The organism is Pseudanabaena sp. FACHB-1998 (assembly GCF_014696355.1).
GTDB lineage: Bacteria > Cyanobacteriota > Cyanobacteriia > Pseudanabaenales > Pseudanabaenaceae > Pseudanabaena.
Genome location: NZ_JACJQA010000009.1, coordinates 1 through 57,671, shown reverse-complemented (window position 1 = coordinate 57,671; position 57,671 = coordinate 1). Strand labels below are relative to the sequence as shown.

The 57,671-nt window shown below is 42.4% G+C and carries 57 protein-coding genes and 2 tRNA genes (1 of these 59 running past the window's edge); 21 read left to right on the top strand and 38 right to left on the bottom strand.

Going from position 1 to position 57,671, the window contains the following annotated elements; genetic code table 11:
- The 5 genes from ruvX to argF form a co-directional block, all read left to right on the top strand.
- Positions 1 to 318: the 3' portion of a Holliday junction resolvase RuvX gene (gene ruvX, locus H6F42_RS04755; RefSeq protein ID WP_190398214.1), read on the top strand. It extends 111 nt beyond the left edge of the window; the window shows 318 of its 429 coding nt (coding positions 112-429); its start codon lies beyond the left edge, outside the window; the stop codon is at positions 316 to 318.
- Positions 319 to 541: 223 nt separating this feature from the next.
- Positions 542 to 1,096 (top strand): DUF3727 domain-containing protein, encoded by a 555-nt coding sequence (locus H6F42_RS04750; protein ID WP_190398213.1) that lies wholly within the window; start codon positions 542 to 544, stop codon positions 1,094 to 1,096.
- Positions 1,059 to 2,147 (top strand): endolytic transglycosylase MltG, encoded by a 1,089-nt coding sequence (mltG, locus tag H6F42_RS04745; protein ID WP_242018329.1) that lies wholly within the window; start codon positions 1,059 to 1,061, stop codon positions 2,145 to 2,147. The genes H6F42_RS04750 and mltG overlap by 38 nt, the downstream gene beginning before the upstream one ends.
- 65 nt (positions 2,148 to 2,212) lie before the next feature.
- Complete coding sequence (locus tag H6F42_RS04740) at positions 2,213 to 2,785, top strand: YqeG family HAD IIIA-type phosphatase (protein WP_347272287.1); 573 nt, start codon at positions 2,213 to 2,215, stop codon at positions 2,783 to 2,785.
- A gap of 190 nt (positions 2,786 to 2,975) precedes the next feature.
- Positions 2,976 to 3,887: an ornithine carbamoyltransferase gene (argF, locus tag H6F42_RS04735; RefSeq protein ID WP_190398212.1), complete on the top strand. Its 912-nt coding sequence runs from the start codon at positions 2,976 to 2,978 to the stop codon at positions 3,885 to 3,887.
- Here argF and H6F42_RS04730 read toward each other — a convergent pair.
- Both H6F42_RS04730 and H6F42_RS04725 read right to left on the bottom strand, forming a co-directional pair.
- The gene (locus tag H6F42_RS04730) at positions 3,870 to 5,489 is read right to left on the bottom strand and encodes an FAD-binding oxidoreductase (RefSeq protein ID WP_190398211.1); all 1,620 of its coding nucleotides are present in this window, start codon (positions 5,487 to 5,489) and stop codon (positions 3,870 to 3,872) included. The two genes, argF and H6F42_RS04730, sit on opposite strands and share 18 nt — an antisense overlap.
- 113 nt (positions 5,490 to 5,602) lie before the next feature.
- Positions 5,603 to 6,112: a hypothetical protein gene (locus H6F42_RS04725; protein ID WP_190398210.1), complete on the bottom strand. Its 510-nt coding sequence runs from the start codon at positions 6,110 to 6,112 to the stop codon at positions 5,603 to 5,605.
- A gap of 106 nt (positions 6,113 to 6,218) precedes the next feature.
- Here H6F42_RS04725 and H6F42_RS04720 point away from each other — a divergent pair, with 106 nt between their 5' ends.
- Together H6F42_RS04720 and H6F42_RS04715 are read left to right on the top strand one after the other, a co-directional pair.
- Complete coding sequence (locus H6F42_RS04720; protein WP_190398209.1) at positions 6,219 to 6,632, top strand: HEPN domain-containing protein; 414 nt, start codon at positions 6,219 to 6,221, stop codon at positions 6,630 to 6,632.
- A complete protein-coding gene (locus H6F42_RS04715; RefSeq protein ID WP_190398208.1) occupies positions 6,611 to 7,000 on the top strand; it encodes a hypothetical protein in 390 nt (129 codons plus the stop codon). Before H6F42_RS04720 ends, H6F42_RS04715 begins: the two co-directional genes overlap by 22 nt.
- Before the next feature lie 45 nt (positions 7,001 to 7,045).
- On the opposite strand, the gene H6F42_RS04710 is transcribed toward H6F42_RS04715, so the two are convergent.
- From H6F42_RS04710 to H6F42_RS04670, 9 genes are all read right to left on the bottom strand, one after another.
- Positions 7,046 to 8,350, bottom strand: coding sequence for a hypothetical protein (locus H6F42_RS04710; protein WP_190398207.1), 1,305 nt, complete (start codon positions 8,348 to 8,350; stop codon positions 7,046 to 7,048).
- Between the two features lie 5 nt (positions 8,351 to 8,355).
- On the bottom strand, positions 8,356 to 8,982 hold the full coding sequence (locus H6F42_RS04705; RefSeq protein ID WP_190398206.1) for an alpha-ketoglutarate-dependent dioxygenase AlkB: 627 nt from the start codon (positions 8,980 to 8,982) through the stop codon (positions 8,356 to 8,358).
- A gap of 11 nt (positions 8,983 to 8,993) precedes the next feature.
- Entirely contained in the window at positions 8,994 to 10,376 is a 1,383-nt protein-coding gene (locus tag H6F42_RS04700) for a heterodisulfide reductase-related iron-sulfur binding cluster (protein WP_190398205.1), read from the bottom strand.
- A 10-nt stretch (positions 10,377 to 10,386) separates the two neighbouring features.
- On the bottom strand, positions 10,387 to 10,986 hold the full coding sequence (locus H6F42_RS04695) for a Uma2 family endonuclease (RefSeq protein ID WP_190398204.1): 600 nt from the start codon (positions 10,984 to 10,986) through the stop codon (positions 10,387 to 10,389).
- 88 nt (positions 10,987 to 11,074) lie between these two features.
- Positions 11,075 to 12,436 (bottom strand): FAD-binding oxidoreductase, encoded by a 1,362-nt coding sequence (locus tag H6F42_RS04690; RefSeq protein WP_347272285.1) that lies wholly within the window; start codon positions 12,434 to 12,436, stop codon positions 11,075 to 11,077.
- A gap of 68 nt (positions 12,437 to 12,504) precedes the next feature.
- On the bottom strand, positions 12,505 to 14,124 hold the full coding sequence (locus tag H6F42_RS04685) for a pentapeptide repeat-containing protein (RefSeq protein ID WP_190398203.1): 1,620 nt from the start codon (positions 14,122 to 14,124) through the stop codon (positions 12,505 to 12,507).
- Between the two features lie 173 nt (positions 14,125 to 14,297).
- Complete coding sequence (locus H6F42_RS04680) at positions 14,298 to 15,065, bottom strand: Ycf66 family protein (RefSeq protein ID WP_190398202.1); 768 nt, start codon at positions 15,063 to 15,065, stop codon at positions 14,298 to 14,300.
- Positions 15,066 to 15,348: 283 nt separating this feature from the next.
- Positions 15,349 to 15,468, bottom strand: coding sequence for a photosystem II reaction center X protein (locus H6F42_RS04675; protein ID WP_190398201.1), 120 nt, complete (start codon positions 15,466 to 15,468; stop codon positions 15,349 to 15,351).
- Between the two features lie 106 nt (positions 15,469 to 15,574).
- Positions 15,575 to 16,048 (bottom strand): phosphate-starvation-inducible PsiE family protein, encoded by a 474-nt coding sequence (locus H6F42_RS04670; RefSeq protein WP_190398200.1) that lies wholly within the window; start codon positions 16,046 to 16,048, stop codon positions 15,575 to 15,577.
- Positions 16,049 to 16,340: 292 nt separating this feature from the next.
- Between H6F42_RS04670 and H6F42_RS04665 the strand changes: the two genes are divergently transcribed.
- Entirely contained in the window at positions 16,341 to 17,300 is a 960-nt protein-coding gene (locus tag H6F42_RS04665; protein ID WP_277873807.1) for a LysR family transcriptional regulator, read from the top strand.
- 56 nt (positions 17,301 to 17,356) lie between these two features.
- Here the strand turns inward: H6F42_RS04665 and H6F42_RS04660 are convergent.
- The 8 genes from H6F42_RS04660 to H6F42_RS04625 form a co-directional block, all read right to left on the bottom strand.
- A tRNA-Cys gene (locus H6F42_RS04660) sits at positions 17,357 to 17,427 on the bottom strand.
- 120 nt (positions 17,428 to 17,547) lie between these two features.
- Positions 17,548 to 17,817, bottom strand: a complete 270-nt coding sequence (locus H6F42_RS04655) for an NIL domain-containing protein (protein ID WP_190398199.1) — start codon at positions 17,815 to 17,817, stop codon at positions 17,548 to 17,550.
- Positions 17,818 to 17,830: 13 nt separating this feature from the next.
- A complete protein-coding gene (gene cysW, locus H6F42_RS04650; protein ID WP_190398198.1) occupies positions 17,831 to 18,703 on the bottom strand; it encodes a sulfate ABC transporter permease subunit CysW in 873 nt (290 codons plus the stop codon).
- Entirely contained in the window at positions 18,696 to 19,589 is an 894-nt protein-coding gene (gene cysT, locus H6F42_RS04645) for a sulfate ABC transporter permease subunit CysT (RefSeq protein ID WP_190398197.1), read from the bottom strand. The genes cysW and cysT overlap by 8 nt, the downstream gene beginning before the upstream one ends.
- A 296-nt stretch (positions 19,590 to 19,885) precedes the next feature.
- Positions 19,886 to 21,067 carry a sulfate ABC transporter substrate-binding protein gene (locus H6F42_RS04640; RefSeq protein ID WP_190398196.1) on the bottom strand — a complete coding sequence of 394 codons (1,182 nt, stop codon included), beginning with the start codon at positions 21,065 to 21,067 and terminating at the stop codon, positions 19,886 to 19,888.
- A 198-nt stretch (positions 21,068 to 21,265) separates the two neighbouring features.
- The gene (locus H6F42_RS04635) at positions 21,266 to 22,609 is read right to left on the bottom strand and encodes a hemolysin family protein (RefSeq protein ID WP_190398195.1); all 1,344 of its coding nucleotides are present in this window, start codon (positions 22,607 to 22,609) and stop codon (positions 21,266 to 21,268) included.
- A gap of 297 nt (positions 22,610 to 22,906) precedes the next feature.
- Entirely contained in the window at positions 22,907 to 24,436 is a 1,530-nt protein-coding gene (gene malQ / locus H6F42_RS04630; RefSeq protein ID WP_190398194.1) for a 4-alpha-glucanotransferase, read from the bottom strand.
- Between the two features lie 96 nt (positions 24,437 to 24,532).
- Positions 24,533 to 25,795: a late competence development ComFB family protein gene (locus H6F42_RS04625; protein WP_190398193.1), complete on the bottom strand. Its 1,263-nt coding sequence runs from the start codon at positions 25,793 to 25,795 to the stop codon at positions 24,533 to 24,535.
- 455 nt (positions 25,796 to 26,250) lie between these two features.
- Between H6F42_RS04625 and H6F42_RS04620 the strand changes: the two genes are divergently transcribed.
- A complete protein-coding gene (locus H6F42_RS04620; RefSeq protein WP_190398192.1) occupies positions 26,251 to 27,252 on the top strand; it encodes a pentapeptide repeat-containing protein in 1,002 nt (333 codons plus the stop codon).
- 30 nt (positions 27,253 to 27,282) lie between these two features.
- Here the strand turns inward: H6F42_RS04620 and H6F42_RS04615 are convergent, their stop codons facing one another.
- Entirely contained in the window at positions 27,283 to 28,737 is a 1,455-nt protein-coding gene (locus H6F42_RS04615) for a sugar transferase (RefSeq protein WP_190398191.1), read from the bottom strand.
- Positions 28,738 to 28,900: 163 nt separating this feature from the next.
- Positions 28,901 to 29,680, bottom strand: coding sequence for a WecB/TagA/CpsF family glycosyltransferase (locus H6F42_RS04610; RefSeq protein ID WP_190398190.1), 780 nt, complete (start codon positions 29,678 to 29,680; stop codon positions 28,901 to 28,903).
- Positions 29,681 to 29,921: 241 nt separating this feature from the next.
- Between H6F42_RS04610 and H6F42_RS04605 the strand changes: the two genes are divergently transcribed.
- A complete protein-coding gene (locus tag H6F42_RS04605; RefSeq protein ID WP_190398189.1) occupies positions 29,922 to 30,344 on the top strand; it encodes a hypothetical protein in 423 nt (140 codons plus the stop codon).
- A 236-nt stretch (positions 30,345 to 30,580) separates the two neighbouring features.
- A complete protein-coding gene (locus H6F42_RS04600) occupies positions 30,581 to 30,793 on the top strand; it encodes a hypothetical protein (RefSeq protein ID WP_190398188.1) in 213 nt (70 codons plus the stop codon).
- Positions 30,794 to 31,394: 601 nt separating this feature from the next.
- Here the strand turns inward: H6F42_RS04600 and H6F42_RS04595 are convergent.
- The 5 genes from H6F42_RS04595 to H6F42_RS04575 form a co-directional block, all read right to left on the bottom strand.
- Positions 31,395 to 31,703, bottom strand: a complete 309-nt coding sequence (locus H6F42_RS04595; protein WP_126390166.1) for a DUF3155 domain-containing protein — start codon at positions 31,701 to 31,703, stop codon at positions 31,395 to 31,397.
- 355 nt (positions 31,704 to 32,058) lie between these two features.
- Complete coding sequence (gene nrdR / locus H6F42_RS04590; RefSeq protein ID WP_190398187.1) at positions 32,059 to 32,511, bottom strand: transcriptional regulator NrdR; 453 nt, start codon at positions 32,509 to 32,511, stop codon at positions 32,059 to 32,061.
- 178 nt (positions 32,512 to 32,689) lie between these two features.
- On the bottom strand, positions 32,690 to 33,841 hold the full coding sequence (locus H6F42_RS04585; RefSeq protein WP_190398186.1) for an IscS subfamily cysteine desulfurase: 1,152 nt from the start codon (positions 33,839 to 33,841) through the stop codon (positions 32,690 to 32,692).
- A 122-nt stretch (positions 33,842 to 33,963) separates the two neighbouring features.
- Positions 33,964 to 35,220: a pitrilysin family protein gene (locus H6F42_RS04580; RefSeq protein ID WP_190398185.1), complete on the bottom strand. Its 1,257-nt coding sequence runs from the start codon at positions 35,218 to 35,220 to the stop codon at positions 33,964 to 33,966.
- A 158-nt stretch (positions 35,221 to 35,378) separates the two neighbouring features.
- On the bottom strand, positions 35,379 to 36,680 hold the full coding sequence (locus H6F42_RS04575) for an insulinase family protein (protein WP_190398184.1): 1,302 nt from the start codon (positions 36,678 to 36,680) through the stop codon (positions 35,379 to 35,381).
- A gap of 284 nt (positions 36,681 to 36,964) precedes the next feature.
- Here H6F42_RS04575 and H6F42_RS04570 point away from each other — a divergent pair, with 284 nt between their 5' ends.
- Both H6F42_RS04570 and H6F42_RS04565 read left to right on the top strand, forming a co-directional pair.
- Positions 36,965 to 37,438, top strand: a complete 474-nt coding sequence (locus H6F42_RS04570) for an NUDIX domain-containing protein (protein WP_190398183.1) — start codon at positions 36,965 to 36,967, stop codon at positions 37,436 to 37,438.
- A gap of 382 nt (positions 37,439 to 37,820) precedes the next feature.
- A complete protein-coding gene (locus tag H6F42_RS04565) occupies positions 37,821 to 39,179 on the top strand; it encodes a hypothetical protein (protein ID WP_190398182.1) in 1,359 nt (452 codons plus the stop codon).
- A 73-nt stretch (positions 39,180 to 39,252) separates the two neighbouring features.
- Here H6F42_RS04565 and H6F42_RS04560 read toward each other — a convergent pair whose 3' ends face one another.
- The 4 genes from H6F42_RS04560 to H6F42_RS04545 all read right to left on the bottom strand — a co-directional run bounded on the left by H6F42_RS04560 (position 39,253) and on the right by H6F42_RS04545 (position 42,813).
- Complete coding sequence (locus H6F42_RS04560) at positions 39,253 to 39,693, bottom strand: ferredoxin (RefSeq protein WP_199288905.1); 441 nt, start codon at positions 39,691 to 39,693, stop codon at positions 39,253 to 39,255.
- A 60-nt stretch (positions 39,694 to 39,753) separates the two neighbouring features.
- Positions 39,754 to 40,329, bottom strand: a complete 576-nt coding sequence (locus H6F42_RS04555) for a thylakoid membrane photosystem I accumulation factor (RefSeq protein WP_242018327.1) — start codon at positions 40,327 to 40,329, stop codon at positions 39,754 to 39,756.
- A gap of 102 nt (positions 40,330 to 40,431) precedes the next feature.
- Positions 40,432 to 41,196, bottom strand: coding sequence for a GTP cyclohydrolase I (locus H6F42_RS04550; protein WP_190398181.1), 765 nt, complete (start codon positions 41,194 to 41,196; stop codon positions 40,432 to 40,434).
- A gap of 894 nt (positions 41,197 to 42,090) precedes the next feature.
- Positions 42,091 to 42,813, bottom strand: coding sequence for an SDR family oxidoreductase (locus H6F42_RS04545; RefSeq protein ID WP_190398180.1), 723 nt, complete (start codon positions 42,811 to 42,813; stop codon positions 42,091 to 42,093).
- Positions 42,814 to 43,069: 256 nt separating this feature from the next.
- Between H6F42_RS04545 and H6F42_RS04540 the strand changes: the two genes are divergently transcribed.
- A complete protein-coding gene (locus H6F42_RS04540) occupies positions 43,070 to 43,645 on the top strand; it encodes a hypothetical protein (RefSeq protein WP_190398179.1) in 576 nt (191 codons plus the stop codon).
- Positions 43,646 to 43,736: 91 nt separating this feature from the next.
- Here the strand turns inward: H6F42_RS04540 and H6F42_RS04535 are convergent, their stop codons facing one another.
- Positions 43,737 to 44,306 (bottom strand): hypothetical protein, encoded by a 570-nt coding sequence (locus H6F42_RS04535; RefSeq protein WP_190398178.1) that lies wholly within the window; start codon positions 44,304 to 44,306, stop codon positions 43,737 to 43,739.
- A gap of 109 nt (positions 44,307 to 44,415) precedes the next feature.
- Here H6F42_RS04535 and H6F42_RS04530 point away from each other — a divergent pair, with 109 nt between their 5' ends.
- Together H6F42_RS04530 and H6F42_RS04525 are read left to right on the top strand one after the other, a co-directional pair.
- A complete protein-coding gene (locus H6F42_RS04530; protein ID WP_190398177.1) occupies positions 44,416 to 44,868 on the top strand; it encodes a peroxiredoxin in 453 nt (150 codons plus the stop codon).
- Positions 44,869 to 44,935: 67 nt separating this feature from the next.
- A complete protein-coding gene (locus H6F42_RS04525; protein ID WP_190398176.1) occupies positions 44,936 to 45,313 on the top strand; it encodes an SH3 domain-containing protein in 378 nt (125 codons plus the stop codon).
- A 41-nt stretch (positions 45,314 to 45,354) separates the two neighbouring features.
- Here the strand turns inward: H6F42_RS04525 and ispD are convergent, their stop codons facing one another.
- Both ispD and H6F42_RS04515 read right to left on the bottom strand, forming a co-directional pair.
- Positions 45,355 to 46,041 carry a 2-C-methyl-D-erythritol 4-phosphate cytidylyltransferase gene (ispD, locus tag H6F42_RS04520; protein ID WP_190398175.1) on the bottom strand — a complete coding sequence of 229 codons (687 nt, stop codon included), beginning with the start codon at positions 46,039 to 46,041 and terminating at the stop codon, positions 45,355 to 45,357.
- A 4-nt stretch (positions 46,042 to 46,045) separates the two neighbouring features.
- Complete coding sequence (locus tag H6F42_RS04515; RefSeq protein ID WP_190398174.1) at positions 46,046 to 46,264, bottom strand: DUF2839 domain-containing protein; 219 nt, start codon at positions 46,262 to 46,264, stop codon at positions 46,046 to 46,048.
- Positions 46,265 to 46,515: 251 nt separating this feature from the next.
- On the opposite strand from H6F42_RS04515, the gene gshB reads away from it, so the two are divergent.
- The 5 genes from gshB (at position 46,516) to H6F42_RS04490 (ending at position 50,773) form a co-directional block, all read left to right on the top strand.
- On the top strand, positions 46,516 to 47,475 hold the full coding sequence (gene gshB, locus H6F42_RS04510) for a glutathione synthase (RefSeq protein ID WP_190398173.1): 960 nt from the start codon (positions 46,516 to 46,518) through the stop codon (positions 47,473 to 47,475).
- Positions 47,476 to 47,608: 133 nt separating this feature from the next.
- Positions 47,609 to 48,556, top strand: coding sequence for a DUF1517 domain-containing protein (locus H6F42_RS04505; RefSeq protein ID WP_242018326.1), 948 nt, complete (start codon positions 47,609 to 47,611; stop codon positions 48,554 to 48,556).
- 287 nt (positions 48,557 to 48,843) lie between these two features.
- Positions 48,844 to 49,956, top strand: coding sequence for a hypothetical protein (locus H6F42_RS04500; RefSeq protein ID WP_190398171.1), 1,113 nt, complete (start codon positions 48,844 to 48,846; stop codon positions 49,954 to 49,956).
- Positions 49,957 to 49,987: 31 nt separating this feature from the next.
- Positions 49,988 to 50,560: a TIGR04376 family protein gene (locus H6F42_RS04495; RefSeq protein ID WP_190398170.1), complete on the top strand. Its 573-nt coding sequence runs from the start codon at positions 49,988 to 49,990 to the stop codon at positions 50,558 to 50,560.
- A gap of 139 nt (positions 50,561 to 50,699) precedes the next feature.
- Positions 50,700 to 50,773 (top strand) — tRNA-Pro (locus H6F42_RS04490).
- Between the two features lie 183 nt (positions 50,774 to 50,956).
- Here H6F42_RS04490 and ftsH3 read toward each other — a convergent pair.
- The 5 genes from ftsH3 to argH all read right to left on the bottom strand — a co-directional run bounded on the left by ftsH3 (position 50,957) and on the right by argH (position 57,392).
- Complete coding sequence (gene ftsH3, locus H6F42_RS04485) at positions 50,957 to 52,828, bottom strand: ATP-dependent zinc metalloprotease FtsH3 (RefSeq protein WP_190398169.1); 1,872 nt, start codon at positions 52,826 to 52,828, stop codon at positions 50,957 to 50,959.
- A 491-nt stretch (positions 52,829 to 53,319) separates the two neighbouring features.
- Positions 53,320 to 53,760: a divergent PAP2 family protein gene (locus H6F42_RS04480; RefSeq protein ID WP_190398241.1), complete on the bottom strand. Its 441-nt coding sequence runs from the start codon at positions 53,758 to 53,760 to the stop codon at positions 53,320 to 53,322.
- A gap of 49 nt (positions 53,761 to 53,809) precedes the next feature.
- Positions 53,810 to 54,733 (bottom strand): geranylgeranyl diphosphate synthase CrtE, encoded by a 924-nt coding sequence (gene crtE, locus H6F42_RS04475; RefSeq protein ID WP_190398168.1) that lies wholly within the window; start codon positions 54,731 to 54,733, stop codon positions 53,810 to 53,812.
- Between the two features lie 208 nt (positions 54,734 to 54,941).
- A complete protein-coding gene (folD, locus tag H6F42_RS04470) occupies positions 54,942 to 55,811 on the bottom strand; it encodes a bifunctional methylenetetrahydrofolate dehydrogenase/methenyltetrahydrofolate cyclohydrolase FolD (protein ID WP_190398167.1) in 870 nt (289 codons plus the stop codon).
- 189 nt (positions 55,812 to 56,000) lie between these two features.
- Positions 56,001 to 57,392 carry an argininosuccinate lyase gene (gene argH, locus H6F42_RS04465; protein ID WP_190398166.1) on the bottom strand — a complete coding sequence of 464 codons (1,392 nt, stop codon included), beginning with the start codon at positions 57,390 to 57,392 and terminating at the stop codon, positions 56,001 to 56,003.
- Positions 57,393 to 57,671: the final 279 nt, after the last annotated feature.

Sequence of the window (57,671 nt, the reverse complement as noted above, 5' to 3'; positions counted from 1 at the left end):
TGGCAAGAGGATATGGACGAACTGCGATCGCTAATTCAAGAGCGTGAGGTTGATGTTTTGGTCATTGGCTTGCCCTACAACATGGACGGCTCCCTCGGCTATCAAGCTAAACAAGTCCAAAAATTTGCCAATGGGGCTTCTAAGCAACTAAGCATTGCGGTGGAATTTGTCGATGAACGACTCACTTCTTACGAAGCCGAAGAAATGATGCGATCGCAGGGCATTTCCACCAGAGAAAACAAAGCCATGATTGATCGTAAAGCCGCCGCTTTGATTTTGCAGCAATGGCTAGCTATCAAGCGCCAGCAAAGCATATAAAACCCAAAAGATTAAGGTAGGCGCGAAGCGCCGCCCTTAATCTTTTAAAACAGAAAGGCGGCGATTCTCTGGGTGAGTAATGGGACAAAAAATTATGGACGGTGCGATGCACCGTCCATAATTTTTTGTCCCATTTGCTGTCATAATGCTTAAGAGCGCCAAAAGCCTTATATAAGAGCGTTTCTCTGAGCTAGTAGTGCTATAGGATACAAAAAAGCAATCTATGGAAGGATCGACGATCGTACTCACGGATGAAGCAGGTAAAAGCTTGCCTTGCACTATTGAAACTGCGTTTAAAGTAGATACTACCGAATATTTACTGCTACAACCAGTGGACTTTTCTGTGCAAATATTCGCATGGCAAGAAACCGATGACGAAGAAGAAACTGAATTAGTCGATGTCACCGACGAAGAAATTGATCTAATTTTTCCAGTAGCTCAGGCGGTTTTAGCAGAACAAAATCTTTCTCTAAAGCGCTCAGCCTACACTCTGACCGTTGATGGTGAACTACCAGAACCCACTGAAGAAGATATTATTGAAATTGATACTGAAGAAGACGGTAACTGTAGTGAATTTCAAGAGCTAGCTCACTTTTATTACGAAGAACAAGCATTCTCTGTATTTACAGCCCTCGATCCTCTAATGTTTATCGCTAAAGTGGGGGACAAGGGACAGCCCGAAATCCTGACACCTGAGGAAATGGCAGCCCTTGAGCCTTATGTGGAGCAATATCTAGACCATGTCCTCAGCACAGAAGATGCCGAAGAAGAGTTCTAATTGGCTTTTTTATGGGCTAGCCTTGCCAATTACGATTCTGTTAACTGGCATTGCTAGCAGCTCTTGGTGGATATGGGCAAGTTCAGCGCCAAGTACTTTTGGAGCAAAAGTACGACTCACTATCTCCGATGGAATGCCTACTCAAGCGATCGCTCAAGAGTTGGAATCCGCAGGCGTAATTCGCTCTAGTCTGGCGCTACGTCTGTGGATACAATGGCAATCTCTGCGCGGTAGTGAATCAGTAGCTCTGAGGTCTGGAACCTATGACTTTGCTACAAATCAATCATTGCAAGAGGTTGTCTCTCAGATTCAAACGGCTAAATCTTCAGAAGTGCGATTTACCATTCCCGAGGGATGGTCGATCGCCCAGATGTCTGAGCTATTTGAGAAGCAGGGATTTTTTACTGCTAAGGATTTTATTGCTGCGGCTCAACGGACTAATCCAAGGCGAAGGGCTTGGCTTCCCGATGACATTCCCAGTTTAGAAGGTTTTCTTTTCCCTGATACCTATCAAATTTTGCCATCGGAAGCAACTCCCGATCTCATTATTGATCTGATGCTAGATCGGTTTGAGCAGGTAGCTTTGCCTATCTATAAAGAAAATCAAGCAGGTAAACCAAGGGTCAAAATTAGTCTTAAGGATTGGGTTACCCTTGCCAGCATTGTCGAAAAGGAAGCGGTAATTGAAGCCGAGCGACGAGTGATTTCGGGGGTATTTTGGAATCGTATTAGAAAAAATATGCGTTTGGAGTCCGATCCAACCGTTGAGTATGGCTTAAATATTAAGCAAACTCCCGAAAATCCGCTTACTCTAGAACAGGTTCGTACTGCTTCACCTTACAATACCTATCTCAATGAGGGGTTACCTCCGGGACCGATCGCTTCGGTAGGGTTAGCGAGTCTCAAAGCAACGCTAGAGCCTTCACCTACGGATTATTTGTTCTTTGTGGCGAAATACGATGGAAGTCATGTGTTTAGCCGTAATTTAGAAGATCACGAAAAGGCTTTACAAGCGATCGACAAAAAAATACAGTCCAAATCTCAAAGATAAAAGGCGACGCAAAGCGCCGCCTTTTATCTTTGAGATTTGGCATAGAGTTGTTTCTGGGTTAAGATATTCTTAATAATTTAGTTAACATCACCAAAATTTTTGTGAAACCTTGGCGACTTATTGCTCCTGATTTAGTTTTGTCATCACCGATTACCGCGATCGCACCGCAATTGATGGAAAAGTACGGTTTGCGCGGACTAATTTTGGACGTTGATAATACTTTAATCGGGGATGATGAATCCGATGTCTCAGAGGATATTCGTAAATGGGTGGAATTAATGAGCCAGCGATATCCCATTTGGCTAGCCAGTAATAATTTTAGCGATCGCCGTATTCAAAAGGTGGCTGAAAGTCTTAACCTTCCTTATCGCAGTCGTGCAGGTAAGCCTTCGCGTCGAGTAGTGCGTCAAGTTTTAGAAGCAATGAAATTACCACCAGAGCAAGTAGCCATGGTGGGCGATCGGCTCTTTACCGATACGATCGTGGGCAATCGGTTGGGGCTATTCACAATTTTGGTGCAGCCGCCGAGCGAAGAAATTGTATTTAAACCGACCCTTGCCACCATCTTTAAGGCGCGATCAAGCTTTCTCCGCAATTGGGAAATTTGGATTGCTCGCAAATCGGGCGTAAAGATCTAATTGTTTTAGTAGAAATATTGCTTTGCAATATTTCTACTAAAACAATTACCACTCAAATAAACCGCAAGATTTTTTTTTAGCGTACGAGGTTTTGATAATACCGAACAATTATTTGTCTAATTGCTCTGTAACTTGTAATCTCAGATCAATTCACTATCAGCTTTTGCACAAGCTTCATCCACAGAAAACAATGGGAAATCTTCAGGGACGCGACCTTCTTAGTTTGGCAGACTTACAACCAAGCGAACTTCAGGAATTACTGACTTTAGCTCTACAATTAAAGGCTGGAGAAGTGAAATTTGACTTTCAGCGCAAAACCCTTGGCTTGCTCTTTCGCAAAGCATCTACCCGCACAAGAGTCAGCTTTACCGTAGCGATGCATCAACTGGGGGGGCATGTGATCGACCTCGATCCGAATGTAACGCAGGTAAGTCGCGGCGAACCAATTAAAGATACGGCGAGAGTTCTAGATCGCTATTTAGATGTTCTTGCCATTCGCACCTTTGAGCAAGCAGAATTAGAAACCTTTGCCCAATTCTGCAAAATGCCCATTATCAATGCTCTCAGCGATCTAGAGCATCCTTGCCAAGTCCTTGCCGATTTGCTAACTGTTTTAGAAAAATTTGGGACTCTTAAGGGGTTGACTCTGACCTATTTGGGAGATGGTAACAATATGGCGCATTCTCTAATGATTGGCTGCGCTCTGGTGGGAATGAATGTTCGTATTGCTTCCCCCAAGAATTTTGCTCCCGATCCTAAAATCGTCGCTCAAGCGAAGGCTCTAGCCACAAATTCCGAAGTAATTGTCACCGAAGATCCAAAGCTTGCTTCGCGGGCGGCTCATGTACTTTATACCGATGTCTGGGCAAGTATGGGACAGGAATCTGAAGCAGAGGATCGGATTCCCGTTTTCCAACCTTATCAACTCAACTCAGAACTGATGGCTTTGGCTGATCCCGAAGCGATCGCCTTGCATTGTTTACCTGCCCATCGTGGTGAAGAAATTACTGATGAAGTAATGGAAGGAAGTCAGTCTCGCATTTGGGATGAAGCCGAAAATCGTCTCCATGCCCAAAAAGCTCTATTAGCAAGCGTCCTCTAAATTATGAAAGCGCTGCTTCGCAGCACTTTCATAATCTCCGCCTGAACCGTAATACCAAGCTTCAATTTTTCTGTTTAATTGATACTGTTGTTCGGGCAGCAAATTAGCGATCGCTGGTTCAAGGCGATCGCCAATTTGATTTAAAAAGCTGTACGCTCCCAAATTGAAGTAATGCTTTAGCCAATCTAGCAAAGCGCCAAAGCCTACTTGCTGCATGATTTTCAGAACTAACACGGGATCGGCAATAGACATCGCCAACATAGTTTTTGCAAGGGGTATAAACTGCACCACATCTTGTAAAAAAGGATAGAGAACTTGATCGCCAAGTTTTTCCATTGCTGTAAACGTGACACCTAGCAAATAATTAATGCGATCGCTTTCAATTTGTTGATTGACGGCTACGCTCATGGATTTTTGAAATAGCCATGTTACCGATAGATTCGGTTGATAGGGCTGTAGCGATCGCAAATTCTCTTTAGCTAACAAATCACCACCCAAGGCTGCTTCAATTCCCATCGTTAAACGTGGCAAATGACGCACCATTGCCCCAAAACCACCAAAACTAAGCGGAGATTGCATTCCTGAACTATCACCTACCTGCAAAATTCGATCCCAAGGAGTTTGTAAAGGATTCTGTTTGTAAGATGGAAAGAAGCCAAAGAGAACTCGCTCAAATTGAATTTGCTTTAGTTCCACTTCTTGATATTTCGGCAACCAAAACAAATAATCTTCCATCAATTGAGCGAAACTAGGACGCAAAGGATCGGCATCAACATAGGTAAACATATAGGTAGTTCTGCCATCCTTAGCAGGGAATGCTTCCCAAAAGTACTGACATTGATTTTGAATCGGTGCAAAGCTATAAATCAAGTCTCCATAAGGCTTTTCTGGTAATCCCTTCGCACAACTGCCCACCACCATACAGACTCCATCGGGTTTAATGTTTCCCTGAACTAGCGATCGCCCTTGCTTGGCGATCGGTGAGAAATGTCCCATAACATCTAATAATAGTCTCCCCGTGAGAATCTTAAGCTCATCGTTAGAGATGGACTTAACCTCAACCGCAACACCGTCGCTATATACAATTGCTTGTTTAAATGCAGCTTTCTCTAACAAAGTACCACCATCATCTAAAAACTTCTGTTTGAGAACTTCTAATAAATAAACTGGATCAACTCCAATATTCAGAATATCCCGCACCCATAGATCTTTCCCTCCCTGAAAGCCGACTCTAGCAGGATTATAGACCGTAGCGATCGCCGCTTCTAGTTCTATTTCCGTAAGCAAATTTAATTCTAAAAAAGTATTTAATTCTTTTCGCGAAATATTCCATTCCTGTGTACGACCTCGTAAGAGCCCTTGCTCTATAACCGCAACCTGCCATCCTTTGATTTGCAAAGCACAGGCGATAAAAATCCCTAAAGTCCCTCCACAAACAATTACATCAAAGTCCCTATCACCAAGGTTACTTTGCGAACTACTAACAACTTTGGCGATCGCTTGAGGCTGCTGACGATAGCTCGACCAAAAAGCATCCATCCGTTCTAATTGGGCGGGAATCTCAGCAGGCATTTGCGATTTAACGGTTTCAAATAGAGACATAGAGCAATCCTAAGTAGTTGGTGAGAGTGCGCCCCAAAGAGGCGCACTCTCACCAACTATTTAATCCCATAAATGAAATAAGATGGCTATAGTTTTAAAAATAGTAACTGCCCCTAGAGCCTATAACGAGGATCGCAGTAGTCGCGTAGCCATTTATTGGCAGCATCAGCGATCGCTGCATCACTGACATCTACAGGCGGCGCTTGCCCAATTCGCATAAAAGCCATATCTAAGCGCCAACCTTTAGAAGTTGGAACCACAAATAACCAATAAGCCCGTTGCGAAGTCTCTACTTTGCCCGTCTGTCTTTCTAATACTGATAAAAAAATCTGCTCTGGTAGTCGATCGCGTGCTTGGTCAGGGGATAGTGGCAGAGGCTCAAGTTCTGGCTGACTGATGGTCATTACTTCGCGTTTAATGCGTAGGCGACTATAAACACGATTGAGATAATCTGGTAAATCTTTAGCTAAAGCCTTGCTCAAACTCGGAAAATCCGCAGGACAAACCCGCTTATTTATATAGCCTTCGGCATTTGTGGCGTTAGGTATAGATAAAGCGCTTAGGGCGATCGCTATGGCTATCTTTGTCGATATTAATCGCTGATTTGTCAGAATTTTGAGCATATACTTTAGGGCAAAAATTAATCGGCGGAATAGGCTATCGCTGTCTATAGATCTTTTCTGCTGATATATTTAAGTATAACTACAGCAATAAGGTTACGCTATTTCCTTGAATAAGCAAGATTTTCAAAACCTAGCACGCATTCGCCTTAAAGAAGCCGAAGTACTCCTCCAAAATGATCAATATTCTGGAGCCTATTATCTCAGTGGCTATATAGTAGAGTGCGCTTTGAAAGCCTGTATTGCTAAACATACTAAAGAATTTGATTTTCCTGATAAGCAAATGGCTATAGATAGCCACACTCACGATTTAGTCAAACTTGTTAAAAATGCTAAACTTGACAAAGAATTAGCATCTCGTCGTAGCGATCCAAATTTTGGTTCTAATTGGTTGTTAGTTATAGAACACTGGAAGCCTGAAAGCCGCTATAAAACATATACTGAACAAGAAGCTCGCGATATGTACTCAGCAATTGCCGATCCTGATGATGGAGTTTTTCAATGGCTACAGCAACATTACTAAACTATGAAATTGAAGAAGGGCAAAGATTAATTGATGCTCTCAACTTAGCAGGGCTATCAACTGATTCGGCACTTTGGATTTATTCTTCGGATTCAGAGTCGTGGCATTTGATGTTGACTTCAGAGATATGCGATCGCGAAGGTACTCTAAAAGCCTATAAAGAGATTTTGACAGTATTTCGTGATGTTCAACCAGAATTAAAAATTGATTGGACTTCACTTATTGCGGTAAGCCCCAAACATGAGTTAATTGAGGATTTGCGTCACTCCCAATTACAATGGCATCGTAATTTATCAGGTAGAAGGCTAACGGATAATATGGTTAATGGAGTACGGGTTGATGATGGTTATATTTATCAGATTCAGTAAACAAGATCCTTTCATATGTTAGTTCCTAATATCAATTAATTTTATCTAGCGACGAAACAAAGAAATTAATAATAAACAAATTGCAATTATTCCTAATCCTCCAGCACCAATAATTGCTATCCACAATCTTTTTTCTAGCTTGCGATGAGCTAGTTTAGTTTGTGATAATACTGCGTCTCGATTCTGAAGAATTAGCTCACGCAAAGATATATCTACTGCGGCTACAGATTTATCTAATCTTTCTAGTGACAAATCTCTATTTTCTTTGTCTTCAAAATTGATAGAAGATCTCACTTGTTCATCCAATCGCCTTTGTAAATCTTGCGTCTGTTGCTGTAAATGATTTAGCAAATTTCTTAATTCTTCATTTTCCTGCTGTGTATTACGTTGCGTAATTTCTAGATTCTCAATATAAGCTCGCAAAATTTCTAAAGAAATAGTATCAGGAATAACATCTGGAGCTTCTGGCAAGTGGTAGGCACTAATAAAATTAAATTTAACTGTTGATCGTGGGATTAATCCATCACTTCCTGTTAAAAGATTTTGCTTAATAATCAACGGAATTAATGTTTTTATGCGTATTTCTTCCTTATCATTTGATTTAAAAAAATTTAAACGAGGGATTTCTTTTAAAATATATTCGATTTTTGATTTTGCTTCTATTACTACTTGATATCCAGATAAGTCTGCAATAATTAACGTACTTTCTGGCGAGATATTTTGTGCTAAATATTTTATATTTTGAATTGCTGTATTTCTATCATCAAGTTCATTTAAACAATTTTGAAATATCAACAGGTTAGAATTGCGAATCTCCTGTCTAATATCTTTGAATCCATCATGCTTACATAAATCTAAGTCTCTACCAATTAGTTTAAATTTTTTTGATTCCCAAAAATGGGGGACAATAAACTGTTCTATTAAATCAAGGCTAAAGCTCCAAGTTGATGCAAAAATATCGTAGGCACGAATAACTACTACCTCAATATTATTCAGATTATGAGTTGTAATAAAGTTTAGTAAAGCGATTGCTTCAGGAGCGGCACCTGCCCCAAACAAACATACATTAAGTTCTTTGTTTTTAAAAGATAAAGCTTCAACCCCATGACGATTTAAAACTTCATAGGTCATTTCGACATAAGAGGGATAATATGCTATTAAATAAGCAGCTTGGATATTTTTATTTGAGTAATCAACTCTGACCTGTTTATTCTGAAAACTTTCTCTGAGATCTCGAATATGTGGTTTTAACCCACTCAAGAATTCTTTCCTTCCCAATTCAGATGTAATTCCATAGGATGAATACAGACCCTCTAAAATTAGATCATAAATCTTATTTAATTTATTCATAATAGTTATCCTATTCCCATTTCGTCTATAGATATAAGAATACTTCTAAAAGTTAAATTAATTCTAGATTCAGTCACTTTACGCATTTTTGGTATTTGATGTTGCCAATTTTGCTGAGTGTCCCCACCCATTATTAATAAATCACCACTGTTCAGTAATATTTCTAACTTATCTACATCTGGATGCGATCGCGATCGCATTTCAAATTTTCTGGATACACCTAAACTTAAAGATGCAATTATTGGATTTTCGCCTAATTCTGGCTCATCATCACTATGCCATGCAACACTATCATTACCATTTCGATAGTGATTAAGTAAAACACTATTAAATTTACCAGATATTCGATTTTCAATCCAATTTTTAAGTTGAGATAAAGTTTCTGTCCAAGGATGAGGTTGCATCAAGATACCCGAATATTTATAAGATACTCCCTCATCCCCATACCAAGCTGTTAAACGAGGAATTGGAATTTTACGACCATATAACTTAATTAAATCTTGTTGCCAAGCAATATTTTCAATTAATTCTTGGTAAACTCTTTGAGCTTCCCAGTCATGCAGGAAATTTCTATACAAGCAAATCTCAGCCTTAGAAATTTCAATAAATTCAGGCTTGCTATCTGGGTTCATTAATTTAAGAATTACTGTCTTGAATCAAGTTTTTTACCGCGAATGGAATAGTCTAAAAGCTCCATTGGATGCATGAGTAGAACATTCTTATTTTGCAATTTTAAATGCTTACGAATTTGGGTAATACATCCCACATTTGCCGAAGCAATCACCTCTGCACCAGTGTCCGTGAGGTTATTTACCTTCATCTCTCCCAACTCATTACCAACTTCTGGCTGCAAAATATTGTAGATACCTGCACTACCGCAACAGAGCGCAGCATCAACGGATTCCCTTAACTGCACGTTGGGAATCTGGCGCAAGAGGCGGCGGGGTTCGAGGCTGATTTTTTGTCCATGCAGCATGTGGCAAGCATCTTGATAGGCGATCGCCAATGGCTGATCCTGCAAAGGTGACAACTTCGCAGTCAAGCCCACATTGTCCAGAAATTCCTGTACATCCTTCACTTTGCTAGAGAATGCCTTTGCTTTTTCGGCATACTTAGGATCGTCTTTGAGAATGTGACCATATTCCTTGAGGGTATGCCCACAACCTGACGCATTGATTAACACAGCATCAAGATTGAGATTTGCAAAGGTATCAATAGTTTGCTTAGCAAGTTCCAGAGTTTGCGCTTCTTGTCCTTGGTGATGGGTCAAAGCTCCGCAACAGCCTTGGGATTTTGGAATAACGATTTCGCAACCATTAGCAGTTAATACGCGCACGGTGGCATTATTCACCTCTGGCAAAAATACGCGCTGCACACAGCCTAAAATCATACCGACGCGATAACGCTTCTCTCCCTTGGCTGGAATCACTTCAGGTAAGTTATCTTTAAATGCTGCGGGAGTGAGTTCGGGTAATACCGATTCCATTGCTGTAATTTGTTCAGGTAGAAACTTCTCTAGCCAACCTGTCGATCGCAATAGTTTTTGGAAACCTAATTTCTGATAAACCAATAGTGGCGCAAGCAGGACTCGGAGGCGATTGGGATAGGGGAATGTGGCAAAGATAAACTTCCGTAATAATTGCTCAGGTAGCGATCGCGGATGGTTGCGTTCTACTTGGGCGCGAGTTGCCTCGATGAGTTGGTCATACTGCACACCAGAGGGGCAAGTAGTGACACAGGCTAAGCAACCTAAGCAGGTATCAAAATGCTGAGCGATCGCAGGAGATAAGGGAATTTCACCTTCATTAATTCCATCCATTAAATAGATTCTACCGCGTGGCGAATCTGTCTCTTTGCCAATGATGCGATAACTCGGACAAGTGGATAGACAAAAGCCGCAATGCACACAGGCATCGATTAACTCTGGTTTTGGTGGATTTTTAGCATCAAAACTAGGAACTATTTCATAATTATTTTGATTATTAATAAAGATATTCTCAAAGCTAGACTTGTCAGAGACTTGCATATTTTAAAATTTATTCCAAACACAACAAATTAAATACATCATCCACCGTTACCTGCCAATTTAAAACATTTAAAACGGGTAGAACATCTTTACCAGACATTTTTTCAGGGAAGCGATCGCCTTGGAAAACCATAATAAAATCTTGGGCTGGTGAGATTAGCCAACCAAGTTCAGAACCATTGGTAATAGCTGAACTGATCTTGCTCATTACCCTCAAAGGTGACTGATCTGGCGAAAGAATCTCAATAATCCAATCAGGGGAAACCAAAATCTGATTGGCAACTCGTTTATTTGGCAGGAACGGTATATTTGTCCAACGCATCACCGCAATATCAGGAACGATTGATATACCTGCAAAATTACAGCGTAACTCAGGAAATGCAAAAGCAAGTTTTTGAGGCTTCCCAATCAAATTAATTGAGGTAACAATTTCTGCTTGAAAAGTACTATGTTGTCCCTGTGGCATAGGTTTCTGATAAATTTGACCGTCAATATATTCACTAGCAGGTTTAGTTTCTGGTAAAGCCAAAAATTCTTCGATTGATAAGCTATTGGTGCTTAATGATCCAGTTATCTCTATATTTTTAGGTTGCTCTGATGCGATCGCCATTGCCTAAACCTCCATAAAAATCAGAAAGCCCATATACGCACTATATCAAAAAAAACAAAAAGGAATGGCAGCGCTTTGCACCGCCACTCTAACAATTCAGGCGATCGCAACTGAGCAAGCCTCTAGGATCAAACTGTTGTTGAATTTTCATCATTAAATCGCGAGCATTGCCTGTATATCCCCAAACATTGCCCAAAATGCTATTAAATTTCAAATCTTGAGGAGCTTCGAGAATTGTCAAAAATCCACTATGGGATTCAGTAATACTTCTTACTTTTGCTAGCTGATTAGCAATCTCCAGATTTTGTCCATCTTCTACTTGCAATATGCCTAAACCACTGCCAGCATGAATTTGGAGGAAATAGGATTGAGTGCTAAAAATTTGTTCGCATTGCTGAATGAGCGCAGTACTTCCTGATGATAAAATCCCTAATTTGCAGACAATCGATTGAATTATAGATGATTGCTCCGAATTGCGAAGTTCGCTTTGCCATAACAAATTTTCTAGCGATCGCCAAAAATCTTGAACTTGATCAATCATCTGAACCTGTAGATTCAATTCTTTGGCAAGGGCTGCCACGCGATCGCATTGTTCGATGACGCTAACTTTAAGGCTCGAAAATTGAATTGCTAAACCAATATCTTCACCTAAACCTAATTTTAGAATTGCTGAAGCCGATAATAAATCGCAAGCCGTAGGAGTTAATACTGATTTACTAATTTGCTGCTGTAATTGGGCGATCGCCTCAGATGCCCCCGTAACTACGACAATTTGAGTAAATTCGGGCAAAGGATAAAGTCTAAAAGTAATCGTGGACGCAATCCCCAAAGTCCCATAGGAACCCGTTAATAATTTCATGAGGTCATAGCCAGCCACGTTTTTAACTACGCGCCCCCCTGCTTTGACTACTTCGCCATCGGAGCGTACAAACTCGATCCCCAAGCACATATCGCGCACGCTGTTATAGCGATGCCGCAATGAACCTGCACTACCTGTTGCCAAAATGCCGCCAATCGTTGCATCTGGACTATAGGGAGGATCGATTGCTAAAAACTGTCCTTTCTCAGCTAAGACTGCTTGCAAATCTTGATACTTCACCCCCGCTTGCACCGTTACTGTAAGGTCACCGACACAATGCTCAATGATCTGATTTAGTCGCGATGTACTCACCACCACATCGGCGCGACTAACTAAGCCACCCCAATCCAATTTTGTTGCGTTACCGCAGGGCAGCACCCGCAATCGATGCTCATAGGCTAGGGCGATCGCCTTGGCTAGTTCGTTAATACTTTGGGGATAAATTACACAGGCGGGCGAGAGACTATCAGGTGTAAGACTTTGCACGATGCGCTGATGCACATGGGATTTGAGGCTATCAAAAGCTATAACTCGGTCATCTCCCAAAAGCTCCGTAAATAGAACAACTAATTGATTATCCGTAAGTCTCACAATCTTAATATCCGTACATATAGATAGACACAAGAATAGGATGCGCGACGCGCATCCTATTCTTAGAATTAAAATAGGCGCTTGCTACCATCAGGGCGAATAGTTCCCCAATTAGTTTTTGCTTGAGATAGCTGTTCGTCGGAGATTTTGGCTCCTTTTAAATCTGCGCCACACAGATTTGTGCCACTGAGATTTGCTTGACTGAGATAGGCTCCTTTTAGGTTTGCCCCACTGAGATTTGCACCTGATAAATCGGCTTTACTCATATAGGCTGATTGCAAATTGGCTTCGCGCAAATCTGCCAAGATCATTGACGCACTACCTAAATCTGATTTAACCAGCACTGCACGCTGCATTTTTGCTTCACGCAAATTAGCACTATTTAACTTTGCTTGCGACAGGTTTGCTCCTTGAAAGCTTGCCCCTGTCAAGTCGGTATGACAAAAATCTGCCTCGACGAGTTTCGAGCGACTCATCACGATCCCAGATAAGGTCGCGCTACCAAAGGCAGCCTTAGAATAGTCCTGATTGGCAAAATTACGCTTACCTTGACTGTATTCAACAATAACCTTACGCCCCCCTTTAAGTTCGCCATTAATCCGACTACCAGAACGAGTATTGCCCGTAGTCAGCATACCGCTATCAAATTGAGATCCCTGAGAGCCATACTTCTGCGACTGAATACGAGAATTTGGTAGTTGCGTATTGGTTGCAGGACGAACGTTTACGGAAGAAGGAGTAGAAGACGCATAGTTAACGGGCGTAACTGCCTTGGGAGTCTCCTCTACTACACCACCAGACTCTAGCGCTCGTAGAGCTTCTTCGGCAGAGCGAAATCTTTGCGAGACGGACTGTTGAAGTAGTTTCTCAAAAACTACCCTCATGCGATCGCCAAGCTTAACTTGAGATTTCCAGTTGATTTCGCCTGTATAAGGATCGTGTGGTAGGTCTTTAGGCGATCGCCCCGTCATCAAATACAAACAACTCATGGCAGTTGCATAGAGATCGCTGGAGTATACAGGGCGCATCGCCATCTGCTCAGGTGGCGCAAATCCGGGTGTGCCGATCGCGAAATTGGTCAACAAACCACTGGGATCTTCCTCACTAGAGGGTTTATTAACTTGGCTAGAAACAGCACCAAAGTCAATTAGCACCAATTGTCCATCTTGCTTACGGCGCATGATATTGGCAGGCTTAATGTCTCGATGGATGACCCCATTCTCATGCATAAAGCCTAGAGCAGGAAAAATCTCTGTCAGTATCTTACGAATCTCAATTTCGCTAAATACTCCGCGCCGCTCAAATTCTTGCTTTAAAGTTTCCCCATCAACAAACTCTTGGACGAGATAGAAATTACTATCTTCCTCAAAATAATCTAGCAAACGCGGAATTTGCGGGTGGCTACCAATCTTACCAAGGGTAAAAGCTTCCCGTTCAAATAATTCACGCGCCATTTTCATGACACTAGGGGATTGAGTGTTGGGGCGCAATTGCTTGACCACGCAAGAGGGAAATCCGGGCAGCCCCTCATCAGCAGCCAGAAATGTGGCTCCAAATCCCCCTTTCCCCAGGGGACGACTTGCCCGATAACGATTTCGCAGCTTTAAATTAGAACCACAACTCGCGCAGTTAATGGCGAATGGCTCGTTATTCGGATTAGCACAGGTTGGATTAACGCAATAACTCACGGTTGATCGAAAGCCCAAGTAATGGTTGATCAAATTAAATGTAAGGAGCTGTGAAAAGCTAATTTAACACTACCTTACAAAGCTTATAAAGACTCGTAAACTTAAACCAAGTTAAATCAGTTAGATCTAGATCAGTTCAGAAATAAATATAAAGTTAACGGTATCAAATAAACTTAAAAATCGTCAGGATCTGGTGATTCATTATTTGAATATGCCGTGGGGCGGCTAGATGGTCTACGCCTACGTCCAGATGGAGCCGAATCTCTGGGGGATTCGCTATTATCAAAGTTTTCGGATTCACCACTGCGATTTCTAGGACGATCGCTGCTAGGACGATCGCTGCTAGGGCGATCGCTACTGGGAGCATCACCGCTAGGACGGGGACGACGCTTCGGGCTGACAGGACGAATATCGCTTTCGTCAATATCAATCACCGAATCATTGTTGCTGGTACTGCCTTTAGAACGGCGGGAGCGACGTTCATCAGTAGTATCTCCACGTAACTCACTGGCTTCAGCGCTGTTAGATATGGAACCACGCATCCGACGTGCTGAGTCGCGATCGCGACGGGGCGCAATTTCACGGGTAGGATCGATTTCCACACGATAGTCAGAACCAATGGGTTCTTCATCATCCACCAAGGGACTAGAGGGCGCTCTACGAGCTTGGTTAGCCAGAGCTTGGCGCAATACCAAGGACTCTACCGCAAACCAACCTGCAAAACCAACTACTAGGACTTGGGCTAACTGTGTTGTAATTTCCATACGGAAATTAAAAGCTAGCAAGATGATTCCATATACTAGGGCGATCGCCGAGAAAAAGATATCATGGTCGCGGGCTAGCTCAGGGCGAAAATTTCGCACAAAATATAACCCTACACCTCCTAGAGCGGCAACGATTGCCAAAAGAATCATTAGCGGGTTGCCACCGATGTTGATCATGGTTCTATATTTCTCCTAAATACCTGCATTCTTGCCGCCGATTATGCGGTTTATTGGTTAGACAATCTTTTATCCCTCAGTATAACAATACTCCGCTATACACTGATGCAAATTTCTGACCTTACAGCGCTTTGCGCTCAAATCCAAATCTAGGAAATTTTTGAAAACTTTGCGAAGCAAAGTTTTCAAAAATTTCCTAGTGGTTCGTTTGATGCCCCCAAGAATAGAGGGGCGGCGCAAAGCGCCGCCCCTCTATTCTTGGGGTTTAATTTAGAGTGAAATACTAACGACCGCGAACGATTTTGTCTTTTTGGCTAACAATATACAATGCGCCGAAGATGAGTCCAAGAACTACGCCGCCTGCGACAAGGCTGCCTAGAAAGTTACTTAATGATTGTGTCATATAGCTTTGTTTGTAAAGTTTGAATATATAGATGAACAGCTTGCCACAATTTTAGCATTAGAAGATCCCATTGATGGGGATGATAAAACGCGCAAAGCCCGTTTTATCATCCCTTGTATTTGATGTTTTGACTGCGGACAATCCAGTAACTAATGGAGAGCGACAGAACGGCGATCGCTAATCCTGTTAGATCGCCTTCGGACTTGCTATCAAAAATGACAATTTTACGAGCAACCGCAGTCAAAGCTGTAATAATCACCAACTCTAACTGAATTACATGCTGACGTAGGTAAGCCGTGACATTTTCCATAAGTTCGAGGGCAATCAATACATTCAAGAACATCCCAAATATTTTCAGTAATGGCGCAGTAAATACCCCCTTGGGATCGGTGAAAAACAAATCCACGGTCAGAAGCTTGAGTAGGTCTAGAAGCGCTATAAAAATCACAAATACTAGAGTAATTGCCAAAATTTTAGAGACAAAATTTTCAATCTTGCTGATAGCTTTCAAGAAGCTCTCGTCTTTGCACAAGATGGCAAAAGCTCTAAATAAATCCGCAACTTGCTGCTTTAATCTCATTGTTCGACCTACCTCACAAAAGCTTCTGAAAAAACATTAGGAATTTATAGTTACTCCCTTTCTACCGAAAGAATATAACAAAGGGTGCACTACAGGTTTTATATGCTGTTGCCATTCTTATCAGGACACAAATCCAAGAAGCGAATTGCCGCAATTCGCTTCTTGGATTTGTACTCCTGCAATTGGTATTACAGAAAAGGGAATTATAAAGATAAATATTTTTAGATTTATCTTATGTTTTTAATTATAGATCAAAAGTAGGTATTAATGATAAAATCATAGAATATAGTCTATGATTTTGTTTCCTATGAGTTCCCGTCTAACAGATTCTCAATTAGCTAGCCATATTACCCTGCACCAATTGCAGGTTTTTGAGGTGGCGGCTCGTCATGGTAGCTATACTCGTGCTGCCGAGGAGTTATTTTTAACTCAGCCAACTGTTTCGATGCAAATTAAGCATTTAACCAAGGCGATCGGGATGCCTTTATTTGAGCAAGTTGGCAAGCGACTATTTTTGACTCAAGCGGGTAAAGAACTTTTTACAACTTGTCAGGAGGTCTTTGGGCGCATATCGCAGTTTGAAATGAGTGTTGCGGATATGAAAGGCTTAAAACAGGGATATCTCAAAATTACGGTGGTAACAACTGCTAAATACGTGATCCCTAGATTGCTTGGTCCTTTTTGTCAGCGTTATCCGGGGGTTGAAATATCACTGAAGGTAACCAATCATAGTGGAATTTTAGAAAGACTTGCCGATAACAAAGATGATCTATATATATTGAGTCAAGTTCCTGATGAGCCAGATGTAAAGGCTCATCAATTTTTATCAAATCCCTTGGTTGTGCTTGCCAATCATGATCATCCATTGGCTCATGAAAAAAATATTCCAATTCAAAAGTTGGCGGATCAGCCTTTTATTACTAGAGAGGGGGGATCAGGTACGAGGGGATATGTGCAGAAGTTGTTTGATGAGCATAAAATTACGCCCAAGGTCAAAATGGAACTATCGAGCAATGAAGCGATTAAACAGGCGATCGCTGGAGGGCTAGGAATCTCGATTTTGTCGCGCCATACGATCGCCCTTGAGGGAGCGTCTGGTCAAATTGCCATCTTAGATGTTGAGCATTTCCCGATCCCTTGCAATTGGTATGTCATTCATCTTGCAGGTAAGCAACTATCGGTAGTTGCCCAAGCCTTTTTAGAATATTTGCAAACCGAGGGTAAGCAGATCGCTGAAAATACAGCTTGGTAAAAAGAAAGAACTATTGCTTAGCAATAGTTCTTTCTTTTGTTTGATATTTCGTTTGAAGGCGGCACCCAGATTTGAACTGGGGGTGAGAGTTTTGCAGACTCCTGCCTTACCACTTGGCTATGCCGCCGAACGGATAACTAGTATACCCAATTAGGTAACGAGTTGCAAATAATATCTTTAATTTATGGTGGTGCGGCGCAGCCGCACCACCATAAATTAAATGGCAAAGTCATTTTGTGGTTTGAAATTAAAGAGAAGTATGAGAGTCAGTTTCATCTTCCCAAATTTCTATATCTAGATCGTTGAGATAGGCGATCGCTGTTTGAATTTGAGCGTGAGTACCTGTCAGAGAAAGATGAAACCAACCACTGCCAGCATTTACCCCCAAAGTAGCGGAGATGATATTCACCGTTACCCCACATCGAGAGGTTAACTGGGAGATAACAGGCTCTCCGTGAAGATCTTCAGGGATACGCAAGCGGATATCTCTGATGACTGGGCGAGTATCAATGGTCATTGAGCTAACTCCTTTATTTGCGTGAATTATGGGTTCTACGTTCTAAAATTTCTTTGAGAACTAGGGTAACTACAGCTAATAAAGCCAGAAGGACAGCCGCCGAATAGGCAACTTCTGTTTCGTATTGTTTGTATGATTCCTCAACAAATAAGGGCAAACTTTGAGTTTTGCTGGCGATATTACCTGAAACTACGGATACAGCCCCAAATTCCCCCATAGCACGGGCATTGGTCAGTACTAATCCATAGAGCAAGCCCCAACGGATATTCGGAATCACAACTCGCCAAAAGATTTGCCAATCGTTTGCGCCAAGAGTTCGAGCAGCTTCCTCTTGATCAGTTCCCATTTCATCGAGTACAGGAATAACCTCGCGAGCGATAAAAGGCATACTCACAAATATCGTGGCAAGTAACATGCCCGGAAAGGCAAAGATAATCTTAATATTGTTAGCTTCTAGCCATGAACCAAACCAGCCAAGTCTGCCATAAAGCAACACAATCATTAAACCTGCAACAACGGGGGAAATCGAAAATGGCAGGTCGATAATGCTAAGCAGGAAAGCTTTTCCGGGAAATTTATTACGGGCGATCGCCCAAGCGGCACTGAGTCCAAAGATGGTATTTAGCGGTAGGGCTACTACGGCGAGGCTGACGGTGAGTTTGATCGCATTTTGGAAATCAGGACGCTTGACCGCTTCCAAAATCGGAGTAAAACCTTTGCTAAAAGCGGTAACAAAAACATTTGCCGCAGGTATTAACAGGACTAACCCTAAATAAACAAAGGCGATCGTAATTAGAATTGCAGGAGCAAAGCTTTTATTCTGTTTGATTTTGACGGGTTCAGGATTATTTTGCGAATTATTAAGGGAACTATTGAGATTAGCCATAGCGCTTACTCCATGCTTGCAATAGATTAATGGCAAGGAGGCTGACAAAGGAGATGAGTAACATCACAAATCCAATCACTGTTGCCCCCACATAGTCATACTGTTCTAAGCGTTGGAAGATTAAAACTGGAGTAATTAGATCCTTAAAAGGAGTGTTAGAAGCAATGATTACGGTGGAGCCATACTCCCCAACAGCCCGAGAAAAGCCAAGTGCTACGCCTGTCAAAATAGCAGGGGTAAGGGGAGGTAAAATCACCTGCATAAAGGTTTGAAATTTTGATGCGCCGAGTGACCAAGCGGCCTCTTCAATTTCTTTTTCTAACTCTGTAAGGACTGGCTGGACTGTCCTCACAATAAAGGGTAAAGAGATAAACATCATAGCTAGCCAAACCCCAATACGGCTAAAAGCCATTTTGATACCAGTAGGGGGAAACAATGCTCCAATTACGCCGTTAGCCGCAAACAAGGAGCCAAGCCAACCCTTTTCGCTATAAACCGTGGCGAGGGTAAGCCCTGCCACCGCAGTCGGCAAAGCAAAGGGCAAGTCCACAACAGCTTCGAGAAAGCGCTTGCCAAAGAAATCGTAGCGAACGATGACCCAAGCAATTAATGTGCCAAATACCCCATTGATTGCCGCTGCCGCAAAGGCAGTCACAAAGGTTACTTCGTAACTGGATAAGGCAAGGGGACTGGTAGCTGTTTTCCAAAAGCTTTCAAAAGGCTCACTCACTGATTTAACGATCAGGGCAATGATCGGCAAAATCAAGAGAAAAGCTAGATAAGTAAAGGTAATTACCCATGTCCAAGGAATTTTGCCAAGGAATTTCAGCAAGGGATTAGATTTTTGCTTTTGGTCAGGCGGAGAAGAAGGTGTCGTCGTTACCATGTTGTCTTTAATTTTCAAAAATCTTATATCAAACAAGGGATTTATACCAATTCACAAAAGTGTGATCACACTTTTGTGAATTATATCTGTGGTCACTTGCATTAGAACAAATCAAAACTCAAGAAGCGAGTTGCGGCGCTTCGCGCCGCAACTCGTCTTCTGGTTTTGTGTCCTAACAAGAATGGCAACAGCTATAAAAATCAAACCCAGTAAGGTTTTTTAAAACTAAAAATGGCGCAGCTATTTTTAATTTTGGTATGACGCTCCTTCTTTTTAGGAGAAGTCAATTTAATCTATTAACGCTTGATTTTTCCTTGAATTTGGTCAAAGATTGCACCATCAGCAAAGAATTTCTTATTAATCGCATCCCAACCTCCCAAATCTTTTACAGTCGAGAGTTCTTTGACCTTCGGATAAAGATCTATAAATTGCTTTTCTTTGGCTACAGTTTCATCTACTGGACGGAAACCGACCTTAGCAAATTCAGTTTGGGCTTCAGGAGAATAAAGGAACTTTACAAATGCTTCCGCAACTTCCTTTGTGCCGTGTTTTTCTACATTCTTGTCAACGACTGCGATCGGATTATCGATGGAAAAATTAACATCAGGAATGACGTAATTAACTTTCTGTCCCTTTTGAGATGCAAGGACGATCTCGTTTTCATAGTTAATCAATGCATCGCCTTGACCTTGCTTAAAGAATGCGTCAGTAGCTTCTCTAGCGTCTTTTGTTAAGATTGGCACGTTAGTATACACTTTCGTGAGAGCTTCTAAGGCTTTGTCATCGCTGCCACCTTTCTTTACTGCTGCATTCCAAAGAGCAAGGAAGTTCCAACGCGCCACTCCTGAAGTTTTGGGGTCGGCAGTGATTAAGCTAATGCCACTTTTCTCTAAATCTGACCAGTCCTTGATATTTTTAGGATTTCCATCACGGGTCACAAGGACTGGTATCGACTTAGAAACAATTCCTTCATTAGGGTATTCTTGCTCCCAGCCTTTATTAATCAGCCCAGCCTTTTCAATTTTGCTAGTATCCGCCGCAAGCGCAAGGTGGACAATATCAGCTTCGAGACCGTCAATAACTGCACGGGTTTGAGAACCAGATCCACCATAGCTTTGCTTAAAGGTAACTTTTTGATTTTGTTCCTTTTGCCACTTCTCTACAAATTTAGGAATAATTGCTTCGTGAGCTTGTTTGGTAACGGCAAAGGACACGAGGGTTAATTCAACTTCTTTTTTAGGCGCACCATCTTTCTGTGGGTCGCCAGATTTTTGTTGGGCTGTAGAATTACCTGTTTGAGCAGTGGGTGTCTCATTGCTAGCCGTGCAAGCTGCCATCGTGACCGTAATCAATGCTCCAGCCAAGAAAAAAGATATAAACTTACGGGCTAGTTTGTGGCTAGCGAGGTTTTTAAATAGACTAGCGATCGCCTTAATCACTGATGTTGAGGCTTGAAAGGGATGTTGCCTTGAACGCATGAACTTTAAATCTCCAAGAATAATCTACTGTATCTTGATGGGAATACCGTATTTGAATACGATACAACAATTTCCGTAGAGATACAAATAAATTCCTAAATTTATAGCTAATCCCTTTCCAGCAAATAATTAGCAGCTAGTTTAGTCACACAAAAAAAAGGCGGCGCATCGCGCCGCCTTTTTTTTTGTGTGACTAAACTAGCCTTTTCTAGGGTTGTTTTTTGATTCAACCTCAGGCGCTACTGGGGGTAATAAACTTACTAACACTTTGTCAACGCGATTTCCGTCCATATCCACAACCTCAAAGCGCATCGTTTCCCAAGTGAAATGCTCACCAACCATAGGGATATGTCTAAGGTAGGTCATCATTAAACCTCCTAGAGTATGGTAGTTGCGTTCCTCTTCGTAGGGGAGGTCTTCGACTTCGAGGATCTCTTTAAGGCGATCGCTAGACACCATACCGTCAATTAACCAAGAACCGTCTTCCCTTTGCTTAGCATCGGGATCGCCTTGGCGATCGTTAGATGGCAGATCGCCCACGATCGCTTCGAGTAGATCGGTTAGGGTGACTAAGCCTTCAACACCGCCATACTCGTCGGTCACCATCGCCACGCGATCGCCTGACTGCTTAAACTGCTCTAACACACTCAAGGCACTAGCGGTTTCGGCTACATAGAGCGGCGGACTGCTGACCTTCAGCAAATCAATTGGCTCACCCATAAGGCTGGCATTAAGAAACTCGCGGATCTCCACTACACCTAAACAATCATCAAGATTTTCTCTAGCGACGGGAAATCGAGAATGACCACTATTTAGGACTTCGCGCTGGGTTTCGTCAAAAGGTGCATCAATATCGAGCCAATCAATCTCCGTGCGAGGAGTCATCAAAGCCTTAATCGGGCGATCGCCTAAGCGAAAAACCCGCTCGACCATGTCTTGTTCAGCTTCTTCAAACATTCCCGACTCAGCACCCTGAGCAATCATTACCTTGATTTCTTCTTCTGTAACTTGGGCTTCTTCGTTGGCCTGAATACCCAAGACACTTAGCAAAGCTTCCGTAGAGACACTGAGTAAATAAACTACAGGCGTACCAATATTGGCAAGAAAACGCATCGGCGGCGCAACCGCACAGGCGATCCGCTCAGCATTGCTCATGGCGAGACGCTTTGGTACAAGCTCACCCACAACTAGCGATAGGTAAGTAATTAAGCCAACAACGATCACAAAACTCAGGGATTCACTATAGGGTTGCAGCAAAGGAACTGTGTCTAGAGAAGTCTTGAGTCCTTTTGCGACAGTTATGCCCCCTAATGCACCGCTTAAAATCCCGATTAAAGTGATCCCAATTTGAACCGTTGAAAGAAAATTATTAGGTGAGCTTATCAGTCTTAAAGCTGCTCTGGCTTTGGCATTTCCTTCTTTTGCCCATTGCTCTAGTCGCACTTTACGAGCAGAGACAATTGCGAGTTCGGACATCGAAAATATACCATTGGCAAGAATGAGCAAGATGATGAATAAAACTTCAAAAGCAAGGGAAGACATTTTTTTGGGGCAAAACGACCTATAGGAATCGTTTGTGAAATTTATTTAATGATAGATATATATTGTCATATCAAATTTTGTGTCAAGTTTCCCAAGACTGTAATTATAAAGGGGTAACAAGCAACACTAATACCAAAGCACAAAATGGCACACCCATTTTGTGCTTTGGTATTAAATCTTATGAGCCTCAATAAACGGCTTAAGCGTAATTAAATATAAAATCCCAAAGCCTATGGCGCACGCTGCGCGTGCGCCATAGGCTTTGGGATTATTACAAGATACCTCAAGCTCTCTAAATTAGCGGCTGTAAAGTTGAGTGACTTCGATCAAGCGATCGCTTAAATCTTGGTTGAGCAAATTTGGATCACTATAGCGCCAACTCCAATTACCCGTAGCAGTTCCGGGGACATTCATCCGCGCACTATTATCTAAGCCCAAAACATCTTGTAAAGGCAAGATCGCTATGACGGATACCGAGGCAAGTGCCATACGAATTAACACCCAGTTGATTGGCTCACCTGTAGCAAAGCCGACAATATAGCGATAAAACAAATTCTTTTCGTACTTGCTAGCCCTTTGCCACCAACCAACCGCCGTGTCATTGTCATGGGTTCCTGTGTAAACCACGCTATTGCGGACATAGTTGTGGGGTAGGTGGAAATTGTCGGAACCACCTCCAAAGGCAAACATCAGCACCCGCATTCCCGGAAATGCAAAGTCATCACGAAGTTTTTCAACTTCTGGGGTAATGATGCCGAGATCTTCTGCCAAAATTGGTAGCTCACCCATCACTTCATTGAGTTTATTAAATAGCTCCGTCCCGGGGGCAAGTTGCCATTCTCCATTAATGGCAGTTTCCTCACCTGCGGGAACTTGCCAAAAAGCTTCAAAACCTCGGAAATGGTCAATGCGAATAATATCCACATAGCGATTTAAAAAGCGGAAGCGATCAATCCACCAACAAAATTCAGTTTCTTGAAGATATTCCCAGTTATAGACAGGATTGCCCCATAGCTGACCTGTGGCACTGAAATAGTCTGGTGGTACGCCTGCCATCAGCGCAACTTCGTAGGTTTCAGGATCGAGGGAAAAGTTATCGGGATTCGCCCACACATCAGCGCTATGGTGTGAGACATAAATGGGAATGTCCCCAATGATTTTAATCTGGCGATCGTTGGCATATTTTTTGAGCGTTAGCCATTGATCAAAAAAGATAAATTGCAAGAATCGATGAAATCCGATCTGATCGGCGAGTTCCACTTGCTTTTGCTGTAATGCTTGAGGTTGACGTTGGGCGATCGCGGGTTCCCACTTATTCCATGTGATTTCAGGATTCTGCTCATGCAAAGCCATAAACAGCACGTAATCTTCTAACCACTCCGATTCCTCTTGACAAAATCTTTTAAATTTCTCTTGTAAGAGATACATATCATGATGATTTTGCGGGTCTTGATCTTCATAACCACGTTTGAATCGATCGTAGGCAAGCTCTAATAACTGGCGTTTATAGGGGATCACCACCTCAAAATCTACATTCTCTAACGCAAAATCAGGAATATCTTCCCAATCCGTTTCTTTCAGTAAGTACTGCTTTTCTAAAAGCTCTGGACTAATGAGATAGGGATTACCTGCGATCGCGCTATAGCTCATATAGGGTGAATTTCCATATCCCGTTGGGCCAAGGGGCAGCACTTGCCAGAGTTTTTGACCACTGCGCGATAAAAACTCAATGAACTGATAGGCGGTTTCTCCTAAGTCTCCGATCCCAAATTTACTTGGCAAAGAGGTCGGATGCAACAAAATTCCACTAGCACGTTGAAAAGCCATAGACAAAAGTTTCTAGATATGGCACTACTTTACAACCTGATGCTACCGCTATAAAACCAAATTAGGAAAGGCGGCGCAAAGCGCCGCCTTTCCTGATTAAATAATCCCATCGGCTGCCATTTCTTCACGGGTATAGGAAATTGAGAAATCCAGAAAAGAAGCATAGAGTTCAATCTCTGCAACCGCAGGAAAAAGCCTCAAAGTGCTAATACCTAAATTTCGAGGATTGTCGGCAAGCCATCCAAAGGCGGGTTTGGTATGGGTACGGACTACTAAAATTTCTCCCTCAGAACTATGAATTAGTGATAATTCTGCATCCCCCGGTTGTAAATACATTTCGCTATATATTTGCCCAAGCATCCGCCATTGTTGCCGCCAATAGTTCATTCCTTGTCTTTGACAAGCGATCGCATATTCCGCAAGCCCCGCAAAATTACGCCAAGTAATATCATCTCTTTGAAACATTTGCCTCAGTTCGGTAATGGCAAGTTCACATTCCTCTTCAAATTTTAATAAAGGAATGGGATCAGTAAGGCGGCGGGGCATTTTGCCTAAGGTCATTAGCGATTGAATCACCGTTGACTCAATTTGACTATTTAATTGTTCTTTAGCTTTTTGGCTTTGCCAGACTACGCCTTGCTCGGTTGTGGCATACATCGGAGGCAAGCGATTTAAGACATAGGCACAAACATCATCTACGCCTACCTTGCGGGGCAAGACATTTGCCATGTGAGCCAGTTGATTAGTAACTTCTTGCTGAACTAAGTCCTCTAGGACATTGATGAGAAAGTAGGAAGCTGAAAGAATATAGGATTTAAGCTCAGGATTGGGCAAAGGAGGAAGACTAGTATGCCAATCCTTGTTCTCATAGCTGGTAGTACCTTTGCGTTGTAAGTAGCCTTTGATTTCTTGCAATCGGTTGCGATCGTTAATGCTTAAACCTGCAAATTCAGGCTTATGAGTAATTAAAGTTAAGGTTTCCTGAAAAGCTTGGGGTACTTCCTGCCATAACAAGTTAGGCTTGCTAAAAAGTTGTTGCAATCTAGCAAGAACATGGGCGGGAGTTTCTACTTTGCTAGCCGCGATTTTAGTTGATTTCCGCAACGGATCGCGCTTGACACCAAGCATCGCTTGCTGAACAGCGCTGACAACTTGGTTTCGTAATTCGTTATGGGCGCGTTTACGTTGTTGGAGCCAACCTCTACTGGTACTGGCATAAAGCACAGGCAGTCGATTTAAAGCAAAGGCAGCTACTTCACTCAGATTAATTGATTGACGAGCAGACTGACTCAGGGAACTCAGTTGTTCCTGTACTTCCACCACAACGATTTCCTCAAGGGCATTTTTGAGGCTAGTCATAGTTTTTTGTTGCTAGAAATTTGATATTTAAAAGTCTTTATATTTAGTAGCCTCTGTAGATATTACTGTTAATCTCCAGAAAACAAGTAATTTAATAACTTATTGATAACCTCAGTATTTTTTCTTTATTTTAATGCTCATTCAAGAGATGCTGTTGCCATTCTTGTTAGCACACCAAACCAGAAGCGAATTGCGGCGCTTCGCGCCGCAATTCGCTTCTGGGCTTTTGGTTTCTCTCCTAAAAAATTCGCATAAACCAACATTCAATTTCAGACTTTTTCTTGTTTCCCATAGCGACAGTTAGTAGGAATATGAGCTATCTAAAGTTAGTGAAATTTTGAGAGTAATTCAACTTGTCTTTAGACAAGTTGAATTACTCTCAAAATTAACTCTTTTAGCATAAATCTGGCTCGTCATATATCCAACGAGATTATGGTGTAAAAAGGAAGAGACCTATGGGAAACTCAGAACATCTTGCGTTACTGAAACAAGGAGTTGCTAACTGGAATAGATGGCGACAAGAAAATCCTGAGATAATTCCCAACTTGAGTGGAGCCAACTTGAGGCGAGCTAATCTACGTGAAGCCGACTTAAGCGGTGTAAATTTGCGTTGGACTAACCTCACTAATGCGAATTTGCTAGGAGCAAACTTAAGTGGCTCCGATCTTGTTAAAGCGAATTTAAAAGAGGCAGATCTTTACAAAGCTAGCTTACGAGACGCAGAAGTTAGTGGAGCCTATCTGAGTAAAGCCCATTTACGCGAGGCATGTTTGCAAAGATGTGATTTGAGTCTTGCTAACCTCCATGGTGCGGATCTGACCGAAGCTTATTTTAATGGAGCGAATTTAAGTGGGGCGGACTTAAATGAAAGTGATTTGAGTAATGCTGATTTGAGCGAAACTAATCTCAGTAATTCCATTCTCAGTAATGCAAATTTGACCAATGCCGATTTGCGACGTAGTGATTTGACAAATGCAAATTTAGAATTTGCTAATCTTAGTAATGCTAATTTGTCAGATTGCAAACTTAATCATGCAAATTTAAATAATGCCAACTTACAGGAATGTGATTTGAATAATGCCACTATTAATCAAGCAAATCTAAGTTTTGCTAATTTAGTGGATGCAATTTTGTGTAATGCAAATCTTAGTAATGCAAGTCTCAAAAATGCAAATCTTAAAAATGCTGTACTGAGTAACGCTATTCTCAATAACGCCGATCTTAGTGATAGTAATTTAGAAGATACAATTTTGAGTGATGCTGTATTGAGTAATGCCAATTTGAGCGGAGCTATTTTAATAGGAGCGCAGTTAATTTCGGCGAAGTTAGATGCGGCTTTTCTAATTGGAACGAACTTAGTTAAAGCTAATCTGCGTCTTGCTAATCTTAACGGGGTGAGCTTATCAGAAGCTAATCTATTTGGCACAATTATGCCCGATGGTTCTGTCCAAAATTAAATAAAGGAAAAGGTTTCGCCTTGCCTTTATTTAATATGCCCCTTTGCCAAAGAGAACTAATCTTACAGTTTCAATGAGAATTTCTAAATCAAAGTTTAGTGTCCACCGATCTATATAAAACAGATCTAACTTAGCAACATCATCAATGGTGTCTAAGTCCGATCGCCCTGAAATTTGCCAAAGCCCTGTGATACCCGGCATCACCAAATGTCTTGTATGATGCCAATCCGTAAATCGAGCGACATCGCGTACAGGTAAAGGGCGGGGACCAACTAAACTCATTTGTCCTAGCAAAACGTTAAATAATTGCGGCAATTCATCCAAGCTGGTATAGCGCAAAAAACGTCCGATGGGAATAATGCGTGGATCGTGTTCAATTTTGAACATGACTCCATCGGAACTTTTATTGAGATGTTCTAGTTCTGATTGGCGGCGATCGGCATCCATAAACATACTGCGAAACTTCCACATGCGAAAGGACTGACCTTGTAAGCCGATCCGATCTTGGGTATAAAATACGCTTCCTTTTGAGCTAGCTTTGATCGCGATCGCGATCGCCATAAATATTGGTGAGATTAGAATTAAGCCCAGAAAAGCCGCACTAAAATCGAAAATACGTTTAAAGATATATTCCCAATTAGCCAAGAGAGGAGATTCAATTCTAATCATCGGCATAGAGGCAAAAATCTCAGGTGTTCCCCGCCGATGTAATAGCATTAAACTAGAAGGAATTAGACGCAATCCAATCCCTGCATTGCGTAACTGCCAATAAAGTTGAGAAGCTAACTGAGTTTCAGGCAAACCTTCCGCTATGACTTCCTTCGCTCCTGAATTCAGAATTGCTTGCATCGAATGGGAAGAATTAGCTAAGGAAGAAGCAAGAACGCCCACAACTTTATAGCCTGTTCTCTTTTCAATCACATTTGCTAAAAGAGAAAGACGATTACTCGGCGCAATCACAAAAACGGGCGTATGGGGTTGCGCGATCGGAAATTGGTCAATGAGCAAAGTTAGCAATAGTCTAAGTCCGATAATCATGACGACGCTGCCTAGCCACGCTGGGAAAAAGAGCGATCGCGGAGCATCAATGGTCGGATCATAAAAATAGCTAATCACCAGCGATGACATATATACACTGCTGATTACTTGAGCTTGTTTGACGTAATTACGCCATTGTGACTCACCACGATAAAAATTGTGATAGGCAAATACAGTCACAATTACTGCCGCAAAAGCCCAAAACAAGCCCGTTAAACCTCCAAACTCTCCCCAATTTAACGCAGGAGGCAAAGGCGAAAAAACTTGATTAAAACTCAGTGAGGCTTTCCAAACTATTCCCAAACCTAAAATATCACTACAAATTAGTAACAAGCCTCTTAACCAATTAAATTCCCACATATTCCAGCGTTTAGTCTGGTTGCCAGCCCGAATATCTTTCTTTTTAGTTATTTTTTCGGTTGGCTGGCGATCGCTACTCACTCTCATATCCCTCTTATTACTCTTAGCCTGAGTTTGACTGCTTCACAAAATTCTTTCTTCAATCCTTAAAGATTATCTTGCCCAAATTTAATAATTATTTAGCCCTTGAGGAAATGCAGGCATTCAAGATGTAATTTTTTGAAGCTAGGCAAAGCCTAGCTTCAAAAAATTACATCTTGAATAGAGTCCTCCGTAAATACTGAATTGCGAACAAAATCACGAACATAGGATTATTAATCAAATAACGTTGCCATAGGCGTTTGGGTTCTTGGCAAAATCGATAGAGCCATTCCAAACCCATTGCCATCATCCAGCGAGGAGCCTGAGCCACCTGACCACTATGAAAATCAAAGGCAGCACCCACACCGATCATTACGACTGCTAATTTATATTGAGATTTGTATTGAGCGACATGCATCCAAAATTCTTGCTTGGGACAACCCAAAGCCACAAAAACGATTTTTGCCCCTGAGTTTTTAATTAATCTAATATCTGTTTCTAACTGCAAAGCAAAATCAGGCGAATTAAGCTCTAAGTAAGGCGGTGCGTGTTTACCCGCGATCGCTAAATTAGGAAATCGCAACTTTAAATTACGCTCTAATTTCCCTAACGTATCGTCAGTTGCTCCAAATAAATAAATCGATAAATCTTCCAGCACTGCGCGATCGCACAAAGCCAACATCAAATCAGGTCCATAGACCCGTTGTTGCTTTTTAGTCCCCAATAATCTCAAAGCCCATACTAGCGGCATTCCATCAGGAGTTACTATTTCTCCTTTTTCCAAAACTTGACGATATTGCCGATCCCAATAAGCCATCATCACTACATGAACATTGGCGGCAATCACATAACCAGATTGATTTTGATGAGAAAGCCTCACAATGCGATCGCAACTATCTGCATAACTAGTGGTGTCAATACCCACATTAATAATGGGAATACGATGCATTATTTTGCACTTAGATTTATACGATTTCATAATATAGCTGTAGCCATCACCCGCTAAAGAATTGCGTTGCAAAGCGCCGCAATTCTTTAGCGAGTCTTAAGTCCCACCTAAGCTGATGACAGCTATAAAATCTATTTTTGGTGTCACAACGAAGCTGTGTCACCAAAAATAGGTTTTATTACTTAACTTATGCTAGTATCACTAAGGCAAAAAATACGGCTTTAAAGATTGGATTCGCTCGATGAATACAGAAATTGCAGAAGATTTATTCACTCAAGGTTTAGAACGCTACAAGCAAGGTGAATCTGCGGCAACCTTAATTCCTGTGTTTGAAAAAGTATGCGATCGCCAGCCCAAAGTTGCTAGCGGTTGGATTTGCCTTTCTTGGCTATATTTGCTAGATAACAATGCTAAATTAGCACTCAAAGCCGCCCAAAAAGCTGTAAAGATTGCACCTGAAGATCCTCAAGGTCGCATTAATTTGGCAATCGCCATGCTTGAGCTATCCCAAAAGGGTGTACGCGAACAGGTAGAAGCTGCTCAAAATTGGCTGATGATTCTCAAAGATATTAAGCCAGAAATTGTTGAGAATTTTGAAGAAGGATTGCGCCGCCGCCCAGACTGGAAAGCCCTTGAGAAGGTCAGAGATTGGGTGGTAAGCTAAAACTTAAGCGATATTTTAAAATTATTGTCAACTTTAATTAAGATAAAAACGTCAAGCCTGCATCATAACTTTATATAAGTTTGTGCAACTTTACATTTTTTCCATGTTTGTCAGCAAAACTTAACGCAGGTTTTTTGTCAAGGGTGTTAGGCTACCTAAATATAAGTAACTAAAGTGACTAAAGTTACTAATTTTTTTATTTCAAGCAGCCAATTTTTTTAAAGGAAGTTAAAACAATGATTTTAGATAACGTCAGAGTCAAGCCCGATACCCGCAACCACAAAGGCTTTTTTGTTTTGGAAGCTTCTTATAAATTGGTCAATATTGATGGCAATGGTTGGGCATTAATTTGCTTAGATGACTATGCTTGTCACTATGTTGATCCCGATGATTTAAAAATGCCTAGAGGCTGGAAAAACTCAGTTAGTACTGAAGCTATCAACGCTTAGTAATTACTTTTTGCTTTTTATGATTTACTTCTACAAATTATATAATCAAAAGTAAAAAGCCTCGCACAGCGAGGCTTTTTACTTTTTAATTATTAAATTAATCCAATAGGGCAGTAATTTGTGCTGCCCTATGGTTTTGTATCCTAATCCACTTAGAGATCGCTATATAGCTAAAGTCACCTGCATTAGGACAAATCAAAACCAGAATCGAGTTGCGGCGCGAAGCGCCGCAACTCGATTCTGGTTTTATCTCCTCACAAGAATGCCAACCGCTAAACATAAAAAATCCAGAAGTGAGATGTCACTTCTGGAAGATGTGTTAAATAATTTCAACAGTTAATATATTCATTAATCAATAAAACCCCCATTAAACGGCTAATCAAATAACCGCAAAATTTTAAATATTTCTGACCGAAAAATTCAACAAATCCAGCCGAATATTTTTTCTAATAATTTACAACCAAGATTTTTTAATCTCTATTAACTGTAGGATAAACACAGCTTTTATAGAAATTAATATTTATGAACAGTATGTAAATTAAAGAAATATCACACAACACAATAGGTTGAGGTTTTATTGCTTTAGTAAGTTGATCAAGGCTTATCTGGATACAGCAAGTGCTACTTCTCTTTCTTCAGGCGGTTTCAGACTGGGAAATAAGAAGTGATTTTCTTCAACATACTGTGCTCCAAATAGTCCTTTCTCTGCCCAGAAGTATCGATCTGTTGTATGCTCGTTACGTCTTACGAGCAACAGTGCTGGAGGAAGAATGCCATGTGTATGAATGTACTTACGTGCAGCCGTCACTGGCTTATCTTCACCGCTATCGATACTAAATTGAGGAATATGTTCTAGGATTTTGCGCCCTTCTTGGCGACGTCTACTCTTCCGCTTACGTCTCCTTGCCAAATCAATACCTCCTAATTTAGACCCTGAAATGCGATCGGGATTACAAAACATAGTTATTATAGCTAGGGTCAATAAAAAATTTCAACTTTTCTTTACAAATTTTTGTTAGCTTCTGTTTCTATATCTTTTGCCGCGATCGCTTAGTTAAGGTAAAAATGTAGACAAACAAATAACTATTAATATAAATATTGGCTACTAGCAAAGCTTTTGAGTTTTTTTAAACTTATTTCTTTCTAACTCTAGTTATGGAATACAGATTAATTTCAGTCTAAAGTTAGGTAATAAAATTAATTAAATGGGGAAATTTTGACAGCACTTGAGATTTTTGCGGCAGATCACCGTAGCAAACTTAACATTAATTAGCTGTAAAGTGATTTAGGGCCTCAGCGAAGTCTCTGACTCCCCGAAATTGCCGATAGACTGAGGCAAAACGCACGTAAGCAACTTCACTTACTTCCTGTAAATATTGCAAGACCATTTCACCAATCTCCACACTAGAAACTTGATGGCGCTCGCGTACTTGTAGTTGCGCTTCTATTTCGTCAATAATTGATTCTAGGGTAGTTTGAGGTACGCCCGTTTTTTCGCAAGCACGAATCATGCCCCGTAGTAGCTTAGAGCGATCAAAGGATTCGATCGCGCCATCTCGCTTTAAAACCGTAATGGGGACAAATTCAATGCGTTCGTAAGTGGTAAAACGACGCTGACAGTTAAGACATTCACGCCTGCGTCTAATACTAGAGCCTGCTTCTGCCGAACGAGATTCTAATACACGGCTATCGGTATGTTGGCAAAACGGGCAGAGCATGACATATCTCGAACTTGTTGACTATTGCTAGATTACAGCGCTTTGCGCTGCATTAAAACTTAAAAAAATTTTTGAAAGCACGGCAAAGCAGCGCTTTCAAAAATTTCTCTAAATTATATCTGGCGTTCGTCATGTTGTACCAAAACTAAAAATGGCTATGCCATTTTTAGTTTTGAAGTTATGAATTTCTTAGCGATCGCACTGACTCCACCACATGATTAGCAACAATTTCTATTTCTTCTAGGGTGTTAAATCTACCAATGCCAAAACGGATGGAAGCATAAGCTAGCTCATCGGTATGACCTAGAGCCTTCAGCACATGGGAGGGAGCAGATTTTGCGGAGGAACAGGCGGAGCCTGAAGAGATCGCGACTATCGTTTGTAGGGCAAGCATTAAGGCTTGTCCATTAATTCCCCTAAAACTAACATTGAGATTTCCCGCAAGGCGTAGCTTTGGATGACCGTTGAGCCGAATGGACTCAAGTTCGCTTAGTTTTTGCCAAAGATGTTGTCGTAAGGTTAAAGCTTTTTGCTCTTCCTCCGCTTGTGAGGCGATCGCTATTTCTAGAGCCTTGGCAAAGCCGACAATTTGCGGGGTGTAAAGAGTGCCAGAGCGCATTCCTCGTTCATGCCCACCACCATGTAATTGAGGGGCAAGAGTGACTCTAGGATGGCGACGACGCACATACAAAGCGCCAATACCTTTCGCGCCATAGATTTTATGCGCCGTGAGAGACATCAAATCAATCTGCATAGCTTGCACATCAAGAGGGATTTTGCCGATCGCCTGTGCGGCATCGGTATGAAAGAGAATTTGACGCTCATGGCATAGCTGCCCAATAGTAGCGATCGGTTGTAGCACGCCAATTTCATTATTTGCCGCCATTACTGACACTAAAATCGTATCGGGACGGATCGCCATCTCTAATTCTTGTAAATCAATTAAACCATCAGACTTTACGGGTAAATAAGTAATCTCAAAGCCAAGGGATTCTAGATAACCGCAGGGATCAAGAACAGCGCTATGTTCCGTCTGGAGGGTAATAATATGTCTTCCCTTTCGATGGTATGCCTCCGCAACGCCTTTAATGGCAAGATTATTCGCTTCGGTTGCGCCACTAGTAAAGATGATTTCTTCAGGTGTCGCATTGATGGAATTAGCGATCGCTTCACGCGCTAATTTAACTGCTGATTCTGCTTCCCACCCGTATAGATGCCCCACACTCGCGGGATTACCAAAGGATTCTCGAAAATAGGGCAGCATAGCTGCTAAGACTCGTTCATCTACGGGCGTAGTTGCATGACAATCAAGATAAATTGGTCTTTGCATAGGTGATACCAAAACAGAAAATGGCGGAGCCATTTTCTGTTTTCAATTAGCTACTTAGGGTGCGGCAATTTAATAAGGAACCAGCTTTTGGATGACGCGGCTTCGCCGCGCCATCCAAAAGGCTAAAACTTTAATTGCTTTAAGGCTTCGGCTGAGCCAACTACAGAAATTGCGGGCGTAGCAAAATACTTTTTAGCAACATTTTGGACATCCGCTTGGGTAACGGCTTCGATAGATTCGACGAAAGAGCGATCAAATTCTAATCCTAGCCCCATCACTTCATACCAGCCATACACCTGAGCAATTTGGCTATTGGTCTGTTTACCGAGAGCGTACTGCCCTAAGAGCTTACTTTTACAAACGCTGAGTTCTTCTTCTGAGAGGGTGACATTAGCTAATCTTTCGCACTCATGGCGCAAACCTTCTAAAGCTGTTCCCGTATTTTGGGAGGCAGTTCCCATGTAGGCAACAAATTGGGAAGTCTCTAGTCTAGTGGGATAAAAAGCCGAAACTTCGTAGGCAAGTCCCCGCTTTTCTCGCAATTCCACAAAAAGGCGGCTGGATAACCCATTACCTAAGTAAGTAGAAATGATCTTCAGGGCAGCATAGTCTGGGGAACTCACCGATGGCGCAGGGTAGCCGATGATCACGATCGCCTGTTGGGTGTCCTGCTCATGGGTGACTAATTGGGGCTGAAATATTGGGGTTGGGGTAGGCTGAGTGCTTAAGGGTACAGAAGACTGCCAATCACCAAAGGATTCTTCGACCAAGGAGATCGCTTTTTCTGGGGAAATTTTACCTGCAATGCTCACGACCATTTGCTCAGGACGGAGTTGTTGTTGATGAAAAGCGACTAAATCGTCTCTAGTAATTCCCTTAACGGTTTCTTCAGTCCCTAAGCTCGAGAGTCCGTAGGGATGATCGCCATACATCAGTTTTTGCAAGCGGTCATAGGCGATTGTAAAAGGTCGCTCCTGTTGCGATCGGATCGATTGCATCGTTAAACGACGCTCTAAATCGAGTTCACTATCAGGGAAACTAGGCGATCGCAAAATTTCCGAACCCAGCACCAATACATCATGGAAATCGGCGGTGATTGTTTTTAAAGAAAGTAAAAAATAATCGCTAGAGCATTCTGTCCCCAAAGATGCTCCAATGGATTCGACTTGCTCGGCAATTTCCAAGGAGGAATATTGCTTAGTGCCTCGCGTCATCAATGATGCTGCTAGATGACTTAGTCCTGATTTTGCAGGAGTTTCCAGTCGCTCACCACCCGCAAAAAAACAACGGGCCGCAATAATATCAGCCGTAGGATTTTCAGTTACCAAGACCACAATGCCATTAGATAGCACTAGGCGATCGCTTGCTCGTTTTGACATTGTTTAGTGACAAATGCATTTTACCTAAAAATCTTACCCGAAAAGCGCCGTAATACCAATTTACGAAAGTGGGACAACGTTTTTGTGAATTAAAAAACAAACTCAACAATGTTTTTCAAAACTAAAAATTGCTGTGCCATTCTTAGTTTTGAAAAACATTATTCGGGAATTACACTGGTGACGATATAGCTTTCTAAAGAGAGATATTTTTGAACTAGTTTCTGTAAATCTAAGGGCTGGACTTTGCGAATGATATCGCAGTAAGCATTTGTCCAATCCGTACAAAGTTCCTCACAACCTAACAGACTGTGATATCCCAAAAAGCTAGCTAGTTGGCTAGGTGACTCTAGGGCAAAAGTGAAATGATTGCAAAGCGATCGCTTAGCCTTATTGAGTTCCGCCTCCGAAATAGGATGTAAATGCAAATCCTGCACCTGTTGCATAATCCTTTGCTCAACTATTTCCAGATTCTCGGCATCTAAGTAAGTAGAAATTGAAAATAACGCCGATTCTTGCTGCATGGAGAAACTACCCGCAAGATCCTGTACTAAATCAGATTCCTCAAGTAAGTCGCGCACTAACCGAGCCGATCGCCCCTCCGTCAAAATAGTTGATACCAACTCAAGCTGAATGGCATCTTCTAAATCCGCGACACTTGCCCCCAACCATGCCACCGTCAAGCGACTCTGTTGCACTCTTGGTAACTTGACCTGATCCCGTTTCATCGCTGGTTTGATAGCGATAGGCTGATTAACATGACTAGAGCGATCGTCTAAAAAATTTCTCGAAAAAGTGTCACTAGTAAAAGCAGTATCTACAATTCTGATCGCTTCTTCACGAGTTACAGCTCCCGCGATCGCCACAGTCATATTTTCAGGACGATAATAAGTGCGATGGTAAGCACGCATTTGGTCGGCGGTAATTTGCGAAATTACTTCTTCATTACCTAAAACTGTTCGGCTATAGGGATGATCGCCATAGGCAGTTTGCATCAAATGTTGATAGGCAAAACAGTCGGGATCATCTAAGCTTTGACGCAATTCCTCAAGGACGACTAATCGCTCCTGCTCTAACTCATATTCATCAATCTTTGCCTGAAGCAGCATTTGCGCTAAATAAGGCAGAGTTATCGCAAATCGGTTCGCATCCACCGTAAAGCTATAGTGGACATAGTCCAAACTCGTTGCCGCATTAGAAACCCCACCCTCAGACTCTATTACTCGATCAAATTCGCTAGGGGCGATAAACTCAGTTCCCTTAAAAATCATGTGTTCGAGAAAATGTGCCATCCCGATCGCCTTTTCTGGGTCACTTGTTGTCCCCGCTTTTACCCAGACATCTACGCTCGCGACTGCTGCGGTGGGAACCTCTTGATGAACCAGAGTTATTCCGTTTCCCAACTTCAGAAAAGTCGCTTTTGGAGAAACTTTTGCAGCTACGCGATCGCAGGTAATTGGCACAATAATTACTGTTTAAATCTTTATAATTATTTTATTATCCTATGTATTTATAAATACATGGTATCTAAAGCTACACAAAGTATTTTCCTGTATTTCCGAGTTGAGTAAAAATATCAGCAAAATACTTTGTGCAGCGGTCGGCGCTGGTATTAACCCCCACAATAGAGTGGCGGTGCTTAGCGCCCACACTCTATTCTTAATAAACTTAGATTTAGTCAAAGTCAATTTCAAGCCAAACTAACGATATACAGAATCTCAAACTTAATTAATTATGAGTATTAATTATGAGTAATGCTATAGGTTCAAACACCTCCGACAGCACAATTCGTTCAGTAGCGATCGCGATACTTCAGCATCAAGATAAATTCTTAATGCAATTACGCGACGATATTCCCACTATCGTGCATCCGGGGGTGTGGACAATGTTTGGCGGACACCTAGAGCTAGGCGAAAATCCTGAAATATGCATCCAACGAGAATTAAAGGAAGAAATTAACTATGTTCCCGAACCGATCAGTCTCTTCCGCAGCTATTCAGGAGATCAAGTAATTCGTCATGTATTTTATGGTCGTTTAGATGTAGGTATAGATATGCTCGAACTTTGTGAAGGCTGGGACATGGACTTTCTCTCCGAGGAAGAAATCATTAAAGGTACACATTATTCCAGCCGTGCATTACAAAATCGTCCAATTGCGTTCAGTCATAAGCAGATCATGTTAGATTTTCTGTCATCTTTGGAGAGGCGTATTAATATGTAAAGATATAAGGCGCTTTGTGTCGCCCAGAGCAATCCTAAATAGTTATTGAAAACACCCCCCGACGGGATGCGCTTCCAATCAACAAAAATCTACAAATGATTTAGGGCTGCCATATCTTTTTGACAGTATTAGTAATATTAAAAAAAGCAAAATCCAATAAATCCAATCCCTTATACATACAGGTCAGTCTAAGTTTCATGCAATACACAGCCTACAGCGCTCTGCGCTCAGACAAACTCCATAAACATACCTATACTCATGTCAAAGCATTTAGCAAATTATTTAGGTTACAAGCTTTGCCTATTGTATAACCAACATTTTGTGGTTGAGGTGATCGAAAAAACGCTGTAAATACGAAGACGTTAAATGCGGAGAAGGTTGGATGAGTACGGCAACAGATAAACAAAAATGTCTAGATTGTCTCACATGGGCGATCGCTGACTTGCAAGGTCAAGTTGACACAGAACAATTGACTAAAATCTCCAATTTGATCATTCAGACCATGACAGGTCCTTGGCGATCATTTCATACCCCAAACCACATTTTTGAGGTGGGCGCAGGTGGAGATGCGATCGAAGTCATATCGGCGTTATTTCATGATTTGGTCTATGTGCAGGTCGATCAAGGCATTAGTGTCAATATTAGTCGCTACATTTCTCCCTATATCAAAGAAGACCGTGAACAACTCGTCATTCTCGAACCACCCGAACTACAAGAGGATGTCATTTTTAATATGGTACTGATGCTGTTTGGCTTTAATCATGGACAGCCTCTGTTACCGATGTCTGGGCAAAATGAATTTCTAAGCGCCTTAATTGCGGGTAAAGCTTTAGAAAAAATGCTGCCACTAAGCAAACTTACGGAAATAGCCGCTTGTATCGAAGCAACTATTCCTTTTCGTCCTCAATCTTCTTCGGGATTAACATCATCAGATCTACTGTTTGGGCGGTTAGTTAATGCTAATGAAGTATTTAATTTGGGGTGGAATGATGAGGAAATAGGGGGATTTGTAAAAAGGGCGGTGCGGCTTTCTAATAGAGATGTCGAAAATTTTGCAAGTACTAATTCTTCTCACTTTCTCAACAATACTTGGAACTTAATTCCCGAAACAAATCATGATTTAAAGAATGTAAATTCCTATACTGTGCATGGTTACAGAGTTTCTATGCAAAAGATGGAAGGATTTATGAACTTTTTATCTCCTGAAATCGTATTTAGACGCTATCGCAATGAGCCTGATGAAAAATCCTATTACAAGTTATTAGCTCAAACTAAGCAAAATTTAGAAGTATCTCGATTATATTTAGGGACAAAATTAACTTCGATCGCCATTTTAGAAGCTCTATCATTTCGGATCGGGCGCGACATTCCGCTATCAACAATGATGGGAGAATTACCTTTAGAAGATATGCCTGTAGTTGGTTTAGAACAATTTTTGCCAGAAATTACTGAGCCGTATCAACCGACAACTCCTATAGAAGCTGAAGTTTTAGAACTTTTAGACAAAGGACGCACTGTAGACTCTAGTTATGATGTCAAAAATTCACCTGTGGCAACTTTTATGGTGAAGTCCCTTGGTTTTCTGGAAATGAGTCGGATGTTATTCCTTTCTAAGGAATTTTTTAAGGGGAATCTGACTGCGGAAGAATTAATCAAAAGCTGCGATCCTTATGTCATCGACAATATTAAGAGTGCAGTATTGCAGCTTTTTGATTCTCGCAAAGAGGCTCTTTCGCAATAGCAAAAAAGCGATGTTCAGTATTGCTTTTTTGATTTGAAATCTAAAGAATTAGTGGCGATGCTTCGCGTCGTCACTAATTCTTTAGATTTATTTCATTGCTGGAGGACGGATTAGGAACCACAAAGGCATAGTCGTCAACGACTTTACCGCCAATAATATGTTCTTGCAAAATCCTTTCTAATACTTCTGTAGTGGCAGAATGATACCAAATCCCATCTGGATAGACTAAAAGAATGGGCCCGCGATCGCATACCCGTAAACAATTAGTTTTAGTACGAAAGATTTTGATTTCAAGGTCTAGCTCTTTGATGCGGCGCTTGAGGTAGTCCCAAGCTTGTAAGCCAACTTCTTTTTGACAACAGAGTGGCTTTGTCTGATCGGCGCATAGAAATAAATGTTTTTCTATTTGGGGAATAGAGAGCTGATGGGCGCGAGTAGCAAGTTGCTGGCGAATTAGGTCTAAATCTATGGCTCGTTCTGGCTCAGTATGGGTGATTTCTGAAATGTCTTCCATGAAGTTGATTTTTGGTAGAACATCCAGAACCATGGGAGGCATGGCTCTGGGTTAGCTAAATTAAGGATTAACTTCGTTAATTGCTTTATCGGTTTTACGAAATTTTAATTCTGGAGGAGCATCGGGTAGCCCTAATAAGCCACGAATAGCCGAGTCTAACTCTTCAAAGCCAAATAAACCTTCGCGATCGTAACTAACCTTACCTTCGCCAGAAATCAGAACCGTTTGAGGCACAGTACCTTTGTAGTAGTAGGCTTCTTCGGTGGGTGCGTAGCTACCTTTTTGTAAATCTAGGCTATCTACAGGTATCGCAATCAAACTAAGAGATTTACTATAAAAGCCTTGGGCAAGGTTGAGGATGGGAGAAAATCGCTTACAGTCGGCACTATCATCGACATAAAAAACAACCATCGCGGGGCGACCAAGCTGGAGAGATTGGGCGAGGCTAATCCGAGGAGGAACTATTGACCCATTACCGCCATAGAGCGCAAATATATTTCCATCGTAGGTATCATCGGTTAGTTTGGCTTGAACTGGATTTGCCCATAACGTTCCCAACAATATGCCTAAGGTTATACAAGCGATCGCTAGTCGAATACCTAAGCCAAAAGATTTTTTTAGCCAATTTTTCATCATCTTAAATATAAATTCTTCCATCAAACACTATAGAGGCTTGTAGCCCGCCATAGAATTTAAAAATAGAGTTGAGGTACTTTGCGCCTCAACTCTATTTTTAAATTAATCGCCAAAGCCGTGAGCGCGAATGAGATCGAAGAATTCTTTTTTCATGTAAGGGTCATTTCTAAAGGAACCACGCACAATTGAATTCACCATTTTGGTATCAGTCTCTTTGACTCCACGCCAAGTCATGCACATATGTTGAGCCTTAATTACAAAAGCTAAACCCTTGGGCTTGATCAAGTTTTCGATGGTGTCAGCAACCATGATTGCGGCTTCTTCTTGAATGTGGGGACGGCTCATGACCCAGTCCACAATTCGATTAAATTTGGAGATGCCAATTACGCGATCGCTAGGAACAATCCCAATCCAAGCTTGACCCACAATCGGTACAAAGTGGTGAGAGCAAGCAGAACGCACGGTAATGGGACCAAGGGTATAAATTTCGTCTAGTTCCTTAGCGTTGGGGAAATCGGTAACCTTGGGCATGGGGTGATAGCGTCCCTTAAAGACTTCATCCACATACATTTTTGCCACCCGTTTTGCAGTCTCTTGGGTGTTGTGATCGTTAGCCGTGTCAATAATCAGAGAATCAAAGACGCTTTGTAATTTAACTTCAATTTCCTTCTTTAGCTCTTCTCGCTCGCTATCGCTGATGTGATCGGCGATCGAGTCATTAGCAAAGTAAGGTTCGCCAGCGGCTATGACGCGATCGCGAATGATTTGCGAAATTGCTTTTCTGGTGGGTAAAGTTTCGAGGACTTTTGGGGATTTAGAATCGTTCTCAGACGTATTGGTGATGGGGCGAGAGATGCTGATCGTCATGGCGTGATACTTAACTAGATATCCAGTGAATTAACTTAAAAACGAGGAAGCCAAAAAAATACTGAGAAAACAGTAGCTAAACATCAAAATTTTCGGTTTGATTATGTCAAAGCTACCTGCATAAAAAGGCGTTCGACTGTTAATTCAAACTATAAAATTTAATATATTCTCTCATATTCGCAGATTGGTGGAAGTTAGCGCTTCTCTCAATCGATTGAACTTTTACAATCTTGATTTAACATTCCTACATAATTCTAGTCTATTAGCTCCAAGCTTCGTTAGCTTTGAATGTTTTCAGAATGTCAATGTATTCCCCATTACCAAGGCGATTTTTTGTATAGCAGTAATAAGAGTTGCTTACTCTAGGGTAAGTGACGGTACTTTGCGGCACGACTTAACTGGGGTGTTTTGATGCTTTTTTATTGCTATAGCTTTCCATCAGACAATTTTAAAACGGAATATCTAACTATCGTCCCTTGTATTACCCCAAGAAGAGAATGGCGACGCAAAGCGTCGCTATTCTCTTCTTGGGGTCTATGCGCTAATCCACTTGGCGACAGATACATAGATAAAAGCTTATTGATTGTCTAAGGATTTAATGAGGCTACTTCCTTCCCACCCAAGAATTAGTGTTTATTTTTATATGGTTCCCAACAATTTAAAGAGAGCCGTAAAGCTTAGTATCACGGCTCTCTTTAAATTGTGTTTTGTCCCAAAAATTTGTTTTTAAAATATAGCAATGTAAGTTTTGCTTAGGACATAAAACCCAAAAAGCGAGTTGCGGCGCGAAGCGCCGCAACTCGCTTTTTGGGTTTTGGTTTGTACTGGCTAACTCTTGCTTTGCTATAAATTCAGAAAAACGAATAGAATTGCCATACTTCTTCTATTACTTTCTTAAAATGTTCCTGCATTGGGCATTAACACTAAATCACTAATCACTGCATCTTTAGGAAGATTAACTAAAGTCATAATTGACTCGGCGACGGTTGCGGGGCGGAGCATGGCGGCTCGATTAAAGCTAGGTGGTACTTTATCTCCCAGAGTGTCCCATAGGGCGGTATCTACTGAACCCGGACAAATGGACATGACTTTGATGCCATGAGGCTGTTCTTCGGCAGCGATCGCTTGAGTTAGTCCCAATAAGGCAAATTTACTGGCACAATATGCGCCCCAATTGGGAAATCCCTGTTTTGCGGCGATCGAGGCAACATTGATAATTGTGCCGCTTTTTTGCGATCGCATGGATGGCAAGACCGCTTGTAAACATTGGAAAACACTTGTGAGATTAAGGTCAAATAATTTTTGCCATTCATCTAGAGGCATATCAATTAGTTCGCCAATATATGCCATGCCAGCATTGTTAATGAGAATATCCACACCTCCCATCTCGGCGGCGATCGCTTTCATTTTGGTGGCAACTTGGGCAATTTCTCCCAGATCAATCGCATAGCCTTTCGCATTGCTGCCTGCGGGTAATTCTTGGAGGATGCGATCGGGATTACGGCTGACTAGGCTCACCTGTGCGCCTGCTTGTAATAAGCGCAATGCGACCTCCTTACCTATGCCACTACTTGCCCCTGTGACGATCGCTTTTTTCCCAGACAATGGATCTGACATTTTCAACCTTTTTTTAATTACTTAGAGGTGTTTCTAACCCAGTGAAATACGAAATCGTTCTCACCACCATCTATGAGCATATAGCAATCCTAAATGATTTGAGAGAGGGACTTCTCTCAAATCATTTAGGATTGCTATGCTTCACTAATCATGAGGATGCATAGCTCTTTATAAATAGCTATAGTAAGTGCAAATATATAGTGTGCAGAGGCATAATGTAATGGCGAAAATATCAGAAAGCTGCTGCTAATTGTATATGTCAAAAAAAGTGGGCTGGGGCTTTTGGTGGCTATGGCTAATCGCCAATATAATCGGCAGTGCGATTTTGCCAGTTCTCGTTTGGCAAGAACCCTATGATTTAAAGGCTCGAATATTTTTAAATGAAATTTTACAGAGCATTGGAATTTCTGTAGCTCAATCGTTAGTTTTGCGCGATCGCTTTGCCAAAGAGGGATGGTGGCTACCTTTAACCCTGTTTGGTTGGCTTACAGGATTAACAATTGTCTTTTTTATGCCATCCTTAGCGATTAATTCATCCTCGCCTACCCAGCCAATCATTCCAATTTTGCTAATGAATTTAGCGATCGTGGGGACAGTTGTTAGTATCTGTCAATGGCAACTCCTCAAATGTTTTCGAGCCGCAGGTTTGTGGCTCTTTGCGAGTGTGTTTGCTCTCTCGATGAGTGGGCTTGGGCTATACCTAGGCTATATGGTGAAATCCGTAGCTTTGGCGAGTGTGCTGCAAGGAGCCATTTATGGGTCAGTTACAGGCTTAGCGGTTATTAAGATCTTGCGATCGCCAAAAATATTCCCCAAGAAATCTCAAAAATAATCGCTACTCTATTCCCATCCAATAAACTTAGATGTGTGTGGCGAAGCCACACACATCTAAGTTTATTGGAGTAATCGAAGCTTTGCTTGGATTAGCAATTATTTGGCTCTTGCGTAGCTTCAACAAATCGCAAATCCCTTTTTAAAAAAGTTTTCTCACCTGTCTCTGTCTCTACCGTTGCCCGAATTAAGCTAGTTTTAATTACTAATAACTTTGCCATGTAGTAAGGACTATCGGACTCTAGCACCAACACCCGATCGCCTACTTGTAAGGGGCGAATTGTGGGCATAGGCATTGATGGCTTTACATCTAAATTTACATTTAACTTTTGTTCAAAATTAGGGGGATTATCTTCAAAAGCTACTTGCTGCTTCGAGGGATATTCCAATGATGAAAGTGATACGCGATCGTTAACCAGCTTTTCCACATATTCCTTAAGCCTTTGCTCTAGCTTAACTTCTAGAGCCGAAAATCTTTCTTGTTCTGAAGATTGAGAATTTTGTTGAGCAGTGGGCGCAGACTCTGGCAAACCTAAAACCTGCCGCAAACATTGAATTACTAGCTCCGATTCCGTTTGACCTGTGGTTTGGGCTTTTTCTCTTAGATCAGCATAGAGTTCACTCGATAGTTCCACGGTTAATAAGTAGTTAGCAGGTTGCATAGACAAAATGTTTCACCGTAGGGATTGTTGATAAGATGATGAGTGGCTGCGAATCAAATAATACTTTCCAGTCTAAATCCCAAATCAAAAGGTAACGCAGGAAACTTCTATGTCTGTTGAAGTCGGTCAAAAAGCTCCAGATTTTACTTTGCCCAGCGATCGCGGCGATATCACCCTCAGCCGCTACGAAGGTAAAACCAATGTCGTCCTAGCCTTTTATCCTGGAGACTTTTCTCCGCTTTGCACTAGCGAAATGCAGTGCTTTGCCGATGATTGGACTAAGTTTCGGGAAGCTGGGGCAGAAATTTTAGGAATTAGTACTGATCCGATTGAAAAGCATATTGAGTTTTCTAAGAAATTGGGATTACAGTTTCCTTTGCTAAGCGATCGCAATCAGGAAGTATGTAAAAAGTATGGAGTTGCGGGCTTATTTGGTAGTAAACGCGCTTACTGCATCATCGATATTCATGGCATGGTGCGCTACAAACACATTGAATTTCTGCCTGTGTTTAAGCGCGAAGATTCGGAACTCTTAGTGGTATTGCGGAGTCTCAAATCCTAGAATTAGGATGGGGAGGCAAGGCATCACTCGTCTTAATCTCAACGATTAGTTTGGGATGTGTTTACCTATGAAATCGCAAAAAATTTGCTCGCTCCTCTTTACGGAGATTGCTGTCCTTACTACATTTGCCACCCAAATACCCCCCGCCAACGCTCAGTCCATTACCGATAAAAGCTGTATTGCCGATATTATCGGTGAAGATATGGGTTCTCAAGTGAATATCAGATCAGGAGCAGGCACAATCTTTGATGTCATTGGGACTGTATCAGTGGGAAATTTGGTAATTGTAGCTAATGATGACCAAGAAAAAAGTGGTGTGGTTGCGCCACTTAGTCGTAAAGATAGCGAAGGCAAAGTTTGGTATTTAACGACAAGATTTAGAGCTAGTCCCTATAAGGGTTGGATTAGAGAAGATTTCTTAAAATTGCGATGTCCTTATCCCTAAAATTTTAAAGAAAAAGAGAGCATATAATGCTCTCTTTTTCTTTAAAATTTCCTTTGTTTCAAGATGAACTCAGCGATCGCCAAATCCTGTGGCGTAGTGACCTTGAGATTCGTTTCTTCACCCATCACAATTTGTACTGCTAAACCTACTTTCTCCAATAGCGCCGCATCATCGGTAACTTCCCAGCCTAGCTCAACGGCTGTCAGATGGGCATTTTTCAAGAGATCTACATGAAAGCCTTGAGGCGTTTGGGCAGCCCAAAGATGATCGCGATTGGGAGTATCCACAATCTGATCGCCATCGACAACTTTAATCGTGTCCTTAACTGGGATGGCAGCAATAAAGCCTTGAATTGTTTGCAGAGATAGATCACAACGGTCAAATAGTTCCGAGGTCGCCAGACATCTTGCCCCGTCGTGAATGAGAACGCGATCGCTGTCGGCAGGTAAAGCTTTTAATCCATTAAAAACAGAAGCTTGGCGAGTTGCCCCCCCTTGAATCAGACGGATCGGTTTGCGGGTATTTAAGCAGTTAAAGATTTTTTGAAATTCAGGATAGTCATGGGGCTGACCCATCACCCCGATCCAAGCGATCGCTTTCGAGGCGATCGCCGCTTCTAGAGTCCATTGCAAAATTGGTTTGTCGAGTAAGGGCAGCAGCAACTTATTGCGATCGGCTCCCATGCGTTTGCCACTACCCGCCGCAGGAATTAATAAATGACAGGTCATAGGGTTAGTCAGCCAACTGCCACCAGCCAAAAGCGGGGCCAATAAAGCGTATTGTTATCCAAATAACGACCATCGCCCCAATGCCATACCAAGCCGCTTGTGTTGAAATTTTCACAAAGGCATCGGCTTTATCTTTGGTCAAAAAGGGAATCCAAGATGCGATCGGCTCAGATTTACCATACTCTTCACCCATTACCTGTTTGCGGCGCTTTGACTCGCCCATATTTTCTGCTCCTAAATTTACAATTCTTCTAATAATATCAGCTTTGTTTCAAGCAAATCCAAGACCAGAATAGAAAGACATCACAAAGCGATGCCTTTCTATTTTGGTCGAGTAACGCTCACTCCAAGAAATATTTAAAAAGTGTTGCGAAGCAATACTTTTTAAATATTTCTTGGTTTGGACATAAGGGGTGATACTGACGCTGAGGATTATTATCGCTAAAATAATCAGACATGAAATTGCAGTGAACAATGAAACTTGCTTTTATTATTGATCTGATCGCTAAGCTCGATCCAGCCCATGACACTAGCGTAGCCCTGATGGAAGCCGCTTGTCGCAAAGGCTATGAAGTATTTATCGCTGATATGAATAGCCTCAGTGTCAAGGATGGCAAAGCGTGGGCGCTTTTGCAGGCTACAAAAATTAAGGCAATTCCTTTAGTGGATGGGAAATGGCAAGTTCCACAACCTTGGTATGAGGTAGCTCAAGGTGAATTTCAACCCCTAGAAAATATGCAATTTGTCTGGATGCGCCCCGATCCGCCCGTTACTACTGAGTATCTTTATGCAACTTATATTCTCGATTATGTAGATGCCTCAAAAACGCGAGTTCTTAACTCACCAAAGGGGATTCGCGCCGCTAACGAGAAAATGTATGCCCTCCAGTTTACAGGCGCAATTCCTAAAACAATTGTGACTGCCGATAAGGGGCTGATTATTGACTTCGTAGAGACTGAAGGCAAAGCCGTGATGAAGCCCTTAGGCGGCAAGGGTGGCGAGGGCATTTTGTTTTTAGAAGTAGGCGATCGCAATATCAACTCCTTAATCGAAATTAGTACCAATATCGGCAAAACTCCCGTGATGGTGCAGGAATATTTACCCGATGCTCAAAAAGGGGATAAGCGGATTATTTTGCTAGATGGTGAACCCATCGGGGCGGTTAACCGTGTCCCCAAATCAGGAGAATTTCGTGGCAATATGGCAGTTGGTGGCAGTGCTGTTCAAGTAGATATCACCGATCGCGAAAGGGAAATATGCGCCCAACTTGCACCCACCCTCAAACGTGATGGCTTAATGTTTGTGGGTATTGATGTAATCGGAGGTTATCTAACCGAAGTAAACGTGACCAGCCCCACAGGTATTCGCGAAATTGATCGCCTTGATGGTGTATCCCTTGGCGATCGGGTTATGGATTGGCTAGCGATCGTCTAAAAAATATAAGGTGCTGCGAAGCCGCACCTTATATTTTTTAGTTATTGACTAGAGCTAAAATTGAGATAGAACATCTATAGCAAGTTTTCAGTAACGCTACTCTGTACCTATGAAATTTTTTAGCCCAGAATTTATGAAAAAAGTTAAAGCTAACGTCAAAGTCTGGACGCGATCGCTGGTGGCTATTTCTTTAGTAGCTATAACCGTATTTGGCAACGCCCATGAAGCCTTTGCGAAGCGGGCAGGAGGTAGATTGGGTGGTAGTTCCTTTAAATCCGCCCCATCAGTCCCTAGTCGCTCCACATCATCTAACCCCAGCTACAACAGTGGCACACCTTATTACAATGGTGGCGGCGGTGGATTCTTCTTTTTCCCCATGTTCTTTGGTGGTGGTTTTGGCGGCGGTTTATTTACCTTGCTATTGCTAGTAATCGTGGCTGGTGCAATCATGCAAGCCTTTCGCGGTCGTGGTGACGGCGCAGGCATCACAGGCATGAGCAGCAAAGTCACAGTTGCCAAAATCCAAGTAGGGCTACTTTCCTCAGCGCGATCGCTACAACAGGAATTAACCCGCCTCGCCCTCGAGTCTGACACTTCATCGGTCGAAGGTTTAGCCACAGTTACCCGTGAAACTGCGGTTTCCTTGATGCGCCATCCCGAATATTGGGTATATGTCAGCAGTGCCAATGAAAATACAAAATTTGCCCTTGCTGAGCAGAAATTTAATGGCTTAGTTATGTCTGAGCGCAGCAAGCTCAGCACAGAGGTTTTAAGCAATGTGGGCGGACGAGTCTTGCAAGGTAAAACTGCCGCCTCTTTGCCCAGTGAAGGCAGCCTCAGCCTCGAAGATCCTAGCGAATATATTGTGGTGACAATCCTGCTAGCAGTAGCAGGCGAATCTCTCAGTAAGTTGCCAGTTTTACGCTCGTCCGAAGATTTGCAAGCATCACTCTCAGCGATCGGATCTATCCCTGCGGATGACCTCTTAGCAGTTGAAGTGCTATGGGAGCCACAGTCGGATGAATATACCTTAACTAACGACGAAATTTTGACCGTATATCCAGACCTAGTCAGAATTTAGTGTTCCTCAAAAAAGGGAGATGGGCGCTTTGCGCCCCATCTCCCTAAACAAAGAGAAAGGCGGCGCATCGCGCCGCCTTTCTCTTTGTTTAAAAAGATTTGCGAAATACGACGTAAAGTTGTGGCATTAAAAGTCAATCTGTGGTATCACTTACCAGTATTATTTTTTCTTATTTCTATAAAGACAATCTTCAAGTATTCTGATTTAGCTTGATTTGGCTAAGATAGCAAGCAGATTAATTCGGGTATAACAAAAGCCTGTGGATAACGGAGTGAATAGGGTGGCTTATGATGCAAGATACGAATAACAAAAATCAATTTTATGTAACTCAAGACGTTGATGCTTATACAGACAATGTTGATAACTTAATGGACGATCTGTTTGGGGAAGTCGAAAGCACCTTACATGTTGACTATGGCAAGCAGCGATCGCTAAAACAAAAAAGAGGACAATCCGCCCAAATTAAAGCATCTGCTCCCTATGCTTCCGTTACATCTTCCAGCTCAGATATGGTCGCTATTTCTAAAATTGAGCCAGATTCCAGAGAAAGCAATACTTCTAAAGATACGGTTAGCATTACCAAACTTAACCTTGCGGATATTGCCCTACCACCCATATCAAAACAAGATGTGCTTTGGATTCAACCCTACATCATGCGGAATCCAGAGCCACCGTCAAATATTCCACCCACGCCTCCTGAGTCTGTAGCCCCCCAATATAGTCTCCTAGATCGGATTTTGTTAGTTTTTGCCTGTAGCTCGGCTTTATTTGCAGCGATCATGTGGACAATTAATCATGGCATCTGGCTAGGTCGTCAGTCCGTTAATGTTGCTCAAGTTAGCCCCAAAAGCACCAATAACAAACCCTTTGCTGATGAAATTAAGCGAATGTTATCAGAGATATCCGACAAAAGTCGGGCGATCGCTTCTAATACAGGGTCGATTGGCAATAGCATTCCCATTATGACTGCGCCTATCATTGGCAATATGCCCTTACCAAATGGAACTAATCCTTTTGCCAATGGTTTACAGCAACCGATGTATGTGCCTGTATATCAGCCACCCACGATGACCAATACGGGTAATGCGCCTTCGCCCCTCGCTTTACCCCCACTTACCGCTAACAATTCCATTGATGTTTCTACTAATTCGTCAAACTCTAAACCCAATCCCGCATCACCCATAGTCGCTGCACCTATGCCATCATATACATTGATTGGTGTGCTGGATTTAGGCGATCGCTCGACCGCGATGTTTGACATGAATGGCTCCGTGCAATCCATCGGACTAGGCAAAGCGATCAGTAACACTGGCTGGACTTTGCACCGTGTGAGTCAACAGGAAATTACGCTCAAGCGTGGTAAAGAGATAAAAACCGTATTTGTTGGACAAAAATTCTAGAGATCTGAATCGAAATACCTAAGGAAAATATATGGGATTATTGGAGGACATATCTCGCTTTTTAGAGACACGCCTAGAGGAATTTATTCGCAATAATCCCCAAATTGAATTGCAAATCCTCGAGGACAAGTTACGTCAGCAAGAAGAAGAAATCGCTAAGTTAATCATTAGCTCTAAGCAAGAAGAAAAAAATCTACAGGATCGGATTCTGGAGATTGCTGAAGAAATTCGGGTGTGGCACGATCGCACAGTTAAAGCAGAATCCTTTGATCGTCCTGATTTGGCTAATCTCGCCAAAGAACGCGAGGCGGCTTTATTAAGGCAAGGTAATCAAATCTGGGCACAGATGGAATTGGTAAAAAAACGAGCGATCGATAGCCAAGCCCTACAGGTGCAAATCCAAGAACGCCGCAAGGAAGTCCAAGTTAAAATCGCTGAAGCTGCTAAAAATGCTAAAGCCAAATCTCCCACTAGCACCCCCCTGAATTGGGATAATCTCTATACTCCACCTTTTCGAGATCCCGATGACAAGCTAGAAGAAACTTTCCGTCGCTGGGAAATGGACGAAGAGCTAGAAAGACTTAAACGAAATTTAGGTAAATAAAAAGAAGTCGGAGTTCTGCTCCGACTTCTTTTTATAAACGTTGCTATATTTTTAACTTTTTGACAGAAATTCTTTAATTAATGCGATTAGTTATGATATGCTAGCAAAGCGTTATAAAACAAGTAGTTTTAGAGCGTGACGGGATGTAGCGCAGCTTGGTAGCGCACCACTTTGGGGTAGTGGGGGTCTTGGGTTCAAATCCCAACATTCCGATTAAATTGATTAATTAAAGTTTGTGAATATAGCTGTGTTCACTTGCATTAAACCCAAGAAACGAGTTGCGGCGCTTCGCACCGCAACTCGTTTCTTGGGTTGTTCACTAACAAGAATGGTAGCCTCATAAAATAAGGGTGGCGCGTCTGCGCCACCCTTATTTTATGAGGTTGTGATTTATTCTTAGAGAGCAGCAGCCAACTTTAACTCATTAGTTTCTAAGATTTGTTGAAGCTCTTCAGCATCAACGGTTTCACGCTCAACTAGATCTTTGGCAATCTTGTCGAGAACGTGACGGTTATCAACTAGCAGTTGCTTTGCCCGACGGTAAGCGTCCGCAACTAAAATGCCAACTTCTTCATCGATAGTTGCAGCAGTTTCTTCGGAGAAATCCCGCTCTGCGGCAATATCTCGACCAAGGAACATATTGCCACTAGAACGACCGAGGGCAACGGGCCCTAGCTTTTCACTCATGCCAAAGCGCATTACCATTTGACGAGCAACCGATGCAACTTGTTGTAAATCGCTAGATGCACCTGTAGTAACTTCTTCTTCACCAAAGACGATTTCTTCAGCGATACGACCACCGAGGGCAACTGCCATCTGGTTTTGCAAATAGGCGCGGCTTTGCATTCTTTCTTCAGTTGGTAAGAACCATGTCAAACCACCCGCACGACCGCGAGGAATAATTGTCACCTTTTGAATTGCATCATAGTCAGGCATCAAAGCACCAACGAGAGCATGACCTGCTTCATGGTACGCAACTAATTCTTTGCGCTTTTCGCTCATGACACGATCTTTCTTTTCAGGTCCAACCAAGACGCGATCAACAGCATCGTTGATTTCATCCATCGAGATTTCGGTCAGGTTACGACGAGCCGCGAGAATTGCAGCTTCGTTTAAAAGGTTAGAGAGGTCAGCACCTGTGAATCCGGGGGTACGACGGGCAATCTTTTCAAGATCGACATCCTTGGAGAGGGTCTTGCCGCGTGCATGGACTCCGAGGATTTCCAGACGACCAGCGAAGTCGGGGCGATCAACCACCACTTGGCGATCAAAACGACCGGGACGTAGTAATGCTGCATCAAGAACATCAGGACGGTTAGTTGCTGCAACGATGATGATGCCTGTGTTACCTTCAAAGCCATCCATTTCGGTGAGCAATTGGTTCAGGGTTTGTTCACGCTCATCATTACCACCACCGAGTCCAGCGCCACGTTGACGACCGACGGCATCAATTTCATCAATGAAGACGATACAAGGAGCATTAGCTTTAGCTTGCTCGAACAGGTCACGTACACGGGATGCGCCGACACCGACGAACATTTCTACGAACTCTGAACCAGATATGCTGAAGAAAGGTACTCCAGCTTCACCTGCAACGGCACGAGCGAGTAGAGTTTTACCTGTTCCAGGAGGTCCCACTAGCAGTACGCCTTTGGGTATTTTTGCGCCGACTGCGGTGAAGCGATCGGGATTCTTGAGGAAGTCTACAACTTCGGTAAGTTCAAATTTAGCTTGTTCAATACCAGCCACGTCGGTGAAGGTAACTTGGGTTTGAGGCTCCATCTGTACGCGGGCGCGGGATTTACCAAAATTCATCGCTTGGTTGCCTGGACCTGACTGGGCGCGACGTAATAGGAAAAATAAACCAACTAAAAGCAAAATTGGCAAAATCAAGCTACTCAAGGTTTGAACTAGTGCGCCATCGGTGCGGCGGGGGGCAACATCTAGTTCAACGTTGTTTTCTCTAAGAGTTTTGATGAATTCAGGGTCGTTAGGCAAGTTGACGCGCACTTTACGTTTACCTTCGGGTCCTCCGGGGACAGTTGCTTCAGCAAAGGTGCGATCGGGGCTGAGGGTAACTCTAGAAACGCCTGCGGGTTTCTTGCGGACTTCTTCGATCAGCTTGCTATAGCGCCATTCCCCTTGAGCGGCGGGCTGACTATCAAGTAAGGTTGTTCCTAAGGTAATAACGACAATGCCTAGCAGTGCGTATAAACCAAAATTTTTCCACTTTTTATTATTATTGTCGTTTTTATTATTGCTTTTCACTACTACTGCTCCATCAATAGAGATGTTCTTAGTTGATTTTGCCAAGAACGAATGATTTTATTAATCAATCTTAACGTAAGTAGCCTTAGATCTGCTTAAACGACCTCAGAATCCGTCTTTGGATCTATAAATTTGCCTGCTTCCTCAAAACTATCCCATCTATTCCCGTATCACAAAATTATCTTATACCAAACCCCCAAATGGCAAAGTCATTGGGGGGGAGACCATTCTATAGCAATGTAAGGTTTGCTTAGGACATAAAACCCAAAAAGCGAGTTGCGGCGCGAAGCGCCGCAACTCGCTTTTTGGTTTTTATATCACGAAAGTGTGCCAACACTTTTGTGATATAAAAACCAAACCCAGTAAGGTTTTTCAAATGAAGAAATGGCGTAGCCATTTCTTCATTTGGTATTAATCTGAATTAAGCTCTAAAGTAAGAAAGGGAGGCACAAAGCCTCCCTTTACTATTACTGGAAATTGCGATCGCAGTTTTATAAGAACCACCACATCAGCAAGATCCCTAAGATGGAACCTGCTACGACTTGGGCGGGGGTATGACCTAAGAGTTCTTTGAGGGGATCATGTTCTTCTTCAAATACTTCCACCATGATTTGATTGAGAACTTTTGCTTGCTTGCCTGCGGCGCGGCGAATACCTGCGGCATCATACATGACGATAAAAGCGAAAACCGTAGCGATCGCAAATTGAGGCGTATCCCAACCTTGAGTGCGTCCAATACCAGCTGCCAGCGCTGAAACCAGAGCCGAATGCGCGCTAGGCATACCACCAGTCTCAAAAAGCACCTTAAATCTAACTCGGCGGAACTGAGCTAGCTCAATAAACAGTTTCAGTATTTGAGCAGTCAGGCTAGAACATAGAGCGATTAGTAGAACTTGGTTATCTAGGATTTCGCCAACGGGATGGAGGTTCATATCAACTGCAAGAATTATGGACAAAAAATTGTTCAAGGGGCTGAGGGGTTTAGTTTTTCCGAGCAGTGATGTAGTCAGCGAGAGCCATTAGAGGTAGCGCTGCATCACCATAACTAACGAGTTGGGCTTTAGCTTGTTCTACTAAATCCTGAGCCTTTTGTTGTGAGACTTCTATGCCCCATAGACTAGGATAGGTAACCTTTTGAGCCGTAAGGTCTTTGCCTGCGGTTTTGCCCAATTGCTCAGATGTAGATGTGATGTCTAGGATGTCATCAATGATTTGAAAAGCTAAACCAATGTTATTAGCATAGGTTGATAACCGATCAATGTCAGTATCATTTGCACCTGCTAGCAAAGCTCCGCAGATAACGCAAGATTCTAGTAAAGCCGCAGTTTTATGTATATGAATAAATGTGAGGGTTTCAGCCGTTACATCGGGCTTGCCTTCACATTCTAAGTCAACCACCTGTCCTCCCACCAAACCTGTCGCGGCTACGGCATGACCGAGATGGGCGATCGCTTTTAAAATTCTTTCAGGCGGGACATTTTTAGTTTGAGCCGCAATAAATTCAAAGGCGTAGGCTAGTAACGCATCTCCTGCCAAAATTGCAATGTCATCCCCATAAACTTTGTGATTAGTCGGTTTGCCACGCCGAAAATCGTCATTATCCATCGCAGGTAAATCATCATGGATTAATGACATGGTATGTACCATTTCCATCGCGCAGGCTGTGGGCATGGCGGCCGCGCGATCGCCCCCTAGCAGTTCACAAGCGGCAAGGCAGAGGATTGGGCGTAAACGTTTGCCACCAGCCATCAGCGAGTAGCGCATGGATTCATAAATTTTTTCGGGATAGATAATGGCGATCGAAGCATCAAGGGCTGTTTCAACCTCTTGTTTGAGATCGCGTAAATACTTATCTAAATTGAATGCGACTGTTTGGGGCATTGTTTGGGGCATTGTTTGGGGCATGGCGTATGCGATGGTTTCGACAATGGTTCGCTAATAATTAGACAATAATTTGCTCAGAAATTGAGGCATAACTTCTGAGTGTATCCAGAATGTATATTATGCAATGACTTGCGATCGCTACCGTAGGATTTTAGAGATTTCCCCAAGTTTATTAGGACATTAACGCCCAAAAGAGTAGCGGTGCAACGCACCTATACCCTCTTTGGCATTAACGGTTGGCAAACTTACGGCGATAGCTCCACACAGTATTATGCAAAAGCATAGTTACGGTCATCGGTCCAACGCCGCCGGGGACAGGGGTAATGTAAGAGGCAACTTCGCTGACGCTGGTATAGTCTACATCACCCACTAAACGTGACTTCCCTGTACTGTCAGTAACGCGATTAATCCCCACATCGATCACTACGGCTTCAGGCTTGACCATATCGGCAGTTACAAATTCAGGCTTGCCGATCGCCGCAATCAAAATATCTGCTTTGCGAGTAATTTCAGAGAGATTTTTTGTACGAGAATGGGCGATCGTCACGGTGGCATTTTGCTCAAGTAGCATTAGCGCCACAGGTTTTCCAACTAAAATACTGCGTCCAATCACCACTGCATTTTTTCCAGCAATCTCAATCTTGGCTTCTGCCAATAACTCCATCACACCCGCAGGCGTGCAACTCCGCAAACCATCTTCGCCCCTTACCAGTTTGCCCAAATTATTTGGATGCAGTCCATCGGCATCTTTGTCTGGAGCGAGACGATTTAACAAGGCGATCGAATCTAAGTTTTCGGGTAAAGGTAATTGAATTAAGATGCCATCTACACGCTCATCGGCATTTAGCTCATCAATCACTTGTTCGAGTTCTGCTTGGGTAGTGCTAGCAGGGAAATGTTTGCCAAAGGATGCGAGGCCTGCTTTATGGCAAGCAGTTTCCTTGTTTTTAACATAGGCGGCACTAGCAGGATTGTCCCCCACCATCAGCACCGCTAGCCCCGGAGGACGACCATATGTAGGTTGCAGTTTGGCGACCTCCTCCGCGATCGCTGTTTGCATCTTTTTTGCTAGTGCTTTGCCGTCAATAATTACTGCCATAAATGCTTATAAATTTTTTTGCAATTGTAGCTGTAGTCAGCTAGATTTCATTACAACACTTTGCTAGAGCATAAAGCAATCCTACGGAGCTTTGTTTGATCCAAATTGCTAAGAGAATGGCGGCGCTTTGCGCCGCCATTCTCTTAGCAGGTGATCGCTAGAATAAGGACTTCCTTGGAAGCTCTTTTTCTAGGCGAGGAGTTTTTTGGCAGCTTCTACTTGGATTTTGACTTGCTCGAAGCCAGTACCACCGTAACTATTACGCACCTTCACTACTTGAGCAGGAGCGATCGCTTCGACAATATTCGCTTCAAATTGAGGATGGAAGGTTTTCCAACGCTCTACGGATAAATCCTTGAGGAGAATACCTTCACTGGTGCAGGTTTTTACCAATTTCCCAACTAATTGATAAGCTTCACGGAAAGGAACTCCCTTAGCGGCTAGATAATCGGCAACATCCGTAGCATTAGAGAAGTCCTCAGCAACTGCCTCCGCAAGACGTTGAGACTGAAATTCAATTCCTTCATCTACAAGAATCGTCATCGCTTCCAAACAAGCGCGAACCGTCACGACAGCATCAAAAATCCCTTCCTTATCCTCTTGCATATCCTTGTTGTAAGCCAAGGGTAAGCCCTTAATAATGGTCAGTAAGCCTTGCAAGTGACCAAATACCCGCCCTGTTTTGCCGCGTACTAATTCGGGAACGTCAGGATTCTTCTTTTGGGGCATGATGCTAGAGCCAGTGCTAACGCGATCGCTTAGCTTCACAAAACTAAATTCCTGCGATGACCAGAGAATTACTTCTTCGGATAGGCGGCTGAGATGCACCATAATTAAACTGGCGGCACAGAGAAACTCGACTGCAAAGTCGCGATCAGATACACCATCAAGGCTATTGCGCCCAACGGAACCAAAGTCTAATAACTCGGCAGTATAGTGGCGATCAATTGGATGGGGTGTACCTGCTAAAGCTCCTGAACCCAGAGGACAAACATTCACTCGTTGATAAATTTCATCAAGGCGAGTCCAGTCCCGTTGAGCCATTTCAAAATAAGCTAAGAGATGGTGGGCAAGGCTAATGGGCTGGGCGCGTTGTAGATGGGTATAGCCGGGGATGAAGGTTTCTACATACTGCTCCGCTTTGCCGACCAACACCGTTTGCCAAGTCCGCAAATCGCTCTGAATTTTGCGAATTTGATCACGTAGATACAGGCGAACATCGGTAGCCACTTGATCATTTCGCGATCGCGCTGTATGCACTTTTTTACCCACATCACCAATTAACTCAGTCAGGCGACGCTCTACCGCAAAATGCACATCTTCAGCATCAACCCCCGGATTAAAATTTCCTGACCGATATTCTTGGCGAATTTGCTCTAGCCCATTGACAAGCATTTCCCCTTCTGCGGCACTAATAATACCCACCTTTGCCAGCATCCATGAGTGGGCTTGAGAGCCTGTAATGTCATATTCAATCAGATTAATGTCAAAGCTAATGCTGGCGTTAAATAGGGCGATCGCAGGATGTAGCGCTGTCTCGAAACGCTGACTCCAAGGTTGGGGGGCTGTTGGCTGGCTCATACAAAAAAACTATGTTACTTGAGAGTTAAGTTTACTTTTTGACAGGAGGTTTTGCGCCTTTTTGTCATAAGTTCATTATTTAACTACTTTCCTTGAGCCATTTCCGTACTGCACGGACAATGCTAATACTGTTTTCTGTGTTGAGCATGTATAAAAAGCGATCAAGTATAGCTGTCGCCAAGTGTATTAGGACGCAGAAGCGGCCAGAACAGATTCCATGGCATCACGTAAATTGTCAGAATTGCGTAAAAGTTTGCGAATTCGATGCTTCAACCAAGC

Coding starts and splice junctions, on each gene's coding strand:
- H6F42_RS04665 (WP_277873807.1), top strand. CDS start 16,341: ATGATTTTGTTTCCTATGAGTTCCCGTCTAACAGATTCTCAATTAGCT.
- ispD (WP_190398175.1), bottom strand. CDS start 46,041: ATGACCTGTCATTTATTAATTCCTGCGGCGGGTAGTGGCAAACGCATG.
- H6F42_RS04515 (WP_190398174.1), bottom strand. CDS start 46,264: ATGGGCGAGTCAAAGCGCCGCAAACAGGTAATGGGTGAAGAGTATGGT.
- H6F42_RS04480 (WP_190398241.1), bottom strand. CDS start 53,760: ATGAACCTCCATCCCGTTGGCGAAATCCTAGATAACCAAGTTCTACTA.
- H6F42_RS04585 (WP_190398186.1), bottom strand. CDS start 33,841: ATGCAAAGACCAATTTATCTTGATTGTCATGCAACTACGCCCGTAGAT.
- argF (WP_190398212.1), top strand. CDS start 2,976: ATGGGAAATCTTCAGGGACGCGACCTTCTTAGTTTGGCAGACTTACAA.
- H6F42_RS04530 (WP_190398177.1), top strand. CDS start 44,416: ATGTCTGTTGAAGTCGGTCAAAAAGCTCCAGATTTTACTTTGCCCAGC.
- folD (WP_190398167.1), bottom strand. CDS start 55,811: ATGGCAGTAATTATTGACGGCAAAGCACTAGCAAAAAAGATGCAAACA.
- cysT (WP_190398197.1), bottom strand. CDS start 19,589: ATGGTAACGACGACACCTTCTTCTCCGCCTGACCAAAAGCAAAAATCT.
- H6F42_RS04555 (WP_242018327.1), bottom strand. CDS start 40,329: ATGATGAAAAATTGGCTAAAAAAATCTTTTGGCTTAGGTATTCGACTA.
- H6F42_RS04535 (WP_190398178.1), bottom strand. CDS start 44,306: ATGCAACCTGCTAACTACTTATTAACCGTGGAACTATCGAGTGAACTC.
- H6F42_RS04580 (WP_190398185.1), bottom strand. CDS start 35,220: ATGTCAAAACGAGCAAGCGATCGCCTAGTGCTATCTAATGGCATTGTG.
- H6F42_RS04655 (WP_190398199.1), bottom strand. CDS start 17,817: ATGACCATTGATACTCGCCCAGTCATCAGAGATATCCGCTTGCGTATC.
- gshB (WP_190398173.1), top strand. CDS start 46,516: ATGAAACTTGCTTTTATTATTGATCTGATCGCTAAGCTCGATCCAGCC.
- H6F42_RS04615 (WP_190398191.1), bottom strand. CDS start 28,737: ATGAGAGTGAGTAGCGATCGCCAGCCAACCGAAAAAATAACTAAAAAG.
- H6F42_RS04570 (WP_190398183.1), top strand. CDS start 36,965: ATGAGTAATGCTATAGGTTCAAACACCTCCGACAGCACAATTCGTTCA.
- H6F42_RS04545 (WP_190398180.1), bottom strand. CDS start 42,813: ATGTCAGATCCATTGTCTGGGAAAAAAGCGATCGTCACAGGGGCAAGT.
- H6F42_RS04560 (WP_199288905.1), bottom strand. CDS start 39,693: ATGGAAGACATTTCAGAAATCACCCATACTGAGCCAGAACGAGCCATA.
- H6F42_RS04500 (WP_190398171.1), top strand. CDS start 48,844: ATGATGCAAGATACGAATAACAAAAATCAATTTTATGTAACTCAAGAC.
- H6F42_RS04725 (WP_190398210.1), bottom strand. CDS start 6,112: ATGCTCAAAATTCTGACAAATCAGCGATTAATATCGACAAAGATAGCC.
- H6F42_RS04600 (WP_190398188.1), top strand. CDS start 30,581: ATGATTTTAGATAACGTCAGAGTCAAGCCCGATACCCGCAACCACAAA.
- H6F42_RS04695 (WP_190398204.1), bottom strand. CDS start 10,986: ATGGCGATCGCATCAGAGCAACCTAAAAATATAGAGATAACTGGATCA.
- H6F42_RS04610 (WP_190398190.1), bottom strand. CDS start 29,680: ATGCATCGTATTCCCATTATTAATGTGGGTATTGACACCACTAGTTAT.
- H6F42_RS04620 (WP_190398192.1), top strand. CDS start 26,251: ATGGGAAACTCAGAACATCTTGCGTTACTGAAACAAGGAGTTGCTAAC.
- H6F42_RS04700 (WP_190398205.1), bottom strand. CDS start 10,376: ATGCAAGTCTCTGACAAGTCTAGCTTTGAGAATATCTTTATTAATAAT.
- H6F42_RS04525 (WP_190398176.1), top strand. CDS start 44,936: ATGAAATCGCAAAAAATTTGCTCGCTCCTCTTTACGGAGATTGCTGTC.
- H6F42_RS04675 (WP_190398201.1), bottom strand. CDS start 15,468: ATGACACAATCATTAAGTAACTTTCTAGGCAGCCTTGTCGCAGGCGGC.
- H6F42_RS04635 (WP_190398195.1), bottom strand. CDS start 22,609: ATGTCTTCCCTTGCTTTTGAAGTTTTATTCATCATCTTGCTCATTCTT.
- mltG (WP_242018329.1), top strand. CDS start 1,059: ATGTCCTCAGCACAGAAGATGCCGAAGAAGAGTTCTAATTGGCTTTTT.
- malQ (WP_190398194.1), bottom strand. CDS start 24,436: ATGGCTTTTCAACGTGCTAGTGGAATTTTGTTGCATCCGACCTCTTTG.
- H6F42_RS04705 (WP_190398206.1), bottom strand. CDS start 8,982: ATGAACCCAGATAGCAAGCCTGAATTTATTGAAATTTCTAAGGCTGAG.
- H6F42_RS04605 (WP_190398189.1), top strand. CDS start 29,922: ATGAATACAGAAATTGCAGAAGATTTATTCACTCAAGGTTTAGAACGC.
- H6F42_RS04565 (WP_190398182.1), top strand. CDS start 37,821: ATGAGTACGGCAACAGATAAACAAAAATGTCTAGATTGTCTCACATGG.
- H6F42_RS04750 (WP_190398213.1), top strand. CDS start 542: ATGGAAGGATCGACGATCGTACTCACGGATGAAGCAGGTAAAAGCTTG.
- nrdR (WP_190398187.1), bottom strand. CDS start 32,511: ATGCTCTGCCCGTTTTGCCAACATACCGATAGCCGTGTATTAGAATCT.
- H6F42_RS04715 (WP_190398208.1), top strand. CDS start 6,611: ATGGCTACAGCAACATTACTAAACTATGAAATTGAAGAAGGGCAAAGA.
- H6F42_RS04625 (WP_190398193.1), bottom strand. CDS start 25,795: ATGACTAGCCTCAAAAATGCCCTTGAGGAAATCGTTGTGGTGGAAGTA.
- crtE (WP_190398168.1), bottom strand. CDS start 54,733: ATGCCCCAAACAATGCCCCAAACAATGCCCCAAACAGTCGCATTCAAT.
- H6F42_RS04640 (WP_190398196.1), bottom strand. CDS start 21,067: ATGCGTTCAAGGCAACATCCCTTTCAAGCCTCAACATCAGTGATTAAG.
- argH (WP_190398166.1), bottom strand. CDS start 57,392: ATGAGCCAGCCAACAGCCCCCCAACCTTGGAGTCAGCGTTTCGAGACA.
- H6F42_RS04540 (WP_190398179.1), top strand. CDS start 43,070: ATGTCAAAAAAAGTGGGCTGGGGCTTTTGGTGGCTATGGCTAATCGCC.
- cysW (WP_190398198.1), bottom strand. CDS start 18,703: ATGGCTAATCTCAATAGTTCCCTTAATAATTCGCAAAATAATCCTGAA.
- H6F42_RS04680 (WP_190398202.1), bottom strand. CDS start 15,065: ATGATCAACATCGGTGGCAACCCGCTAATGATTCTTTTGGCAATCGTT.
- H6F42_RS04710 (WP_190398207.1), bottom strand. CDS start 8,350: ATGAATAAATTAAATAAGATTTATGATCTAATTTTAGAGGGTCTGTAT.
- H6F42_RS04550 (WP_190398181.1), bottom strand. CDS start 41,196: ATGACGATCAGCATCTCTCGCCCCATCACCAATACGTCTGAGAACGAT.
- H6F42_RS04730 (WP_190398211.1), bottom strand. CDS start 5,489: ATGTCTCTATTTGAAACCGTTAAATCGCAAATGCCTGCTGAGATTCCC.
- H6F42_RS04495 (WP_190398170.1), top strand. CDS start 49,988: ATGGGATTATTGGAGGACATATCTCGCTTTTTAGAGACACGCCTAGAG.
- H6F42_RS04670 (WP_190398200.1), bottom strand. CDS start 16,048: ATGAGATTAAAGCAGCAAGTTGCGGATTTATTTAGAGCTTTTGCCATC.
- H6F42_RS04505 (WP_242018326.1), top strand. CDS start 47,609: ATGAAAAAAGTTAAAGCTAACGTCAAAGTCTGGACGCGATCGCTGGTG.